Origin of the sequence: Flavobacterium sp. LS1P28, assembly GCF_003970335.1 — a bacterium.
In the GTDB taxonomy this organism is placed as follows: domain Bacteria; phylum Bacteroidota; class Bacteroidia; order Flavobacteriales; family Flavobacteriaceae; genus Flavobacterium.
This window is the reverse complement of sequence record NZ_RYDI01000014.1, coordinates 57,672-101,533: the sequence shown is the minus strand read 5'-3', so window position 1 is coordinate 101,533 and position 43,862 is coordinate 57,672. Positions and strand designations below refer to the sequence as shown.

The following is a 43,862-nucleotide window of genomic DNA, read 5'->3' as shown; positions in this document are numbered from 1 at the left end:
TTTGCGGACTTGTTTCATAGGCTAAAATTAAGATTATTTCTTAACTTAATGTGATGGCTAAGTTAGCATGTCCAGAAGCTAGCTACCGAAGTAGCGCGTATAACCCGACGCTATAAAGAAAAGGGGCTAATAACGATTTTGTTGATAAGCCCCTTTTTTTTATAGGGTCACGCCCAAAGAATGATAATGGAATTAATTGTGTTCTTTTTGAACGAGTTTTTGCAGCCAGATACAACCTACCATTGCTAAAATACCTAAACTTCCCATGACAAACCAGTTAGCTTGGTAGCCAAAAGCGGCTATGATTTCTAGTCCTGTCTTAGAACTCGCAATGTGTGCTAAGCTGAAACTCATAGTAAACAAAGCCATGTAGCGGCCTTCATGCCCTTTTGGAGCTCGGCTTAGCGCAAATGAATTGGAGAAAGGGAAGATGAACATTTCACCAAAAGTGATAAAAAGAATACTAACAATTAGTATTCCAGCCCACATATTGATGAGTAAAACATAAAAACTCAATGACATTAGCAGTGCGCCCCAAAGAATAATTTTGAGTATACTGATGCCTTTTCTTTGAGTGAAACTTACAATTGGCATTTCCAGAAAGAAAATTAACAGTCCGTTTAAAGACAATAAAAGTCCACTTTGAAACTCGGTTAATCCAAATTTTTCATTATGATATAAAGGTAAAGTGGTGAAAAGTTGAAAGAAAAGCATGGCTGTTATGAAACAAACAAAAAGGAAGATCCAGAATATTCTGTCTTTGAAAACAGAGGCTGGTATCTCAGTTTCGATATTGGCGGAGGCTAAATCGATAGGTTTTTTGCGTTCTTTTACCAGTAGGGTGAAAATTAAAATAGATACAATACACGAACTTCCATCCACCCAGAATAATCCGCTGTAACCTAAATTCATAATGATTAAACCACCTAAAGCGGGTCCAGCTGTGAAGCCTAAATTTACCGCTAACCGAACTAAAGTCAGTGCTCTGGTACGATTTTCAGGTTTAGCATAAGTCGCCAAGGAGACAAACATGGCGGGACGAAACATATCAGCAACGGTCATTATGACAAACATTCCAGTGCACAATCCCCAGAAGGTCCGAATGTATTGTACAAAAAACAAAAGGATTCCGCTGGTGAATAAACTGAAAACCATGATTTTATAAAAGCCTATTTTATCGGATAATTTGCCACCAAGCCAAGATCCCAGCATAGAACCAAAACCAAAAGCAACCATAATCCATCCCACTTGTGCGTAGGATAAATTCAAATCTTCTTTTAAATACTTAGATAAAAAAGGCAAAACCATCGTACCGGCGCGATTTATAAAAGTGACGAGCGTTAGAATCCAAATTTCTCTGGTAAAGCCTTTGAAATTATTAATGTAGCGTTGAAAAGCAGTTTGAAACATGTATTTGTTATATTTTGCAAAGGTAGAAAACTTTGTACCGATGCGTCTTTGTGTCCTAGTAACTTTTAAACTATTTTTGCATAAAAATAAGAACATGAGAACGCTATTTACTTTATTTCTTTTGATTCAATTGAATTTAGGCTTTGGCCAATATAAATTTGACGTTTCGGCTGTAGCCAAATTTCAAAAGGAATTAAATTCAGAATATGCCGATGCAAAGACAAGTCCGTTGACTCCGAAAGATTTAGCGGAATTCAAAACACTTGATTTTTATCCTGCAAACGAAACTTTTTATGTGGTCGCTAAGTTAGTAAGAACAAAAAAAGAGAAGCCTTTTGAAATGAAAACGTCAACGGACAGGAAACCATTGTATGTAAAATATGGGGAGCTTTCTTTTACAATTGACGGTCGGGATTTGAAACTGAATGTGTACAAGAATATGGAGCTCTCAAAAAAAGAGGAATATAAAGACTATTTATTTTTACCGTTTTCAGATCTGACTTCAGGAAACGAAAGTTACATTGGCGGGAAATACATTGATTTGAAAATCCCAAAAGGAGATGCTATTGTGATTGACTTTAACACGTCATACAATCCGTATTGCGCGTATAATTTTACATATTCCTGTCCAATAGTACCATTGGAAAATGATTTGAATATCGAGATAAAAGCGGGAGTTAAAAAATTTCACGACTAATGGATTTCTTTAATCTACATACACATAAAGATACGAATCAACCCAATGTGTTGGAATTAGTGAATCAATATCCACAGGAATTTGATGCAACAATTCCGTATTATTCCATCGGGATTCATCCGTGGTTTATCGTTGAAGAACGAATAGAAGCTGACTTGGCAATTATCGAAAGTAAATTACAAGAAGCAAATTGTCTCGCTGTGGGCGAATGTGGGTTGGACAAACGCATCGAAGTTTCAATGGAATTGCAACAGTTGGTTTTCGAAAAGCAATTGCTTTTGGCGCAGCACTATCAAAAACCAGTGGTAATACACTGTGTCGCTGCTTTTCAGGAAGTGATTGCAATTACGAAAAAATTGAATATTTCAGTTCCAATGCTGATTCATGGGTTTTCCAAAAATGCCCAAGTCGCTAAACAATTAGTGAACAATGGATTTTATATTTCGTTTGGGAAATATTTATTGCTAAATCAGGACCTAGAAGCTGTTTTTAAAAGCGTTCCTGATAATCGATTTTTTTTGGAAACAGATACGGTGGATGAAGGGATTGAAGCAGTTTATGAATTGGCAGCAAAATACAGAGGAATTTCGCTGGAAGAAATACAGGAACTTGTGAATAGTAATTATAATGAAGTTTTTGATTTAAGAATTTTTCAAAAACATTAAACTTTAAACAAAAAACAATGGCAGAATGGACAGAGAGAGCCGAACTTTTATTCAAAAAAGAAGGTTTAGATAATTTAAAAAAGGCAAATATATTGGTTGTAGGATTGGGTGGTGTTGGTTCTTTTGCGGCCGAATTTTTGGTAAGAGCAGGAGTGGGAACGATGACTATTGTTGATGGTGACGTAGTTGATATTACCAATATAAACCGACAATTGCCTGCTTTACATTCAACTGTAGGACAACCAAAAATTACTGTTGTTGGGGATCGATTAATGGACATTAATCCAGAATTAAAATTGACGCGTGTACAGGAATTTCTTTCGCCAGAGCGTGCTTTCGAAATTGTATCGGAGGAATTTGATTATGTTTTGGATTGCATTGACAGTGTGACGCCAAAGCTGAATTTGATTATTGGAGCCAAACGAAAAAGAGTAAAAATCATCAGTAGTATGGGCGCAGGTGGGAAAATGGAAGCTTCAAAAGTGAAAGTGACTGATATTACCAATACCGTGAATTGTTATTTTGCCAAAACCATTCGAAGACGATTGAAAGAATTTAAAATTGATAAACTGAAAGTGGTTTTTTCGTCGGAAATTCAAGATGAAACGAGTTTAAAAATGACGGATGGATCCAATTTCAAAAAATCATTTTATGGAACCAATAGTTACATGCCTGGATTATTTGGTTTGTACGCTGCAGAAACCGTGATTCGCTATTTACTTAAGAAATAGTGGTTAGAATTCAGTTTTTTAATGTTCCGTTCTAAAAAATTAAGAAGTCTTAAAATCTATAAAGTCTAATAATTTAACAAAAATGATACAAACCGTAATTTTTGACATGGATGGTGTAATTGTCGATACTGAACCCGTACACCGTTATGCTTATTTCAAACAATTTGAGGAATTGAATATTCCTGTTACGGAGGAAATGTACACCTCATTTACAGGAAATTCTACTCGGAATATTTTTCAAAAATTGAAAAAGGTTTTTGAAATTGAACATGAAGTGGAAGATTTGATTCAAAGAAAACGAACTATTTTTAATGATGCGTTTGATAGTAAAGCAGATTTAGAATTACTGCAAGGTGTGGAACATCTTATTAAAGAATTACACCAAAACGGAATACAATTGATTTTGGCTTCTTCGGCATCCAAAGTGACTATTGAACGCGTGTTTAGCCGGTTTAAGTTACATGATTATTTTACACATGTGGTAAGTGGTGAAGATTTCCCTAAATCAAAACCACATCCGGCTATTTTTGAATATGCGGCAAGTTTATCAGTTGCACCAAAAGCAAATTGTATCGTTATTGAGGACAGTACAAATGGAATAAAAGCGGCCAAAGCTGCTGGGATTTTTTGTGTGGGCTACAACAGTATTCATTCTGAAGCACAAGATTTATCGGAAGCAGATGTAGTGATTAATCATTTTAACGAATTGGATTTTGAGGCAGTTAGGAATATTCAATCTAAATTAAGGAATAATTAACAGTACAAAGCCATTGAATTTGTAAATTTGGAAAACATTTAAAAATTATAATATGAAAAAAATAATCATTGCACTGGCTTTATTCATGGCCGGTTTCAGCGCTGAGGCTCAGTTAAAAACACCTCAATCAAGTCCGAAAATGACGCTTATGCAAACAGTTGGTTTGACTGATGTAGAAGTTAACTATTCAAGACCAAGTGCTAGAGGAAGATCCGTTTTTGGAAATTTAATTCCTTTTGGAAAAGTATGGAGAACTGGAGCTAATGAAAATACAACTGTTTCCTTTAGCGATGATGTGATTATTGATGGTAAAACATTGAAAAAAGGAAAATATTCATTGTATACTATTCCGAAAATAGAAAGCTGGGAGATACTATTTTATAAAACTACTGATAACTGGGGTAATCCAGAAGAGTGGAAAGAAGAAAATGTAGCGCTTAGAGCTACTGTTAAGCCTGAAACAGTGAATAAAAGTGTGGAAACATTTACTATTGGAATTAGTGGTTTAGACAATAATTTTGCTTTTTTAGAAATCTATTGGGAGAACTCCTATGCTGCTTTAAAATTTGAAGTGCCAACACAACAAAAAACAACGGCTAACATCGAGAAAGCATTAGCTGGACCAGCTAGTGCAGATTATTTTTCTGCTGCTCAATTTTTATTCCAATCGAATGGCGACAATGCAAAAGCATTGGTTTATGTAAACAAAGCGTTAGATATGTCTAAAGACAAACCCTTCTGGTACAATAGATTGAAGTCATTAATTCAAGCTAAACTTGAGGACAAAAAAGGAGCAATCGAAACGGCTAAGGCATCACTTGCAGCAGCTGAAATTGCTAAAAACCAAGATTACGTGAAAATGAATAAAGACAGTATTACAGAGTGGAGTAAAAACTAATTACTCTAACGTTTTTATATAAGAAGATCTCGTCTCCATTTAGAGACGGGATTTTTTTTTGAAATTTTGGACTGTGTAATTTATTAGATGTTTGCGTATATAGTATCCATGGGATTATCATTACTCACCAGTTCGCTCTTGCTCGTTTCTGCGGAAGAAGAGATTTTTATATAAGAACTTCTGAAGTAAAAAAAATAACCGCAGATTCACGGATTATCAATATAAAAATCTGTGAATCTGCGGTTATTTTTTTATTTAGGCTGTTATCTCTCTCTGTTTTCTAAAAATGGTCCATTGCAACAATAATGAAATTACAATTGTAAGCATTGCACCAATGAAATTCAGCCACAAATAACCCAGTTTTTCATCTCCGCTCGGGAAAATATAAATGGCGTAATAGTAGATGATAAAAATAGTAATCTGACTTACTACAGCGCTATAAAAAATGGCTTTAGATTGTACTTTATGGATGTAAAAACCAACTAAGAAAATTCCAAGGACTGTTCCATAAAATATGGATCCAATGATGTTTACCAGTTGAATTAAATTTTCAAAAAGCGTTCCAATACAAGCAAATAGTATGGCTATAACCCCCCACAATAAGGTAAAGAATTTTGTCGCATACAGGTAGTGTCGTTCCGATTTTTCTTCTTTTAGATTGCGTTTGTAAATATCAATTGCGGTGGTAGAGGCCAGTGCATTCAATCCCGAAGCGGTAGAGGACATAGCGGCCGAAATAATTACGGCCAGTAACAAACCAATAAGCCCTTTGGGTAAATAGTTGAGAATAAAGTGAAAAAACACATAATCTTTATCATTGGTCTCGCTATTACTATCAGCTTTCAGAATTATTTCTTTGGCACGATCTCTTAAATCTTTTTCTTTATTGGATAAAGTCACTAATTCTTTCCTAAGCGTTGGATTGTCATAATCCTGATTGAGCTGGTCGATGTACAAAAGATTAATTACTTTTTTGTCTTCGGATAAATCGTCTAATTTTTTCTCCAAAGCATTGTATTCGCTTTTGTAAGCTGATTTTTCAATCATGGCTTTATTATTTGGATTAAAATTTAACGGAACAGGATTGAATTGGAAAAAGACAAAAACCATAACTCCGGTCAGTAAAATAAAGAACTGCATAGGTACTTTTAAAAGCCCGTTCATGATTAGTCCCATCTGGCTTTCTCGAACGGATCGTCCGGATAAATAACGTCCTACCTGCGATTGATCGGTACCAAAATAAGCTAATGCCAAGAAAAAACCTCCTGTTATTCCGCTCCAAAAGGTATATTTTTCCTCTGGATCTAAAGAGAAATTAACAATATCCATTTTATCATTTGCCCCAGCAATATGCAACGCACTGGAGAAAGTCATATCATTAGGTAAATAATGCAAAATCAGAAAAAAAGTGATTAGCATTCCGGACATAATCACAAACATTTGCTGTTTTTGAGTTACATTCACTGCTTTGGTTCCACCCGAAAAAGTATAAATGATAACTAATACACCAATAATAATATTCATGTAAGTAAGATTCCAACCCAATAAAGCGGACAAAATAATTGCCGGAGCGTATATGGTCAATCCGGTTCCTAAACCTCTTTGGAACAAGAAAAGGATGGCAGCTAGGGAACGGGTCTTCAAATCAAATCTTTTTTCAAGGTATTCATAAGCTGTATACACTTTGTATTTGTGGTATAAAGGGATAAAGGTGACACAGATTACCACCATAGCAATTGGCAGTCCAAAATAGAATTGCACAAAACCCATACCGTCATGATAGGCTTGCCCCGGAGTAGAAAGAAACGTAATTGCACTGGCTTGTGTGGCCATAACAGAAAGACCTACAACATGCCAAGGTGTTTCATTACTCCCTAAAATAAAGTCTTCTACATTTTTACTGCCCTTGGTTTTCCAAGCCCCATAAATTACAATAAACAATAAAGTTACTATCAGTATAATCCAATCAAATAATTGCATAATTTAAGCGTATAATTTCATGATGAGACAAAAGATCAGGATGTATATTGCATTGGCTACAAGTACCCAAGTATAATTTTTCTTCCAGGTTTTTATTTTTTTTGTTTCCATTTTAAAGTGGGTTAGTTCTTGATTTTTTGAACAGGAATTTTTTCAGATGATTGTAGCGAAATGATATTAGAAATTAATTTATAGGCACCAGTAACGCCTTCAGGTAATTCTCTAAAAAAACTTAAGCCGGTATAAATATAGTGTCCTTTTCCGTAAGGAGCAATAAGTAATGCACCATTTTTAGGGCTTTCCCCTTTGTCATTTGAAGATAGGATAGGAGTAAAGGCTTTGTCGTACTCATTGGGGTAATACAATCCTTGTTCTTGTTTCCAGCCTTCAAAGTCTGTAGCTGTAATTTGGTTTGGAAAATTCAAAACAGGATGGTGTGGCGCTAAGAATCGGACTTCGGCATCTTCTTCGGTCACTCGGTCTCGGGAGAGTTTCAAGGGATAAGGTGCAATAGTATTGGTAACAAGATCTCCTGCAGTATTGTACTGAACGATCATTGTTTTTCCGGATTTTACAAAATCAAAAAGTATATTTTGTTTGTTTGCCAGTGCAGGCAAGATATTATAGGCACGAACACCTGTGATGACTACGTCGTACAATTCTAATTTTTCAGGAGTAATTTCTTCAGGTTTAAGTAGTGTTACGGCATATCCTAATTGCGTCAGGCTACTGGGAACTTCATCTCCGGCACCCATAATATATCCTATTTTTTCACCATTCGTTTTTAAATCTGTTTTGATGCATTTGGCTTCAGCCAATGTTAAAACTTGCTGTTTTGTGATGTGGTCATACTTAATGATAATTTGTTCTTTGTCAAATTGTTTATTGTCAATTATCGCCACGCTTTTGGCTACAGCTTCTTCGGATTTATTTGGTGCAGTTACCTCAAAATAAACAATTTGTTCCGTTCCCTTTTTTTCAATGTTAAAAGGAATCGATTTAGGAAAAACACCCCAGTTTTCAGGTAATTCAAGTTGTAAAATTCCTTTTACGGAGTCTTTTCCAGTTTTGATTTTTACGGCTACAGCTTTCTTTTTTGTGTCTTTAAAAAGCAATACTTTGTCTATAATTGAAGTAGTAACTTCGGGAACAATGTCCAGATAATTATATACTTCCCCTTTTACATCATCGTTGTATTTATACACTACGGTTCGTTCAAATGGAATTTCAATCTCATTGATTTTAATATTAAAAATCACTTTAACTTCCCGAATAATATCTGGAATCCCTATGTTTTGTTGTTGCTTTACTGCGTACATCCCAACTGTTCCTTTTTCTTTTAACCAATATGGTTGTGTGTAGTTAATTGATTCGGGTAATTTTAAATCTAAATTAATGGTGTTTAGTATGTTGTTTTTTAAATCCCGATTTTGAGGTGTAATATTTTGATTAGGTATAGCGGTCACACTCATTAATTGTATGGGTACGGAGCTTCTATTAATGGCTTCGAGTTTCAATTTAATAGTGCTTCCGGGAGTCGCTTCCTGATTTTGGGCAACGGCTTCAAGATACAAACCAGAACAGGCCGATATAATTTCTTTTATGGCTTCTGATTTCAGTGGCGACCACTGATTTTCGTCCAAAGCCTTCATCATAGCATAGGCTTTCGCCAAATCTGGAATGCTTGCCGAAGGATTATTATGGTCGAATTCAGCGGTAATAGTTGTCAATAATTCTCCGATTGATTTTCCCTCTTTTATTCGGTTCCAAGAAGTATCGATTCCTTCAAAAAGTGATTTCTTATCTTTTAAAGCATCTCCATTTATAAACTCTAAATATTCTGTTTCCTCCCCACGGGCTCCAGTGCTACCAAACCCTTGGGATTGATGGCGGCTCCGACTTAATGCGGCTATTTCCTGATTTGATTTTCCTAATCCAGCGTAATAAACTCCTGTTTGCAGCGCAATTAAATTCGTTTTATGGGCAGCATTAAATTTTTCGATACTTCCATAAAACCACCAAGACGTATTAAAAAACTGTCGTTTGGTTTGCCAAGGTGTTACAAATTGCAATTGCTCGGGAAAAATTGATGGGTTATTCGCTAAGTCAAAACTTTCTACGCTTAACATTGCTGATGCCGTGTGGTGTCCGTGAGTGGTTCCGGGCGAACGATGATCAAATCGGTTAATAATCACATCGGGTTGAAATTTCCTGATGGCCCAAATAACGTCAGCTAGTACTTGTTTTTTATCCCAAATTTCTAATGTTTCTGTTGGATTTTTAGAAAAACCAAAATCATTGGCACGGGAAAAAAACTGTTCTCCTCCATCAATTTTTCGGGCTTCAATAAGTTCTTGGGTTCTTATTACTCCTAATAATTCCCGCAATTGCGTGCCGATTAAGTTTTGTCCACCATCCCCGCGTGTCAAAGACAAATAGCCGGTTCTGGCCTTTTGTTCATTGGATAAATAAGAGATCAACTGGGTGTTTTCATCATCAGGATGTGCGGCTATATAAAGTACGGAACCTAGAAAATTAAGCTTTTGAATTTGATTATAAATTTCAACAGAATTTGGTTTTTGAGGTTCTTGTGCAATTGTTATTTGGCAACATAAGAGAAATATTAGAATAGCTGATGCGTGTTTTTTTTGCATTTTTTAAAATTTAATTGCAGTAACTTCAAATGTAGGAATTAAATAATTTCTTCTGAAATATTTTTGGTTTTCTTTAATAATTAAAAAGAGAGAGAACCAATTTTGGTTCTCTCTCTTTTTAAATTAAGGTGTGACTAATCTCGATCATGTCCTTTTCCCTTTCCATGTCCATGACCATTGCCGTTATTTCGGTTGTCATGTTTTTTATATTCTCTTCGGTCATCATTATCATATCTTCTATGATTATCATTCCCCCTTTGGTTTACATAAACGCGACGATTATTGTTGTGCCCAATATTTCTTTGTTCTCTTCCATGATAACCTCTATAATATTTTACTTTGTGATTCTTAAAATTACTATAAGGTCTTGAACCGTGATAATCGTTTAATACTACTTTATATCCATCATATAAATCATAGTTTCTATATTGATTTGGTAAATATCTGGAACGTATCCATCTTCCTCCACCAAAATAAATGAACTGTGTGGCTCTTACATCATAATAAGCTTCAACATCCGGTAAATAATAATATTCAGCTTCTGCGTATCCTATAGGTCCCCATGATGGAGCAGTACCTATGTTTAAATTTACTGAGACTTGTGCATGTATTGTGCTTGATGCAAAGAGTATAATTCCTACGATGATTAATTTTAATGTTCTCATTTTTTCAAATATTTAATTTGTAATAATTTTTTATAATAACTTGTTATTGCTATACTTTTGTGAAATTCCAACAACTGTGCCAAAACAAAAAAATTAACATTTAATTAAGGATTAATGTTCTAAAAAAAGAGCCTCATTGCTGAGACTCTTTTTATAAATTATTATGAAATCAGTATTAATGTTTTCCATTTCCATTATTTCCTTTTCCACCTTTATTGCCATTTCCTTTATTTCCATGTCCGTTATTCCCATTACTTTTGTACACTTTATTGTTATTACTGCGGTTAGAACCTATTGATTTTTGTGGTTTACCTTTGTATCCTTTGTAGTATTTTACTTTGTGTGTTTTAAAGTTACTGTATGGTCTTGAACCATGGTAATCGTTCAAGACTACTTTATAACCATTGTATAGATTATAATTTCTGTATTGATTAGGTAGATTTCTTGAACGAATCCAATTTCCTCCACCAAAATAAATGAATTGTGTGGCTCGTATATCATAATAAGCTTGAACATCCGGTAAATAATAATAATCTACAGCTGAATAACCAACTGGCCCCCATGCTGGTGGACTACCTATATTTACATTTACTGAAACCTGTGCTTGCATCGTATTTGCGGATGCAAATAGTATAATTCCTGCGATGATTAATTTTAATGTTTTCATTTTTCGAAATTTTAATTAGTAATTATTAGATAGTAATTTTAGTTACTATTTTATCTCGTTTTGAAGTAAAACCAACAATTATGCCAATATCAAATAATTAACATTTACTTTGTTATTTTACTTCATAAAAAAAGGAAACGATTATTCGTTTCCTTTTTCTACAGGTATAAATTTATTTACAATAAAAGTATCAATAAAAGGATAACGATTATAATTGCACCTACAGATAAGTATATACCATTTCCTGTAGATTTTAATTCTGCTTTGATAGCACGTACTTCTTTACGTAATTCTTTTTTTTCAACTGAAGTCAAAGACGATTTATCCATCGCTTTTATTTCATCAAGTCTATTAAGCAAAACTTTTACTTCTGCAGGCACTTCTTTAGGAGTATTTAAAATTACAGTTGGATTTTTTTCAGCGGCTAACATTTGTGTTGGAAGAACACTAATTGATAATACCATCATCATCAAATAAAAGGTGAATTTTTTCATTTTGTTTGGTTTTTAGTTAAAATTTTAACACAATAAAAGTAAACAATAAAACATAATTTTTTCTTATAAAATTAAGGTATTAAATTATATAATTCACACCCTTCATTGTGTACTGTATCGTAATTTTCTAAAAAAAGTGTCCTGTAGATAGTGTGTTCAATATAATCCCATACAAATTGAACTGTTTTCGAAGGATATTAGTATTATGCGAATATTTTTTTGGAATAATTTATATTTATAAAGCGTATTATTTGTAAAGCACGGTACGGGGTTTTGTCAGTTCGAAATCTTGAAAACCAAAATCAGTTGTTTCAATTGCATTTGTTTTGAAAATATTTTCGCCATTTCCAGGAATAGACGGATAGTAGGATAGCGAAATTTGAAAAGCACTAAATACCAGAAAATCATTGTTTATAATACATCCAATTCCAATTTTTGAATAGGCTTTACTTTGAGTCAATCCCTTATTAGGATTTCCTAGTACGGCAATGGAATAATTACAATAGGGATTGATTCTAAATCCCCAAAGATCCCATGGCGCATAGGCTTGGGTTTGTATGGTTAAGAGTGCTTTTTGGGTTCCATATTGAGCACTATTAAAGCCCCGAAGTCCATAATTTTCATTGATATTTAGCTGATCGCCAATAATATTGACACGGTTTGTACCAATAATTACCTGGGGCTTGATGAACTGTCTCCATTTCCATTTTCCCAGACTCATCAAGTTTGTGAAATAATTTGCCTGAAAAGAAAAAGCGGTTTGCTGCGTAATTGATTTTTCAAAAAAGGTACCTATCTCTACATTAGCACTTAAAAAGCCCCATTTATAATAATTTCCAAAAGCCGCTCGGGCAGCAAGATACAAACGCCCCAAATTGTTTTTATATTGATAGCCAGAAGTGATGCTGTAAATTTTGCCAATGGGGACATCTTCTATAATTCCATTTTTGAAAATATAGTTGTCTTGCACGAATTTACGTGAACTAATACCAATCCCGAAAAGAGCAAGTTTTTCACTAGAGTAGAAATCAGTGGCATCATAGAGGATAGTTGGGCTTTCCAGATATTTTATATTTAAAAAACGTCCTGCCAGAATCAGATTTGTGGTGCGCTGGTTTTCTGTTCTTCCTTTAAAAATAGAAAAGGCACGTCCAAGCCATAAATCCTGCGAATTGTATTTGAAATTTTGATAGGTAAATACGGAATTGACATCAGCAAGGGTGTCTTTTCTAAATTGCTGGTCTATGTATATTCCCCCTGCCCATTTTGTAAAAGCAGAGTAAAAGGGACGGTCTACATTGAGGCTTTTGCTGTAGTAATTGTCTAAATCTATCCGGTAATTCAGAGTTGTCTGAATGAAGGTATTCTGGACGTTAGGAACGCTATAGGACAATCCATACGCGCTTTTTCCGTCGCTGAATCTGTTTTTGAATTCATTTTTGAATTCATGGCCAGTGCCTAGAAAATTACGATCATTGAGTTCAAAATTAGTTCTTGAACTGGAAATGGATCCCTTGGGAATAATACTCCATGTATCTAAAACCCGAAAGGTGACATCTACTGAATCCGGGCTGTTCTGAATTAATTGTGGGGTTACGTCAACGCGACTGATGTATCTTTGAGCTCTAATCAATCGTTCTGATTCTTTTACTAATAAAGAATCGAAAGGTGTGTTTTTTGTTATTAACAGTACATTCTTAATAGCGAGTTTTTTTGTTTTGATATGAATTCGGTTTCCAGTTCGTTCGGCCCAGTTTTTAGGGGCTCTGGCGGTATCAATATCAGAATACCCAAAAGGGTCTAAAGTGATAATAGTAATATTTCTGATCGTTTTTCCTTCAAAAGTTTCGTATTTTTTGGGAATTACTTTTTTCTTTGTTTTTTTTATAGTTACGGGCCTGAAAACTAATTTATGAACAAGTGTTGTAAACTTATTTTTTTTAGAATAGGATTGAATTTTTTTGTAAACGCCAGCGGAATCTTTTTCTTTCTGGTTTACTTGTGAAAAAGAAATCTGGTGGCAACAGACGATCAAAAAGAATAAAATCAGCTTTTGCTTTTTAGTCATTATACAAAATTAATTTAAAAATTGAGAAAGAAAAAACCAGCAAAACATTGATAAACAATTGGTTTAAATAGACTCACTTGTTTTATTAAGGTCAGTTTCTGCTTTATTCTCTGTATTGTTTTCCGTTGTTGTCTCAGTAAAAACAGGAACTATAAGATCCGTTTTAATTATGGTTTTTTTAGAGGATGCATCTGAATCGAATAGCGGTAATTTGATACTATGCCAAGTATAGGTTTTGGGCAAATGATCTCCCATTAAATACCCCCAAGGTTCTAATGACTCAATTCGGTCAAAAATTACCTTAAGAACCGCAATTATGGGTAATGCTAAAAACATTCCGGCGATTCCTGCAATGGCTCCTCCAATAATGATTCCTATAATGGATATAAAAGCATTTATTTCTACTTTTGAACTTACTATTATTGGGACAAGGATATTATTATCTATTAATTGAACAAAGATGGTAACCACAATTATACCAATAATTATGGATAAATCCGGAGTACCAGTCAATGAGGCAATAATGCTTAAAATTCCGGCAAAAAGGATTCCTATATAAGGAATTAGATTTAGAATTCCAGTTACAACACCCAGCAAAACAGCATATTTCACGCCAATAATAATAAATCCTACAGTAGTCATTACCGATACTAAAATGGTCTCGATAATTAAACCTACAATATAACTGTTTATAGCAACTCTAATATTTGTTAAAATATTTTTTAATTGTTCATGATTCTCTTTTTTGAATAGTTTAGACAAAAACAATAAAAAATGAGTCCTGTATAAAAGAATCAAAAAAGTATAAATAGGGATTAAGGTCAAATTTAGTAGCGTATCCGTAAATGACAATAGCGTGGTACCAATGATTTCTTTCCCTTTTTCCATAGAATCTTCAGTAGCTGTATCCAGATATTGTTTTTGTTCCCAAGAACTTAAATTGAAATGTTCACTGAGAAACTGTTGAATGTTACTAATATGAATAGTTATGTTTCTTTCAATTTTATCAAAATCATCTGCAAAATCACTGATTTGAAAGGATAGAAATACAAAAAGGCCTAAAAAAAGCAATACAAAAAGCAGTACCGCCAGCATAACGGCTAACACATGGGGAAAGTAGAGTTTAGATTTTAAAAACTGAACGATGGGATATAACAATATCGCAAATAAAAAGGACATCATTATGGGAACTAATATATCCTGACCAATATAAAATATAAAAATAATAGCAATTAAGCTCAATAAAACGAGCGTAAGTTTTGCGTAAAATGGAAATTTTAAAAGGTCATTCATATCTTTTTATTTTTTTTTAAAGACAAAAACAATTCAATAGTAAATTATTTATTTCTAATTGACAAATATCCAGCATTTAAAAAAGTAAAACATTATATATTTTTCAGCAATAGTTATATAATTTCCACTTCAATAGGATCTTTTGCAAGATGATGATTTACCATTCGTTCAGCAGAAGTAAACTAATCCGTAAATTCTTTTTGATCGGCATAATTGTTTAGTATCGAAATTCCTTTTTGCAAAAGCAAGCTGTTCGGATAGATGATTTTTTCTCCATCTATAGTTTTCAAATACACATGAAAAGCCCCTATATCTTCAATTTGAGCTTCAATAGGAAAATCTTTGTCATGAATTTTTATTGTATCTCCAATTTTAAACGGAAAAGAAAAAAACAAAATAACTCCAGAGGTGATGTTGCTCAAAATAGACCATTGAGCAAACATAGCGACACCTACAACGGTGGTAATAGAGGAAAGTGCAATAATAATATCCTTTGTCTGAACGCCCCAAATTAGTATGACAGCTATAATTGCAAGAATATTTATAAATAAATGAATGTATTTGATGACTAAATTAGTTCGATGCTCCAGTTTTTGGTTTGATTTAGCATAGCTGCGTACTAATTTTGCAGCAATAATTCTCAAAAAAATCAACAGCAATCCCAGGATTCCTGTGGCCACCAGTTCTCTGGAATACTCGTGAAATATAAATGTATCCATAATGCAATCAGTCTAATTTAGTTAAGTAGTCATATACTTTATCCGTAGGCATTCCCATCACATTAGCATAGGAACCTTCAATTTTTGAAACGCCAATAAAACCGATCCATTCCTGAATACCATAAGCACCCGCTTTGTCATAGGGCTTGTAATTTTCTATATAGTAGCGAATGGATTCCTCACTCAACGTGTTAAAAGTGACTTTTGTTATTTCATGAAGCAGGACTACTTTTTCATTTGTCTTAAAGCAAACAGAAGTAATTACTTGGTGAGTAGCATTCGATAATGATTTCAAGATTTCAAAAGCATCCTGTTCGTCTTTTGGTTTGCCTAGCGCTTTGTTGTTGTACCAAACAATGGTGTCACTGGTGATTAGGATTTCATTGGACTGTAATTCACCGTCAAAAGCACTGGCTTTTAATTCAGCCAAATAGTTCGTGATTTCGTACGCTTTTAACTCAGGAGGATAAATTTCTTCGATTTCTTTCAATCGAATTTCAAAATCTAAGTCCAAATCTTTGAAAAATTGCTGCCGTCTTGGCGATCCTGAAGCCAGAATAAGGGTGTATTTTTTTAATTTATTTTTAAGCATTATATTTTATATTTAAACGAATAACAATAACGGATAAAATTCCTAAAAGAAGGATGCATTTTAACAATACACTCAAGATGTGGCACTCTCTTTTTGATTTTGCAGACCAAATTTTTAAAGTGAAATAAAACAACGGACCTACAACAAAAAACAACATATATAATGTTGCAAACAATAATTCTAACAGGTACCGATGGATATAATATACGATAAAAAATAGCGGAATCAAACTTAAGCCGGAAACTATTTTTGCCGTTCTGGATTTTCCAATTACAATAGGTAAGGTACTCATTCCTTGATTATAATCGCCATCTGTATCTTCTATATCTTTGACAATTTCCCGAAGCAGATTAATAACAAAAGCAAAAATAGCATAATCTATCAAGATAGAAAAAAACAAGCCCATTTGTTGCTGATTATTTATTGTTGTTGCAGGAAATAAATCGAAAACTCCAATGATAATCACACTAAAAGAAAGTAGTAAAGCCACAATGATATTACCAATAAGCATCATTTGTTTCAGACTGGTTGCATACAAATAAAGTGTTGCGGCAACCAAAATAAAAATAGAGGCAAAACCTGGTTTTCGTATGACATTCGACAAATAAAAACCAATCATTACCCCACTTGACGTAAGCCAAATATACAGATTATAGGCTTGAATTTCTGAAATGGTTTTGCCCACAATCACAGCATTTGGTTTATTGACGGTATCTGTTTTTTGGTCAAAGATATCATTGATCACATAGCCGCCTGCAGCGATCAAAGCAGTTGATAAAATTAATAATCCATACTGCCAATCCGATAACGCCAAAGAAATATTCTGAACGTGTAAAAAACCATACCTAAAAACAAATTGCATAAAAGCAAGCATTAGCAAGTTCTGGTATCGAATTAGTTTTAAAAAAGGAACCACAGATATTATTTTAAATTTATAATTTAACATTTAAAATAGTACTAATCATGCTTCCCGTCAAAATGTGCCATCCATTTCCCTTGTGCTTTCATGACTTGCTCGATGACATCTCTGGCCGCTCCTTTTCCTCCGTTTTTATGCGAAATATAACGGGAAATAGCTTTGATTTCCGGGCTAGCATCTTGGGGACAAGTGGGTAATGTGACTAACTGCATCACATGATAATCAGGAATATCATCGCCCATGTATAACACGTTTTCAGGTTTAATGTTGTAAAGTTCCACATATTCTTTAAAAGTTTCTACTTTGTCCGGCGTACCTAAATAGATGTCTGTAACCCCCAGATTTCGTAGCCTGACTCGAACCCCTTCATTGCTTCCGCCGGAAATAACACATACATTAAACCCGCTTTCTATAGCTGCTTTCATAGCATATCCATCTCTAATATTCATGGTGCGCAATATTTCTCCTTCATTAGTTACAAAAACAGAGCTGTCAGTTAGTACCCCATCGACATCAAAAATAAAAGTAGTGATCTCGTTCATTATTTCTTTATAACTTTTTGCCATTCTCTTGTATTGATTGTGTTAGTATTTTATAAATAGTCAGATGATTTTCATTTGATAAAAAAGCTTCGTGGGCTTCAATCGTTGAAGTGTCATTGCGTTTTGCAGGACCCGTTTGTGCCTCTTGCGGCGAAAGTACCATTATTTTTCGAACTGTTTCTGCAATTAAAGGTCTTAAGATTTCAAATGGAACCTGATGTTCCTGGCAGATTTCCTGACCTATTTGGTACAAATGATTGGTAAAATTGTTCACAAATACGGCCACCACATGCAAGGCTTTTCGTTGCTCAGAGTTGATTGCATAAACGGTTCCTGAAATTGATTTGGCCACTTTATCCAATAATTCATAATCAATCCCATTTTCGCTTTCTAAACAAATAGGAATGATATTGAAATCGACCACTTTGTTTTTGGTAAACGTTTGCAAAGGATAAAAAACGCCTCTTCGATTATTTTCGTCTAATGCATGCAAAGAAACACTCCCGGAAGTATGCACCACTAAGCGATTCTTGAAAGCTAGATTAGAGGAAACTTCAGCAATAGCATCATCAGAAACTGAAATGATATAGATGTCGGCTTCAACTAAAGTATTGAAATTATTAGTGACTTTTTCCAAGTCTATTAGGTGGGAAACACTTTTTATTTGTCTCGAATATACCTGAACCAATTCTATTTCTGTCCCTGGTCTATGAGGATTTTGAAATGCCGCAATTAAATGCTGTGCCACATTTCCGGAGCCAATAATAACTACTTTGATCATGGGGTAAAATTAGCAAAAAAAATATGAAGTGTATTATTCAATTTTCAGGAAGGTTACAAATAAAAACCAGCCTAAAAAAAAGTTTTTTAGCCTTCTTGAAAAAGACTTAATTTTAGTTTAAATTAACAAATGTAGGAATATAGAAGTCAACATTTTTAAGTACTTTTGTACCACTTTTATAAAACATAATCCCATAAAAATGGATAAAAAAATATTTTCTTTTTTGTTTTCTACACGATTAATGGCCTTTCTGTTTATTTCATATGCCGTTGCCATGGCCACAGGAACTTTTATCGAAAGTAAGTACAATACGGATACGGCAAAAATTTTAATTTATAATGCGTGGTGGTTTGAGGCTATTCACGTATTTTTTGTGATTAATTTCATCGGGAATATTAAGCGGTATCAACTCTTGAAGAAAGAAAAATGGGCTACTTTATTGTTGCATTTGTCTTTTATTCTTATCATTCTTGGTGCTTTTGTAACGCGATACATCAGTTATGAAGGAATGATGCCAATTCGTGAAGGGGCTGCTGAAAATCAGATATTTTCTGATAAAACCTACCTGACACTTTTTGTGGATGGCGAATTTAAAGGAGAAATGAAACGCCGGGTTTTTGAAAAACAGGTACTGCTTTCTCCTGCCACTAGTAATAATTTTAGCATTTCCGGTACTTTTGCTGATACCCCATTTGAAGTGGAATATGAAAATTTTATAATGGGAGCTAAAGAATATGTCAAACCTGATCCAAAAGGAATTTTGTATTTGAAATTAGTCGAAGCAGGAGATGGTAGTCGTCATGAACATTTCTTGAAAGAGGGCGAAGTACAAAATATTCATAATGTTTTATTTTCGCTAAATAAATTTACGGATGGTGCCATAAATATCAATACTACAGGAAACGCGTATACAATTCAAACACCTTTTGAAGGAGATTTTATGCGAATGGCAGATAAACTAAAAGGAAAAGTGACTAAGGATAGCGCGCAACCATTGATGATGCGTTCGTTATACACAATAGGTGAAATGCGATTTGTGCTTCCGGATCCTGCTGTAAAAGGGGTTATCGATTATGAATCTAATAATGATTTTAAAGCTAAAAATCATGAAGATGCACTAACAGTAAAAATAACGGCTGAGGGACAAGAAAAAACAGTAACCGTTTTAGGCTCCAAAGGTAAATTAGGAGATGTAAATTCAGTGAAAATTGGGAATATAGAGTACTCGGTTTTTTATGGAAGTAAGGCGTATGTTTTGCCTTTTAAAATTAAATTGAATGACTTTATTGCACAAAAATATCCAGGAACAGAGAAAAGTTATTCTTCATTTGAAAGTCAGGTTACTGTTGAGGATAAAGAACCTTTTGATGCCAGAATATATATGAACAATGTTTTGGATTATAAAGGATATCGCTTTTTTCAATCCGGTTTTGATCCTGATGAAAAAGGAACCATATTGTCTGTAAATCACGATTTTTGGGGAACAGCAATCACTTATGGTGGTTATTTCATGCTATATTTTGCCATGATGTCCATTATGTTTACTAAGTATTCTCGTTTTGCAGATATTAAGAGAAAATTAGAAGTGGTAAAAATTAAGAAAGCCAAATTGCTGACTATTTTAATCCTGCTATTTAGTTTCAACAGTTTTGCACAAGAACACGACCATGCGGATCACGAGGGACATGACCATGAACAAACCCAAACCGCACCAGAGACCCATTCCAATCATACTAAAAAGGTGTTCAGTCAGAATGAATTACAGGCGCTAATTACAAAATTTAAAGTTCCTGCTGAACATGCCTCAAAATTTGGACGATTGGTCATTCAGGATGCTGGTGGACGAATGAAACCTATCAATACTTTTTCTTCAGAATTGTTGCGAAAAGTAAGTCATGATGATACTTATAAAGGAATGAATTCAGATCAGGTATTTTTGTCTATGACACAATATGCGAGTTACTGGATTGAAATTCCTATTATTTATATCAAAAGTGGGAATGATAGTATTCGTAAAATTATAGGAATTGATAAGGAAGCTAAATTTGCTCCTTTCGTATCTTTCTTTGATGCAAAAGGAAATTACAAGCTTTCAAAATATTTAGAAGAAGCTTTTAAAGTTGCAAATCCTAACCAGTTCGAAAAAGATTTTATCGAAACGGATAAGAAAGTAAATCTGATGGAATCAGCTTTGAGCGGACGAATTTTAAAAATTTTCCCAATACCGGAGGATAAAAACAACAAATGGGTTTCTTATTTAGAGCTCAATGAAGCCGGTTTCAAAGGAATGGAAGCCACGTACACTAAAAATGTATTGCCTTTATATTTTGGATCTTTGGCAAGCGCTGCAGCATCCAATAATTATGCAGCATCCGATGAATTACTGGGGAGTATCAATGGTTTCCAAAAACGTTTTGGCAGCAAAGTGATGCCAAGCGAAGAAAAAATAACTTCGGAAGTATTGTATAACAAATATGATGTATTCAAAAAACTGCCGTATTTGTATATTTTCTCCTCTGTTTTGATGTTGTTCTTCACGATTTTACAAATCTTCAAAGAAAGAAAAGCATTAAATTATTTAGTCAATTTCATGCACATTGTCGTGATTGGATTATTTGCATTACACACCTTTGGTTTAATCGCCAGATGGTATATTTCTGGTCATGCACCATGGAGTAATGCGTATGAATCTATTATTTATGTAGCCTGGGCAACTATGTTTTTTGGTTTGGCTTTCGATAGAAAATCAAAGCTTACTGTGGCATCATCTGCCTTTGTAACCGCTATGATTTTAGCGGCAGCTTACATGAACTGGATTGACCCGGAAATTGCAAATTTACAACCGGTGCTGAACTCCTATTGGTTAATGATTCATGTGGCGGTAATTGTGGCCAGTTATGGACCGTTTGCGTTAGGAATGATTTTGGGGACGGTTTCATTATTGCTGATTTTGTTTACCAATGAAAAAAACAAAGCCAAAATGGATTTGAATATTCAAGAGATCACTTACATTAATGAATTAGCCTTAACGATAGGTTTGATAATGTTGACTATTGGAAACTTCCTTGGAGGACAATGGGCCAATGAAAGCTGGGGACGATACTGGGGCTGGGATCCAAAAGAAACTTGGGCATTAATCAGTATTATGGTCTATGCTTTTGTAATTCATGCCCGATTTGTTCCATCACTACGCGGGAAATGGGTATTCAATTTAATGAGTATGTTTGCTTTTATATCTATATTATTCACCTATTACGGTGTGAATTTTCATCTGGTAGGATTGCATTCCTATGCGAGTGGAGAAGCCCATTCCTTAAACTGGATTTGGTATTCACTGGCAGTAATAACATTATTTGGTGCTGTTTCCTATCCAAAATACAAGAAATATTATAAGAAATAAGTTGGATTATTTTCCAATAACAAATAGACTGTCTCAATATAAAAATGAGCCAGTCTCTTTTGATTGTATTTCTAAAAGAGAAAACCTACTAGTTCCTAAAATCGATTTCACTCTCGAGAAGATGAAGTTGTAAAAAAAGTAAAAAGCAGCTCATGGAGTTGCTTTTTTGCATAAACAACCAAAACGGCTTGCATACAGGACAAAATGTATGGATATAATGGTTGTGTCTGTCGTGTTGGAAGGGGATGGTGTCGTGAATAAAGTATTTGATTGGAAATAAGAAAAGCATGCATTATAAGTCGCTTTGAGTTGGTCATTTAGCATGTGATTTTCCTTCTTATGCATAAAATCAGCATAGGTAGTTGGGTATGGAATAGGAGTTTATTTCTCCCGGAATAAATTTTGTTCTTCGTATTCTATGGTTTGATAGTAGTTTGATGAGATGCCTTAAAAGTGGTTTTTTTGAACCGCCATGCAATTATATTAATACAACCTAAAAATAGGTAAATCAATTAAATAAAAAAAGTCCATTTGTCATTTTTTTATATAAAAAAGAGGCTGTCTTTTTGAGACAGCCTCTATAATTTCAATTTAAATATGTAATTACGGTCTTTGTTTTTTCATTTCTTTTTCAATCATTTCGTAGAATTGATCAATTTTTGGTAAAACAACAATACGAGTTCTTCTGTTACGAGATCTGTTTTCAGCCGAATCATTTGCAACTAAAGGAATATATGAACTTCTTCCTGCCGCTATTAATTGCTCTGGTTTAACACCCAATTGATTCGTTAAAACACGAATAATAGAAGTAGAACGTTTCACACTTAAATCCCAGTTGTCAAGTATCACACCGGAACCATTGTAAGGAACATTATCAGTATGTCCTTCAACCATACATTCAAAATCGGGTTTATCATTGACCACTTTGGCAACTTTAGCCAAAACCATTTTGGCTCTATCAGTCACTTCATAACTTCCGCTTTTAAACAATAGTTTGTCAGCTATAGAGATAAATACAACTCCTTTTTCTACATTTATTTCGATATCCGGATCAGAGATTCCTACTGAACTTTTTAAACTAGTAACTAACGCAAGTGTTACACTGTCTTTTTTAGTTAAAGCATCTTGCATTCTACTAATTTTCAAATCTTTCTCTTTGATAGATTCTAACGCTTTTTCAATATTTTCAGCTCCTTTAGTAGACAGAATAGTCATGTCTCTAGAAGTACTGATTAAACCTTGATTTTGGTCTTTTAAACCACTCACGGTAGCAATAAGACCCGCTTTTTCTTCTAAGCAAGAATTTAATTTCACAGTTGCTGTATTTAATAAATCCTGAGTTTCTTTGTTTCTAGCTTCTAAATCAGTGTATTTCTTTTTTGATACACATGAGGATAGTACAGCTAAAACAGATAAGGCAATTACTATTTTTTTCATAAATTGTTTAGTTTTAGTTTTAATGTTAATTACAAATTTAACTTTTTTATATTTATTTTATTCCAAATAAATCGTTAAAAACAACGATATTCCTGATAAAATAAATGTAAACGATACTTTTTGTAGTATAGTATTTTTGTTTTTGAAATTTTGCTCTTTTTTTGCATTGTGATGAAAATAGGCTGTAAAAGGACCCGTGGGCTTTTAGTATTGCGAAAAAATGTTTGAACTTTCCTTTGAAAATAAATTGTAAACCTGCAATTCCGTCTAACACCATTCGGATTAAAAGTATCCAAAATAATTGATTTTTTGGGATATTTTTGGTTAGCATTAACAATGAATTTCTAAAGTTCAAAAAAGTTTTTTTGGAATTCCCTTGTTGCAAAGTAGCCCCGCCAACATGGTAAACAACGGACTCATAATTGTATTTTATTTTATACCCTTTGTTGAAAGCACGCCAACATAAATCAATCTCTTCTTGATGTGCAAAAAAATCGCCGTCAAAGCCATTTAATTCCTTATAAACAGAACTTCGGATAAAAAAACAAGCTCCGGAAGCCCAAAATATTTCTCGGTTGTCATCATACTGACCACAGTCTTTTTCTACGGTGTCAAAAATTCGTCCTCGACAATACGGATATCCAAATTTATCAATGAATCCACCGGCAGCACCAGCGTATTCAAAATATTCTTTGCGTTTGAAATCTAATATTTTAGGCTGAATAATGGCAGTTTCAGGTTCTTTTCTAAAAGTTTTAAGTATCGGTTGCAACCAATTTTCAGTCACTTCAATGTCAGAATTCACCAAGGCAAATAGTGTAGCATCTATGTGTTTTAAGGCTTCATTGTAGCCACTGGCAAAACCCAGATTGCTTTCGTTTTTAACAATTTTAACCAAAGGAAAAAAAGCTTTTATATAAGAAATCGAATCATCTGTAGAGGCATTGTCAGCCACATAAATGGTAGCTTCCGGTGAATATTTAACCACAGACGGCAAAAATTTTTCTAATAATAAAATTCCATTCCAATTCAGGATGACAACAGCTACTTTCATTCAGATTTTTAGATTTTCAGATTTTTCGACATTTTAGACCATTACAATCTAAGAAGTTTAATATTCTAACTATTATAATTTGGTAGATTCTCTAGAAAAGCATATCTCTCGTTTTCAAAATCCATTTGGCAAAAGTAATGATTCAATCCATTAGTCACCATTAAAAATTCAGACTTTAGTGTCATATTATATCTTGCAATTTGGTCGAAAGTCGCTTGGGTAATTTTTACTTCAGGCGCTTTGCATTCGATTAAAATAAAAATAGAACCATCCGGATTAAAAACCACAACATCGTATCTTTTGCGCAAGCCATTGACTTTAAGTACTTTTTCAACATTAATCAATGATTTTGGGTATTTTTTTTCTTCCAATAAAAATTGAACTACATGCTGGCGAACCCATTCTTCGGGAGTAAGAATGATGAATTTTTTCCTGATTGCATCAAAAATAGAAACTTTATTTTCGCTATTTTTGAACCGAAAAGTATAGGAAGAAAAATTTAATTGCTGCATGAAGCAAAAATAGTTATTTTGTTTAAAATTTAAGGTGTAAAGTTTCATACGATTCAACAAACTTTAAACTTTAAACTTCAAACAAAAAAGAAAATGGATGAAGTATTAAAAATTGTAAATGATATAAAAAACGGAACCATCAGGCCCCTCTATTTTTTGATGGGAGAAGAGCCATATTATATTGATAAATTAGCGACTTATATTGAGGATAAAATATTAACAGAAGAAGAAAAAGGATTCAATCAGACCGTTTTATACGGAAGGGATGTTACGATAGAAGATATTATCTCGACCGCAAAACGCTATCCAATGATGGCGGAACGACAGGTGGTAATTGTCAAAGAAGCACAGGATTTGATTCGCACGATAGACAAACTGGAGAGCTACGCTGAGAATCCAATGGCAACAACCGTTTTAGTTTTTTGTTACAAATACAAAACGCTAGACAAACGTAAAAAACTAACCAAGTTATTGACTAAAAATGGAGTGGTTTATGAAAGTAAAAAACTGTATGAAAACCAAGTTGGGGACTGGATTAAACGTGTTTTAGCAGGTAAAAAGTATGCTATAGAGCCTAAAGCCAGTGCCATGCTAGTGGAATTTCTAGGAACGGATCTAAGTAAAATAAACAATGAACTCGAAAAATTACAAATTATTTTACCAGCGGGAAGTACCATAACTCCTAAACATATTGAGGAAAATATAGGGTTTAGCAAAGATTTTAATGTATTTGAATTGCGAAAAGCAATTGGCGAACGCAACCAATTAAAGGCGTATACGATTGCTGAAAACTTTGCCCAGAATCCAAAAGATAATCCAATGGTGGTGACTACCAGTTTGGTTTTTGGATTTTTTATCCAATTACTAAAATACCATGGTTTGAAAGACAGAAATCCTAAAAATGTAGCTGCCGTATTAAGCGTGAATCCGTTTTTTTTGAAAGAATATGATGTGGCTTTGAAAAACTATCCCATGAAAAAAGTGAGTCAGATTGTTGGTGCTTTAAGAGATATTGATGTCAAAAGCAAGGGTGTTGGCGCCAATGCAATGTCGCATTCTGATTTGTTACGAGAAATGCTTTATAAAATATTTAATTAAAGGACAAAAATTTCCGATATTTGCACTCCCGAAACTTCGGGTTATTAAAAATAAATACCACAATTATGGGAATGAATAAAAATACTATTTTAGGTTGGGCTACTTTGATAATGATTGTAATGGGTTTATTGCTTATCGCATTAGGCGCTTTTAAATATGATGACGTAGCAGGCTGGGGATTTGCAGCTGTAGGTGTTGGCTTTTTGGCTAATGCTTGGGTGTTTAGTTCACTTAAAGGCAGACTTTAGTAGTTATTCTTAATGTAGATATGAGACTTAAGAGCAAATAGATAATATAATTTTAAATTAAAAAAATAGAGATGGCAGACGATAAAAAAGTGATATTCTCAATGTCAAAATTGAGTAAAACCTATCAAGGAGCAGATAAACCAGTACTTAAAAACATCTATTTGAGTTTCTTTTATGGAGCTAAGATTGGTATTTTGGGTTTAAATGGTTCCGGAAAATCTTCTTTATTAAAAATTATTGCCGGTGTTGATAAAAACTACCAAGGAGATGTAGTGTTTGCACCGGGTTATACGGTAGGGTATTTAGAACAAGAACCTATTTTAGATGATACTAAAACGGTTATTGAAATTGTAAGAGAAGGAGTTGCTGAAACAATGGCAGTTTTAGAAGAATTCAATAAAATCAATGATAGTTTTGGTTTGCCGGAAGTCTATGAAAATGCCGATAAAATGGAGCAATTGATGGATCGTCAAGCACTTTTACAAGACAAAATTGATGCATTGGGAGCGTGGGAAATCGATACTAAACTGGAAATTGCCATGGATGCTTTGCGTACTCCGGAAGGCGATACGCCAATTAAGAATTTATCTGGTGGTGAGCGTCGTCGTGTCGCTTTATGTCGCTTGTTGTTGCAACAACCTGATGTATTGCTTTTGGATGAGCCTACGAATCACTTGGATGCCGAAAGTGTACTTTGGTTAGAACAACATTTAGCACAATATGCCGGAACTGTAATTGCAGTAACGCACGATAGATACTTCTTGGATAATGTGGCCGGTTGGATTCTGGAATTGGACAGAGGGGAAGGAATTCCTTGGAAAGGGAACTATTCTTCTTGGTTAGACCAAAAATCAAGCCGTATGGCATTAGAAGAAAAAGTAGCTTCAAAACGCAGAAAAAACTTAGAACGTGAGTTGGATTGGGTTCGTCAAGGTGCCAAAGGGCGTCAAACAAAACAAAAAGCGCGTTTGCAGAACTACGATAAATTACTGAATGAAGACCAAAAACAATTAGATGAAAATCTGGAAATTTATATTCCAAATGGACCACGTTTAGGGACGAATGTAATTGAAGCCAAAAATGTTGCTAAAGCTTATGGAGATAAATTATTGTATGATAATTTAAATTTTACGTTGCCACAAGCAGGAATTGTTGGGATTATCGGACCCAATGGGGCTGGTAAATCAACTATCTTCAAAATGATAATGGGCGAAGAGAAGCCAGATGCAGGGGAATTTTTAATTGGGGATACCGTAAAAATTGCTTACGTAGATCAAGCGCACTCCAATATAGATCCTAATAAATCGATTTGGGAAAACTTTGCTGACGGTCAGGAATTGATAATGATGGGCGGAAAACAAGTAAATTCAAGAGCATATTTGTCACGATTTAATTTTGGTGGTGGAGAACAAAATAAGAAAGTTTCTATGCTTTCCGGTGGAGAACGTAACCGTTTGCATCTAGCAATGACTTTGAAAGAAGAAGGAAACGTACTTTTGCTGGATGAGCCTACGAATGATTTGGACATCAATACACTTCGTGCATTAGAAGAAGGTTTGGAGAGTTTTGCCGGTTGTGCGGTTGTTATTTCTCACGACAGATGGTTCTTAGATAGGATTTGTACACACATTCTAGCTTTTGAAGGAAACTCTGAAGTATATTGTTTTGAAGGTGGCTTCTCTGAATATGAAGAAAATAAAAAGAAACGTTTGGGTGGTGATTTAACACCAAAACGATTGAAATACAGAAAGTTAATTAGAAGTTAGTCTTTCTGAAATTTGTTAATAACAGCAAGAGGATGACTAATAGACATCCTCTTTTTTTATTCTGTAATTTTTGTTCTGTCGGAACTCATCATAATGAAAACTGCTAAAAAATTTCTACGTTGACTAAACCAAATTTGACAACCATTATAAAAGTTCCGTTATCCCAAGAAAAAAGTGTAGTGTCTTTCTTGATCCATTTATTTTAAGTTGGTTCAAATTCAGGCTTCTCATAAAATAAAAGGCATGATAATTATTATAATTGGTCTTTTAGTCTAAAAACTTAGCCTCTAACTCTTTTGTGGGAATCATACAACTTTCCTTTTTTCCAAACCATTTGTATCGATTTACAGCGATATAATCATAAATGTAATTATTGAACGATGTGGGGAATATCGAAAATATAGTGACGAAATAAAATAGTCCGCCTAGGTTTTTAGCTATTGCTAAAGCAGCTTCTGATTTATAATAATAAGCAAAACCAGGCTGATACAGAATAATACTATCTGTTTTTTGTGTATTAACTCCCAAATGTTTGATGATTTTTTGACCCAAATCAGATTGTAAGGCGACAAATCGGAAAATATCTTTAGTATCATGCTTAATAATCACTTGCACCGCCGAATCACACAGATTACAAACGCCGTCAAAGAGAATTATTTTTTTGTCTTTAGGAATATTGAGCATAATTTAAATTTTATAATTCAACTAGATTGAAATTTCTGCTTCATCAAAATGATGAAATACGTGATGAGACTGCAAACTGAATACTGGTTACTTCTTCCCCGCTTCAACAAACTCCAGCGCTTCCAAACTGACTTTTGAAGTAAATACGCCGTAGTTCACTGTTACTTTGTTTTTTTCAATAGAATCGATGGTTCCTACTGCTTTTCCATCAAGCATTCGCACTCGATCGCCTACTTTTAAGGTTGGTTTTGGTTTTTCAACCACGATTTTTAATTTCTTTTCTTTCTTTTCTTTTCTTATTTCCTCCACTTGAACCGTAACTTCTTGAATGACTTCTTTTTTCTTTTCTATCAGTGCTTTAGTTTCTTTAACAGTTACTTTTTTGCGTTTTGAATTTTCTATTTCAATAATTTTAAGAAATTCACCAAGCAATTCTTTCTTATTTTTATTATTGAAATATTTCTCTGAAATGTCTTCAATTTTTTGTCCAATGTAAATCGTTTTCTGATTGCTGTCGTATAATTCCTGATAGCTTTCTAGTTTTTGTTTGATTTTTACATTGATAGTCTCCATTTTCTTGCCTTCTTCACGCGCTTTTGTTTCTTCTTCTTTGAGGGTTTGCGATGTTTTTTCCATCTTTGAACGCTCTTTTTGAAGTGTGGCAATCGTTTTATCAAAGCGTACTTTTCCAACTTCAATTTTCTTTTTGGCCCGATTGATTAAGCTGAAAGGAATTCCGTTTTTCAGAGCGACTTCAAAGGTAAATGAACTTCCGGCTTGACCTAATGCCAATTTATACATAGGCTCTAATGATTTTTCATCAAAAAGCATGTTGGCATTGGTAGCAAAAGGCAATTCGTTAGCCAGAATTTTTAGATTTGAATAATGAGTGGTAATAATCCCAAAAGCTTCCCGATGGTAGAACTCTTCTAAGAAAATTTCGGCTAAAGCACCTCCCAATTCAGGATCTGAACCCGTACCAAATTCATCAATAAGAAACATAGTTTTTCTATTACACTTCTTCAGGAAATAGTTCATGTTCTTTAATCGGTAACTGTATGTACTTAAGTGATTTTCAATAGATTGATTGTCTCCGATATCTGTTAAAATTCTATCAAATAAAAATGTTTCACTGCGTTCATGAACGGGAATTAACATACCGGATTGTAGCATCAGTTGCAATAATCCAACGGTTTTCAAGGAGATAGTTTTTCCTCCTGCGTTGGGTCCGGAAATTACAATAATTCTACTTTCCTGACTGAGTTCAATAGTTTGCGGGTGTGTAATTTCGTTTTTCTGTTTATTATTCAAATATAAAATAGGATGGTACGCATCTCTAAAATAAACACGACGTTCCTCAGTAATTGTTGGCAAAATTCCGTTGATTTTATTAGCATATTTTGCCTTTGCGGCAATTACATCAATATCACTCAAGAAATCCTGATATTCAATCAATAACTGTAAAAAAGGACGAATATAATTAGATAACTGTTTTAAAATTCGGGTGATTTCTTCTTTTTCTTCATATTCTAAATTACTCAATTCACGAGAATATTGTAAGGTAGCTTCCGGTTCAATATAAGCAATACTTCCAGTCTTGGAACTGCCCAGAATGGATCCTTTTACTTTGCGACGGTACATGGCTAAAACGGCCAAAACACGTCTGTTTTGTACAAAACTTTCTTTTATATCGTCTAAATATCCTAATGAGTTATATTGTGTCAGTGCTGTGCCAAAACTTTGATTCACTTTCCCGCGAACCGCATTCATGTTCCTACGGATATTCAATAAATCCGGGGATGCATTGTCTTTTATTTCACCATATTTGTCAACTACTTCATCGACCATCGTGATAATTTCTTTAGTCAGTTCAACTTGGTTTGCTCTTGCGTTTAAATTTGGATAATAATCTTCGAATTTTCTCAAAAAACTCAATAGGAAATTTACCGTTGATGAAATGGTAGCGATTTTTCTAAAACTGCCCACTTCCAAGAAACTGTCTTCAATGGCCAGAAATTTTATCTCATACGTGATGGCATCAAAACCATGATTTGGAATGGCATTGTTATTTTGGAAAGACGAAACATATTCCGATGTTTGCATTAATGCCTGTACCAACGTTTCCTTGTCTTTAAATGGAGTGATTTCTAATGCTTTTTGTTTTCCAATGTCAGTATTACAAATGGTCGAAATGGTTTCGAGAACAGTTGGAAATTGTAAATCTTGTAATGTTTTTTCGGTGATGGATATCATTTTATAATCTAAGTTGTAAAGGTTCAAAGTTACAAAGATTCAAAGTGAAATGCATTAATTTTTTTAGCGTACTTTGCGAAAAACTTTGCGAACTTTACGGCAAAATAAATTACATGCAAATTAACCTCAATCCCTCTTGGAAAACCATTTTATCAGACGAAATCAAGAAACCCTATTTTCAGGAATTAATGGGAACTGTTGATGAGGAATATAAAAATCATACTTGTTATCCTCCCAAAGAATTGATTTTTGCAGCGTTTAATTATTGCAGTTTCAAAGATGTAAAGATTGTTATCATTGGTCAAGATCCGTATCATGGTAAAGGCGAAGCGAATGGTTTGTGTTTCTCTGTGAATGACGGCATCCGAATTCCGCCGTCGTTACGCAATATTTTTCGCGAAATGAGTGATGATTTAGGGACTGTTTTTATGCCTGCTGCCGGTAATTTAGAAGCTTGGGCAAAGCAAGGTGTTTTATTGTTGAATGCCTCGCTGACCGTGAGAGAAGACAGCCCAAATAGCCATAAACACTTGAAATGGAATGTTTTTACGGATGCAGTTATCCAAAAAATTTCGGAAGAAAAAGAGCATGTTGTTTTCTTACTTTGGGGAAATTTCGCCCATAAAAAAGGACTTAAAATCGACCGAAATAAACATTTGGTTTTTGAATCCGGACATCCTTCGCCTATGAGTGCAAATCAGGGAAAATGGTTCGGGAATAAACATTTTAGTAAAACAAATTCTTATTTGAAAAGAAATGGTTTAGAGCCAATAGAATGGTAGTAGTCTTTTAAACTATTCTTAAATTATATTTTTCTGAACCATTAAGAAATTAAGGATTTAAAACTTAATTTTCTAAATTTTTTAATGGTTTAAAAGATTTTAATGGTACTGGTTTTAGAATTTGTTTTTGTTTGTATAAAAGAGTAATTATTTTTTTATTATATCTTCCAGAACGGCTCTGTCAGCATAATTAATTACTTTCAAAGTAACTTCTTGGTTTTTGATTGTTTTACCTTCTATAAAGTAGAGTTTTCCTTTCTTAAGATCAATATTACTTTGGTCAAAATCAACATCTCCAAATTGCAATGTATTTTTTATATCGGCAGTATCAATCCATTTTTCAGCTAAAATAAGAGAAGCTTTATCGGAATAATAAAAGGGTTTGTTTCTTAAATCATTTAGTACTCTTGCGTTTGGAAAATAATTGCAGCGGGTGTCTTTGCCGCTGAAAACTAACGCTACAAAAAACAGTCCTATAACTAAACCTACAAGATAATAGGCAAAACGATGTATAAACTTCATGAATTATATTTTTGGCAAAGGTAGCAGAAAGTTTTCTTAAAAAACAATTAAATTAATGTCGTTATTGGGTAAGTCAAACCAGTCACTAATAGCATTGTTTGTGAGGATTCCGTGGTACATATAGACGCCATTTTTTAACCCTTTATCACAACGTATAGCACTCTCAATACCACCATCCTCAGCAATTTTCATTAGGTAAGGCGATATTATATTACTTATGGAAAGCGAAGCGGTTTTAGAATAGCGGGACGGAATATTGGGTACGCAATAATGCAATACATTGTTTTTGATAAACGTTGGTTTTTCATGGGATGTCACTTCTGAAGTTTCAAAACATCCTCCGGTATCAATGCTTACATCTACGATTACGGCGCCAATTTTCATGTGTTCTACCATGGTTTCTGTCACTATCACGGGACAACGATCTTTCCCTCGCATGGCACCAATGGCTACATCACACCTTCTCAATGCTTTTAGCAAAGCTTTTGGTTGTATGGTAGAAGTAAAGATTCGTTGGTTCAGATTATTCTGCAAACGACGTAGTTTGGTGATAGAATTATCAAAAACTTTGACATTGGCTCCTAATCCTATAGCGGTTTTGGCAGCAAATTCCCCCACCGTTCCTGCACCTAGAATGACCACATCAGTAGGAGGGACTCCGGTAATGTTACCGAATAATAGTCCTTTTCCAAATTCATTAGTAATCATCAATTCGGCAGCAATTAGGATAGAAGCAGTTCCTGCTATCTCGCTCAGGGATTTTACTGCAGGATAGGTTCCGTCTTCGTCTTTGATGTATTCAAAAGCCAATGCGGTAATTTTCTTTTTGGTTAAAGCCTCAAAATAGTTTTTTTTACGCGTTTTTAATTGGATGGCTGACAACAGAATGGTTTGCGGATTCATCATTTCAATTTCGGTAAGTGTGGCAGGTTCCACCTTCAAAATCATAGGACAACTGAATACTTTTTTGGTGTCATTTGTGATTTCGGCACCTGCATCACTATATTCTTTGTCGGTATAACTCGAACTCAATCCCGCACCCGCTTCAATCATTACGCGATGTCCGTGATACGTAATTGAAGTAACAGCATCTGGTGTAAGACAAATCCGGCGTTCCTGATAACTCGTTTCCTTGGGAATACCAATAAAAAGTTCACTTTTTTGTCTTGCAATTTCCAGTTTTTCCTCCTGAGGTAAAAGCTGTTGTTTTGTGAATGGTGTTATAGTTATTGACATTGATGTTGTTAAATTAAGGGTACAATTTACGTAAAAAGTTTTATAAACGATACGAATTCAATCTTGATAAATTCGTTTATAAGACAACTAAATCTCAGTGAATGATTCTTTCCATTTTTATATCGGCTCGCTCATAAACGCCATCTTCTAACAGTACTTCTACGAAATCAAATTTTTTATACAAATGAATAGCCGATAGTAATTTCCGGTTCGAATATAAAATCAGTTTCTCCATTCCTTTTGTTTCGGCAACAGCAAGGCAATGCAGCATTAATTTTTTGCCAACTCCCAGTCCTTGTGCGCTAACAGTAACAGCCATTTTACTTAGTTCAAAAGTGGCATTATCAATTTTCATTAAGGAAACTGTTCCTACTATGGTATTCTTGTATTTTGCATAAAAAATCATTCCGCCTTTGTCAATTATCTGACCTTGCGGATCCGAAAGTATTTTTTCATCTTTGGGTTCAACCCAAAAATGTTTTTGTAACCATTCCAGATTTAATGTTTTTATCGCTTCTTTGAAAGCAGGGGCAAATGGTATTATTTCAACGGTATTATCTACACTCATATTTACTTTTAACTTAAGGTTAAAGAACGTTTTCCGTCAGGAAGCAGTGAAATAGTTATAACGGAATGTGTTTCCGGAATCAAATTTGGGATCTTCTCAGCCCATTCTATAAAGCACCAATTACCAGAATACAAATAATCATCAATCCCCATATCCAGCGCTTCGACTTCAGTATTTAATCTGTAAAAATCAAAATGATAAACTAACTGATTGTCAAATGATTCGTATTCATTAACTAAAGAAAAAGTTGGGCTACTCGTTGCTCCGGTTACGCCAAGCGTTTTACACAATTGCTTGATCAAAGTTGTTTTACCAACACCCATTTCCCCATGAAAAAGAATCACTTTTTTAGGATTCTTTGTAATGATTTTTTGCGCCACTTCCTCGAGTTCGTCAATAGAAAAAATGATATTCATTCTTGTGAAGTTGTTTAAAGTTTAAGGTTCATGCTATACGTTAAAAACGGATACTGACTACTTATTTTGGGTTAAAAACCAAAAATGGAATAATCATTTCTTCTAATGAAATACCCCCGTGCTGATACGTATTTTTGTAATAACTCACATAATGATTGTAGTTGTTGACATAGGCCAAAAATAAATCATTTTTTGCAAAAATATACGAACTGCTCATATTTATGGTAGGCAAACCAATATTTTTTGGTTCTTTCACAGCATAAACATCTTTGTGTTCGTATGTCAAACTGCGTCCGGTTTTATACCGCAAGTTCAAACTAGTGTTTTTGTCACCTACCACTTTCGATGGGTTTTTTACGTTTATCGTTCCGTGATCCGTGGTCAAAATCAATTTGAAACCCATTTTTTGAGCTTGTTGAATGATTTCTAAAAGTGGAGAATTCTTAAACCAGCTCAAGGTCAGCGAACGATACGCTTTATCATCAGAGGCCAGTTCTTTTACGACATCCATCTCTGTTTTGGCATGGGAAAGCATGTCTACAAAGTTATATACAACAGTTACTAAATCATTATCTTTTAGTGCTTTAAATCCCTCTGATAATTTTTTTCCGCTGGCAAGACTTGTTATTTTAAAATAATCTTCCTTGATATTCAAACCCAATCTTTTTAGTTGCGCCGTCAAAAATTCGGCTTCAAAAAGGTTCTTTCCGCCTTCTTCCGGGTCGTTTTTCCAGTATTTCGGAAACTGTTTTTCCATTTCCAGCGGGGTTAAACCGGAGAAAATAGCGTTTCGCGCATATTGTGTCGCCGTAGGAAGAATAGAATAGTAAGGCACTTCTTTTTCTAGTTTATAGTAATTTCCTACTACACTTTCAAAGGTTTTCCACTGGTCATAGCGCAGGTTATCAATTACGACAAACAAAATAGGCTTGTCTTTTTTCTGGAGTTCAGGAAGCACTAATTCTTTGAATAAGGTGTGCGATTGAACCGGTTTATCGGCCTTTGGAGCAAACCAATCCTCATAATTGCGCTCTATGAATTTTCCAAACTGGGAATTGGCTTCTGTTTTCTGGGATTCCAAAATTTCAATCATACTCTGATCATCGATATTTTCCAATTCCAGTTCCCAAAAAATTAATTTTTTGTATAACTCAACCCAGTCTTCATAGGAATTCACCATCGCCATTTCCATGGTGATTTTTCTAAATTCTTTCTGATAATCCAGCGTTGTTTTTTGAGAAATCAATCGGGAATGATCCAGATTTTTCTTCAAACTCAACAAAATCTGATTTGGATTCACGGGTTTGATCAAATAATCGGCAATTTTTGACCCTATGGCTTCCTCCATAATGTATTCTTCCTCGCTTTTCGTAATCATAATCATGGGAACCGAAGATTTTTTCTCCTTCATTTCTGACAGCGTTTCCAAACCACTCATTCCAGGCATATTTTCATCCAGAAAAATAATATCAAAATTGTTTTCTTCAAAAATTCCAATGGCGTCAAGTCCGTTGTTACAGGTCGTAACCTCGTAATTTTTCTTTTCCAGAAATAATATATGTGGTTTCAAAAGGTCGATTTCATCATCTACCCAAAGTATTTTTATTTTATCCATAAGTTGTAGTAACAGGTGTTCGAAAGAACTAAATTAAAGTGGCAAATTACATTTTTTTGGAATTGCTATCTGCTAATGTTATTATAATTTTTTAACATATTTACGTTATAATTTTTAAAATTACAATTCACTTTAATTCTGTTTTAAGTTAATTTTTTGGTGTACCCAATCGTTCGTAAACTCCGTCCGGGTCTGACTGTACGCTATATTTTAGATGAAATTTGAGCTATATAATACATGTGTTTGGTATTGTTTTCGCCTAATCTAATGGCAAATTTATCATTTAAAACCAGCACACCACTTACCGTGTTATCTAAAAACTCCTTCGTGACAGGCTTTTTTAACCTAGATTCGTTGTGAATAGGTTTGATATCCATAATAAATTGATTAAATTTCGGAATTGATTAGTCAATCGGAGCGGTACATTCGGCTCGTATTGCTAAAAAATTGAAACTGATGGTTATACAATTGAATGTGATATTCTGTTGTACGATACTCCATTCATGTTGTGTATCGCTTACTCTGTTTTTAAGAGAAAATATTTTAAAAACAGAATCTAAGCCGTTAAAAAAAAGACTAATGAAAGAAGTTACAGATATTTTAAAAGCCTATTCAGCAGCCAAAGCGAGTGGAAAAAAAACAGCATTGGCAACAGTGGTCAAAGTAGAAGGCTCTTCTTACCGTCAGCCGGGCGCACGCATGCTTGTAACAGAAGACGGTATTTTGACCGGTGCTATTAGCGGCGGATGCCTTGAAGGCGATGCCTTGCGAAAAGCACTGCTGGCCATACACCAAAAACAAAATAAGCTAATTACCTACGATACCAGTGATGAAAGCGATTCTGATTTTGGAGTGCAATTAGGATGCAACGGAATTGTCCATATTCTTTTTGAATACATCGATGAATGTGCAGTATGTAATCCGATTTACTTGTTGGAACAATCGGTAGCAGAACGCAAAGAAGCCGTGGTTTTGACCTTGTTTTCCTTGGAGCGGAATACTGTACAAATAGGGACTGTATTAGTGTACCGAGAAGATCTGGTGATTAGTCAAAGAACTGATTTAAAGGCATTGCATGTAGCTTTCAAGGAAGTACTTTATAGCAAATCATCGATTATAAAAAAAATACAGCTAGAAGATCATGAACATGAAGCTTTAATCGAATACATCCCACTCCCAGTTTCGCTAGTACTTGCCGGTGCAGGAAATGATGCGCAACCATTAGTAAAAATGGCTAATTTATTAGGTTGGGAAGTACTTGTAGGTGACGGAAGAGCAACACATTCAACCGCAAAACGTTTTCCAGAAGCCAAGCAAATACTTGTAACCAAGCCACTGCAATTAGTAGAAAACAGCAGCATTGACTCCCGGACTTTCTTTGTCCTGATGACGCATAACTACAAATATGATCTGGAAGTTTTAAAATTGCTTTTGGAAACTGATTGTATGTACATCGGAATATTAGGTCCAAAGACAAAACTGAACCGCATGTTTGATGATTTGAGCGCCGAAGGAATTGTGGTAACTAAAGCACAGCTGGATCGAATCTATGGTCCGATAGGCCTTGATATTGGTGCGGAAACATCAGAAGAAATAGCGCTTTCTGTTGTAGCAGAAATAAAAGCAGTGATGGAAGGAAAAACGGCGAACTCGCTCAAACACAAAAAAAATAAAATACACCCTGCTACGAATGGGATTAAAAATACTTGATTATGATAAAAGACACATTCGGACGCGTTCACGACTATCTCAGGATTTCACTGACTGATAATTGCAATCTACGCTGTTTTTATTGCATGCCAGAAGAAAATTATGCCTTTGCACCAGCCTCTAAATTAATGCAGGTTGAAGAGATCGAAACCATCGCCAAATTATTCGTGGCCAATGGCGTAAAAAAAATTCGCCTGACCGGAGGCGAACCTTTGGTACGAAAAGACGCTCCACGGATTATAGAATCTTTGGGAAAATTAGGGGTTGAACTCGCTATTACTACCAATGGCGTGCGGATAAATGAAATGCTAGACGAGCTTTTAGCGGCAAATATTAAGGCGATAAATATCAGCTTAGATACTTTGCAAGCCGATAAATTTTTGAAAATTACCCGAAGAGATTTGTATCATCGTGTCAGAAGTAATATCGAATTGCTGTTGCAGCACGGGATTCGTGTGAAAATAAATGTGGTTGTGATGAAAGGCCTCAACGAGAACGAAATTCTGGATTTTATAGCACTGACCCAACACAATACAATCGAAGTACGGTTTATCGAATTCATGCCTTTCAGTGGTAATAACTGGACGAGTAACCAAGTTTTTACCCTGCAAGAGATTTTGTTGAAAGTCGCTTCAAAATATGATGTCCTTCCGGTGCAGCCTGAACCCAACGATACCTCAAAAAAATATATGATTCCGGGTCATGTGGGTTCCTTTGCTGTAATTAGTACAATGAGTTCTCCTTTTTGTGAAACTTGCAACCGCATGCGACTGACGGCTGATGGAAAATTAAAAAATTGCTTATTCTCTAAAGAGGAAACCGATTTGCTTGGCGCTTTACGTGCCGGTCAAGAAATTTTGCCTTTGATAGAAGACACTATTATGGCTAAGGCCAAAGCTTTAGGAGGTCAATTTAGTGGCGTTTTTGAAGATATAGATGCCAGTAAACTTAAAAATAGAAGTATGATTACAATAGGCGGCTGATGGAAAATAAAACAGGAATAGTACTATTGGCAGCGGGGAGTTCCTCGCGCTTGGGTCGGCCCAAACAGTTACTTGAATTTAATGGTAAAACCTTACTTTTTCATACTGTAGAACAAATACTCGAAGTAAGCACTAAAGCGATTGTTGTAATGGGTTCAAAGAACACCGCTATTGAAAAAGAAGTTAATTCGGTTTTAATTTGCCGAAATCCTGATTGGCAAAAAGGCATGGGGTCTTCGATAAGCAAAGGCTTGGAGGAGTTGCTGCTTGTTAATTTAGACATTGAGCACTGCATTTTGGCCGTTTGTGACCAGCCTCATATTGATGCTGCTGTTTTCCGCAGCTTAATTGAAAAGCATAAAAAAACCGGAAAAGGTATTATCGCCTCTAGCTATGCCAATACGATGGGAACTCCCGTTTTGTTCAGCAGAAAATACTTTACTGAGCTAATGCAGCTTTCTGGTAATGCCGGAGCCCGAAAAATGATTGAAAAACACAAAAAAGATGTGGCCAGCATTCCCTTTGAAAAAGGGGCTGTTGATATCGACACTATAGAAGATTACGAACAACTGATCCATCCCAAATGATTTCTGTAAAAGAAGCAAAACAACTAATTATGGGCGCAGCTTTGACAAAAAAAAGTGAGCTCGTCGCACTCCTATATGCTCATGGACAAGTGACCGCAAGAGACATTCGAGCCATGATAGACATTCCAAATTTTCATCAATCTTCCATGGATGGTTATGCTATGAAATATGAAGATAAGGACAGTCTTCTTACCATTATAGGAGAAATGGCGGCTGGTACGAGTAGACAACTGGTACTTAATAAAGGTGAGGCTACGAGAATATTTACCGGCGCTCCTTTGCCGGAGGGAGCTGATACCGTAGTAATGCAAGAACGGATATGCCTTGAAAACGGAAAACTACTAGTTGAAGACCAGACACTTTTCAAAGGAGCAAATGTAAGACTAAAAGGAGCAGAGGTTGAAAGCGGAGTCATTGCCATGGCGGCTGAAACTTATCTTTCCCCGGCAGCAGTAGGCTTTCTAGCCGGAATAGGCTGTGCGGAAGTTTGGGTATATTCACCTCCAAAAGTGGCTATTATCCTTACCGGAAATGAATTGCAAGAACCAGGTAGGCCTTTAGATTTTGGTCAGGTTTATGAAGCCAATTCCGTTCAGTTAAAAGCAGTTTTAAATAAAATTGGCGTCAGAGATATTACAGTACAAACTGCTGAAGATCAGATTGAAGTATTACAGGACGTTTTGCAAAAAGCGCTTGACACTCATGATATTGTTCTTTTGAACGGTGGCGTTAGTGTGGGCGATTATGATTTTGTGCCTCTTGTGGCACAGCGGTGTGGTGTCGAGCAACAATTTCACAAAATCAAGCAGAAGCCCGGGAAGCCTTTGTTTTTTGGAACAAAAAAAGACAAATTGATTTTTGGACTTCCTGGAAATCCTTCGTCTTCGCTGACTTGTTTTTACGAGTATGTGTTACCAGTACTTGAAAATCGTATGGGCTTGACTAATAGCTTGACGGAAATTACCGCTAGGGTTACACATGATTATCCTAAAGCTTCGGGATTAACACATTTTTTAAAGGCCTCGTATAGCAATGGAACAGTAACTCCCTTGCATGCACAAGAATCTTTCCGTTTGCACTCTTTTGCTCAGGCGAATTGCTTTATTGTTTTGCCGGAAGAATCAAAAGGTTGCCTAGCCGGAGAAGAAGTTACCGTTCATCTCCTGCCCAGATAGTACTTGCTTTTATAAAAACAGTACTTTTACTATTTATCCCTAATTCATTAAATAGAATGTCTATAGAAGTATTTTACGTAATTCTTTTTTTTGTTGCTTTCTTATATGCTTCGGTTGGCCATGGTGGTGCCAGTGGTTATCTAGCGCTAATGGCACTTTATGGTATTGCTCCTGAAGAAATGAAACCGACTGCTTTAGTGCTCAATCTTTTCGTTTCCATAACTTCTTTTTCACACTATTATCGCGGTGGGTTTTTCTCAAAAAAAATATTTATTCCAATTGCAGCAATGTCGATTCCCATGGCCTTTATTGGCGGAATGATTACCGTTGAAGAAACGGTTTACAAGCGAATTTTGGGAGTGTTATTGCTTTTTCCTATTCTTCGTTTTTTCTTTTTCAAAAATGTAGAAGATTGTCAATTGAGGCCCCATACTGTTTCCGTAGCAATTATTAGTGGAGGAATCGTGGGCTTGCTGTCGGGAATGATTGGTATTGGAGGAGGTATTTTGCTTTCACCCCTTTTATTACTGTTGCAATGGACCAATCAAAAACAGACTGCGGCCATAAGTGCGGCATTCATATTTGTGAATTCTCTAGCGGGGCTAGGTGGTATGCTCACACGAGGTATTACATTCACGGGAGATATGGCTCTGTTTGTTGGTGTAGCTTTGGTCGGAGGATTTTTGGGTGCTTATTTAGGTTCTAAGAAATTTAATGCTACTATTCTGAAATATGTACTGGCTGTAGTTTTACTGTTGGCTTCCTATAAATTAGTGTTTTCAAAAGCTTAGTTATATGTAAATTAGGAGTAATTATATTCTTAATAGGTTTAAGTATAGATATAGGATTTTTAAAATTAATTTTGCTTAAATTTAGACACTAGTATTAATGATGATTTATGGCTCATAAATGTTTGATAATTCAGAATCACAACGCGTAATTAAAAAAATATTCAGAACGTTTAGCGGAATTTTGCATTAAGATGTTTTGGATAAAGATAGATTTATTGTAATTTCCCCAAACGCCCGTATTTGAAAAAATCATAAAAAATCAGGCTTTGCAAATATTATCTACATATGAAAATTAAAATTATAGCATTTGGTTCGATTACAGCGATTATGGGAAAAGAAATTTGCCTGCACGCTACTGACATCGTGTCTATGAAAGAAGCTTTAGAGCAACTTTTTCCAGAATTGTCGGATCGTAAATATGCGGTAGCAGTCAACATGAAATTAGTAGGAACAAATGTTTTATTTGGTCAAAATGATACGGTAGCACTTATGCCACCTTATTCAGGAGGATAATATGGAAAATTATAACGCCCGATATTCCCGCCATTATTCACTTCAAGATTTTGGAACTAAAGGACAGCAAAAACTGGAGAAAGCCAAGGTGCTTGTGATAGGAGCGGGTGGTTTGGGATGTCCAGTCTTGCAGTATCTTGTTGCCTCTGGGATTGGTACCATTGGCATTGTAGATCATGATATCATATCCTTAAGCAACCTGCAACGACAAGTTTTATACACGACGGATGACATTGGTAAAGACAAAGCCACAGTTGCATGCAAAAGACTACTAAGTCTCAATCCTGAAATTAGTATTACGGGCTATGCTATTGCACTTAGTTCTAAAAATGCAATAAAACTCATCCGTGCCTATGATATTATAGTGGATTGCACTGATAATTTTGCATCCCGGTATTTGATAAATGATGCTTGTGTCTTGTTAGAGAAGCCTTTGGTTTTTGGTGCTATTTATCAATATGAAGGGCAAGTGGCTGTTTTTAATGTTGAAGATGAAAATAAGAATAAGACGAACTACCGCCATTTGTTTCCTAAACCTCCAAAACCGGATGAAGTTCAAAATTGTAATGAAGCGGGTGTTTTAGGCGTTTTACCCGGGATCATCGGGTTGATGCAGGCTGGGGAAGTGATTAAATTACTTACAGGAATAGGGGAGGTATTGGTTAATAGACTCCTTACATTCAGTTTGCTTAATTATGAACTGTATGTCATTGAAATTAATATGGAAGTTTCCGTTTCTGATTTGATACCAAAAGATGAAATAACATTCGAAGCCACAGAGTATAACTTGCTCTGCGGACTCGCAAGTACCAAAATTGAAACCCTTTCTGTTATTGATTTTTTAGACCAAGTTTCCAATAACGATACTATTGTAATTGATGTCCGGGAAAAGGACGAGCTTCCAAAAGCTGATTTCAAATATTGTGCTCTTCCCTTATCCGGGCTGAGTGAAAAAATTCCAGAAATTAGTGAACGTACGATTCTATTATTCTGCCAAAGTGGAAAACGAAGCTTGATAGCAGGGGCACTTTTATTAGAAAAATTTGGAACGACCAAAAAAATAAGCCACTTAAAAGACGGCATCAATGCATTAAAAGAACTTAAATAATGATCAAAAAAATCAAAAATATTTTCATTGAAGGAGCTATTCCTCCTTTATTTATAGCAGATAGCATTGCAAAACATGCGACTAAAAAAGATATTGGAGCGCACAGTATTTTCCTGGGTCAGATTCGGGAAGATGTTGTTGATGGCAAAACAGTGAAAGCTATTGAATATAGTGCTTATGAAGCGATGGCGTTAGAAAAAATGCAGGAAATCAGGGAAGAGCTATTTTCTAAATATGAGTTGAGCTGTATGCATGTGCATCACAGTCTTGGGGTGGTCAATGCGGGTGAAATATGCCTGTTTGTTTTCACTTCTTCTAAGCACAGAAACATTGCCATGGAAGCCTGTAATGAAATTGTAGAACGCGTGAAAGCAGAACTTCAGATTTGGGGAAAAGAAATTTTTAATGACCAATCCCATCAGTGGAAAATAAATAGCTGAATTTAATTTTCGTACTTGGATTAAATCCGATTTAGAACATACTATTTTATGACTTTAATAGCCGTGTTAATTCGGAAACGGTAGCAATTGTCAATTCAATTTCTGCTAAAGTGGTGAATTTTCCTAAGCTAAATCGGATCGAAGATAAGGCATTTTCATTTGTAAGACCCAATGCTTTCAAGACATGTGAAGGTTCTGATGTAACAGCCGAACAGGCCGAACCATTAGAAACGGAAATATTTTGCAAAGCAAGAATAAGATTTTCAGAATTCACGCCTCGAAAGCAAATATTGGTCGTATTGTAAAGACGATTTGTTTGCGAACCATTGACAAAAGATGCGGGTATTTTCAATAGTTCCCTTTCAAGTAAGTCTCGCATTATTGTTATCCTATCTCTGTCCTTTTCCATTTCTAAGCTTGCAATTTCGCAGG

43 protein-coding genes (1 of these 43 only partly in view) are annotated in these 43,862 nt (G+C 34.9%); 18 read left to right on the top strand and 25 right to left on the bottom strand.

What is annotated here, in order from left to right:
* Nucleotides 1-192: 192 nt before the first annotated feature.
* A complete protein-coding gene (locus EKL97_RS11550; RefSeq protein WP_126568922.1) occupies nucleotides 193-1,410 on the bottom strand; it encodes an MDR family MFS transporter in 1,218 nt (405 codons plus the stop codon).
* Nucleotides 1,411-1,504: 94 nt separating this feature from the next.
* On the opposite strand from EKL97_RS11550, the gene EKL97_RS11545 reads away from it, so the two are divergent.
* From EKL97_RS11545 to EKL97_RS11525, 5 genes are all read left to right on the top strand, one after another.
* A complete protein-coding gene (locus tag EKL97_RS11545) occupies nucleotides 1,505-2,107 on the top strand; it encodes a DUF1684 domain-containing protein (RefSeq protein ID WP_126553387.1) in 603 nt (200 codons plus the stop codon).
* The gene (locus EKL97_RS11540; RefSeq protein WP_126568921.1) at nucleotides 2,107-2,772 is read left to right on the top strand and encodes a TatD family hydrolase; all 666 of its coding nucleotides are present in this window, start codon (nucleotides 2,107-2,109) and stop codon (nucleotides 2,770-2,772) included. Before EKL97_RS11545 ends, EKL97_RS11540 begins: the two co-directional genes overlap by 1 nt.
* Before the next feature lie 17 nt (nucleotides 2,773-2,789).
* Nucleotides 2,790-3,503, top strand: a complete 714-nt coding sequence (locus EKL97_RS11535; protein ID WP_126451503.1) for a ThiF family adenylyltransferase — start codon at nucleotides 2,790-2,792, stop codon at nucleotides 3,501-3,503.
* An 82-nt stretch (nucleotides 3,504-3,585) separates the two neighbouring features.
* On the top strand, nucleotides 3,586-4,260 hold the full coding sequence (locus tag EKL97_RS11530; RefSeq protein ID WP_126568920.1) for an HAD family hydrolase: 675 nt from the start codon (nucleotides 3,586-3,588) through the stop codon (nucleotides 4,258-4,260).
* A 52-nt stretch (nucleotides 4,261-4,312) separates the two neighbouring features.
* Nucleotides 4,313-5,158 carry a DUF2911 domain-containing protein gene (locus EKL97_RS11525; RefSeq protein WP_126561532.1) on the top strand — a complete coding sequence of 282 codons (846 nt, stop codon included), beginning with the start codon at nucleotides 4,313-4,315 and terminating at the stop codon, nucleotides 5,156-5,158.
* Between the two features lie 255 nt (nucleotides 5,159-5,413).
* Here the strand turns inward: EKL97_RS11525 and EKL97_RS11520 are convergent, their stop codons facing one another.
* The 12 genes from EKL97_RS11520 to EKL97_RS11465 form a co-directional block, all read right to left on the bottom strand.
* Nucleotides 5,414-7,138 (bottom strand): sodium:solute symporter, encoded by a 1,725-nt coding sequence (locus EKL97_RS11520; protein WP_126568919.1) that lies wholly within the window; start codon nucleotides 7,136-7,138, stop codon nucleotides 5,414-5,416.
* Between the two features lie 122 nt (nucleotides 7,139-7,260).
* Entirely contained in the window at nucleotides 7,261-9,792 is a 2,532-nt protein-coding gene (locus EKL97_RS11515; protein WP_126568918.1) for a PIG-L family deacetylase, read from the bottom strand.
* A 134-nt stretch (nucleotides 9,793-9,926) separates the two neighbouring features.
* Nucleotides 9,927-10,457 carry a hypothetical protein gene (locus EKL97_RS11510; RefSeq protein ID WP_126563708.1) on the bottom strand — a complete coding sequence of 177 codons (531 nt, stop codon included), beginning with the start codon at nucleotides 10,455-10,457 and terminating at the stop codon, nucleotides 9,927-9,929.
* Between the two features lie 175 nt (nucleotides 10,458-10,632).
* The gene (locus EKL97_RS11505) at nucleotides 10,633-11,124 is read right to left on the bottom strand and encodes a hypothetical protein (protein WP_126568917.1); all 492 of its coding nucleotides are present in this window, start codon (nucleotides 11,122-11,124) and stop codon (nucleotides 10,633-10,635) included.
* 176 nt (nucleotides 11,125-11,300) lie between these two features.
* Nucleotides 11,301-11,618: a hypothetical protein gene (locus EKL97_RS11500; protein ID WP_126459372.1), complete on the bottom strand. Its 318-nt coding sequence runs from the start codon at nucleotides 11,616-11,618 to the stop codon at nucleotides 11,301-11,303.
* Nucleotides 11,619-11,865: 247 nt separating this feature from the next.
* Complete coding sequence (locus EKL97_RS11495) at nucleotides 11,866-13,686, bottom strand: hypothetical protein (protein ID WP_126568916.1); 1,821 nt, start codon at nucleotides 13,684-13,686, stop codon at nucleotides 11,866-11,868.
* A 63-nt stretch (nucleotides 13,687-13,749) separates the two neighbouring features.
* On the bottom strand, nucleotides 13,750-14,979 hold the full coding sequence (locus EKL97_RS11490) for an AI-2E family transporter (RefSeq protein ID WP_126553378.1): 1,230 nt from the start codon (nucleotides 14,977-14,979) through the stop codon (nucleotides 13,750-13,752).
* A gap of 182 nt (nucleotides 14,980-15,161) precedes the next feature.
* The gene (locus tag EKL97_RS11485) at nucleotides 15,162-15,698 is read right to left on the bottom strand and encodes a mechanosensitive ion channel domain-containing protein (protein WP_126459381.1); all 537 of its coding nucleotides are present in this window, start codon (nucleotides 15,696-15,698) and stop codon (nucleotides 15,162-15,164) included.
* Nucleotides 15,699-15,705: 7 nt separating this feature from the next.
* Nucleotides 15,706-16,290 (bottom strand): Maf-like protein, encoded by a 585-nt coding sequence (locus EKL97_RS11480; protein ID WP_126553376.1) that lies wholly within the window; start codon nucleotides 16,288-16,290, stop codon nucleotides 15,706-15,708.
* Nucleotides 16,283-17,152: a geranylgeranylglycerol-phosphate geranylgeranyltransferase gene (locus EKL97_RS11475; RefSeq protein WP_233588580.1), complete on the bottom strand. Its 870-nt coding sequence runs from the start codon at nucleotides 17,150-17,152 to the stop codon at nucleotides 16,283-16,285. The genes EKL97_RS11480 and EKL97_RS11475 overlap by 8 nt, the downstream gene beginning before the upstream one ends.
* 95 nt (nucleotides 17,153-17,247) lie before the next feature.
* Nucleotides 17,248-17,775, bottom strand: coding sequence for a KdsC family phosphatase (locus tag EKL97_RS11470; RefSeq protein ID WP_126459389.1), 528 nt, complete (start codon nucleotides 17,773-17,775; stop codon nucleotides 17,248-17,250).
* The gene (locus EKL97_RS11465) at nucleotides 17,759-18,532 is read right to left on the bottom strand and encodes a Rossmann-like and DUF2520 domain-containing protein (RefSeq protein ID WP_126561537.1); all 774 of its coding nucleotides are present in this window, start codon (nucleotides 18,530-18,532) and stop codon (nucleotides 17,759-17,761) included. The genes EKL97_RS11470 and EKL97_RS11465 overlap by 17 nt, the downstream gene beginning before the upstream one ends.
* Nucleotides 18,533-18,731: 199 nt before the next feature.
* On the opposite strand from EKL97_RS11465, the gene ccsA reads away from it, so the two are divergent.
* Nucleotides 18,732-21,932 (top strand): cytochrome c biogenesis protein CcsA, encoded by a 3,201-nt coding sequence (gene ccsA, locus EKL97_RS11460; RefSeq protein ID WP_126561538.1) that lies wholly within the window; start codon nucleotides 18,732-18,734, stop codon nucleotides 21,930-21,932.
* Between the two features lie 603 nt (nucleotides 21,933-22,535).
* Here the strand turns inward: ccsA and EKL97_RS11455 are convergent.
* The 3 genes from EKL97_RS11455 to EKL97_RS11445 all read right to left on the bottom strand — a co-directional run bounded on the left by EKL97_RS11455 (nucleotide 22,536) and on the right by EKL97_RS11445 (nucleotide 24,935).
* A complete protein-coding gene (locus tag EKL97_RS11455) occupies nucleotides 22,536-23,369 on the bottom strand; it encodes a flagellar motor protein MotB (protein ID WP_126459398.1) in 834 nt (277 codons plus the stop codon).
* Nucleotides 23,370-23,421: 52 nt separating this feature from the next.
* Nucleotides 23,422-24,423: a glycosyltransferase family 2 protein gene (locus EKL97_RS11450; protein ID WP_126451519.1), complete on the bottom strand. Its 1,002-nt coding sequence runs from the start codon at nucleotides 24,421-24,423 to the stop codon at nucleotides 23,422-23,424.
* Nucleotides 24,424-24,488: 65 nt separating this feature from the next.
* On the bottom strand, nucleotides 24,489-24,935 hold the full coding sequence (locus EKL97_RS11445; protein ID WP_126459401.1) for a type I restriction enzyme HsdR N-terminal domain-containing protein: 447 nt from the start codon (nucleotides 24,933-24,935) through the stop codon (nucleotides 24,489-24,491).
* Between the two features lie 93 nt (nucleotides 24,936-25,028).
* Here EKL97_RS11445 and holA point away from each other — a divergent pair, with 93 nt between their 5' ends.
* From holA to ettA, 3 genes are all read left to right on the top strand, one after another.
* Nucleotides 25,029-26,033: a DNA polymerase III subunit delta gene (gene holA / locus EKL97_RS11440; protein ID WP_126459404.1), complete on the top strand. Its 1,005-nt coding sequence runs from the start codon at nucleotides 25,029-25,031 to the stop codon at nucleotides 26,031-26,033.
* Between the two features lie 65 nt (nucleotides 26,034-26,098).
* Nucleotides 26,099-26,281, top strand: a complete 183-nt coding sequence (locus EKL97_RS11435; protein ID WP_126459407.1) for a CAL67264 family membrane protein — start codon at nucleotides 26,099-26,101, stop codon at nucleotides 26,279-26,281.
* Between the two features lie 71 nt (nucleotides 26,282-26,352).
* Nucleotides 26,353-28,047, top strand: coding sequence for an energy-dependent translational throttle protein EttA (gene ettA, locus EKL97_RS11430; protein ID WP_126459410.1), 1,695 nt, complete (start codon nucleotides 26,353-26,355; stop codon nucleotides 28,045-28,047).
* Between the two features lie 267 nt (nucleotides 28,048-28,314).
* On the opposite strand, the gene EKL97_RS11425 is transcribed toward ettA, so the two are convergent.
* Nucleotides 28,315-28,731: a thiol-disulfide oxidoreductase DCC family protein gene (locus EKL97_RS11425; RefSeq protein ID WP_126568914.1), complete on the bottom strand. Its 417-nt coding sequence runs from the start codon at nucleotides 28,729-28,731 to the stop codon at nucleotides 28,315-28,317.
* An 87-nt stretch (nucleotides 28,732-28,818) separates the two neighbouring features.
* The gene (locus EKL97_RS11420; RefSeq protein WP_126563714.1) at nucleotides 28,819-30,984 is read right to left on the bottom strand and encodes an endonuclease MutS2; all 2,166 of its coding nucleotides are present in this window, start codon (nucleotides 30,982-30,984) and stop codon (nucleotides 28,819-28,821) included.
* 113 nt (nucleotides 30,985-31,097) lie between these two features.
* On the opposite strand from EKL97_RS11420, the gene ung reads away from it, so the two are divergent.
* Entirely contained in the window at nucleotides 31,098-31,766 is a 669-nt protein-coding gene (gene ung, locus EKL97_RS11415) for a uracil-DNA glycosylase (RefSeq protein WP_126568913.1), read from the top strand.
* A gap of 147 nt (nucleotides 31,767-31,913) precedes the next feature.
* Here the strand turns inward: ung and EKL97_RS11410 are convergent, their stop codons facing one another.
* From EKL97_RS11410 to EKL97_RS15590, 6 genes are all read right to left on the bottom strand, one after another.
* The gene (locus EKL97_RS11410; RefSeq protein ID WP_126568912.1) at nucleotides 31,914-32,288 is read right to left on the bottom strand and encodes a DUF4258 domain-containing protein; all 375 of its coding nucleotides are present in this window, start codon (nucleotides 32,286-32,288) and stop codon (nucleotides 31,914-31,916) included.
* Nucleotides 32,289-32,324: 36 nt separating this feature from the next.
* Nucleotides 32,325-33,524, bottom strand: a complete 1,200-nt coding sequence (locus tag EKL97_RS11405) for an alanine dehydrogenase (protein WP_197037185.1) — start codon at nucleotides 33,522-33,524, stop codon at nucleotides 32,325-32,327.
* A 94-nt stretch (nucleotides 33,525-33,618) separates the two neighbouring features.
* Nucleotides 33,619-34,092, bottom strand: a complete 474-nt coding sequence (locus tag EKL97_RS11400) for a GNAT family N-acetyltransferase (RefSeq protein ID WP_126568911.1) — start codon at nucleotides 34,090-34,092, stop codon at nucleotides 33,619-33,621.
* A gap of 8 nt (nucleotides 34,093-34,100) precedes the next feature.
* Nucleotides 34,101-34,508 carry a tRNA (adenosine(37)-N6)-threonylcarbamoyltransferase complex ATPase subunit type 1 TsaE gene (tsaE, locus tag EKL97_RS11395; protein ID WP_126568910.1) on the bottom strand — a complete coding sequence of 136 codons (408 nt, stop codon included), beginning with the start codon at nucleotides 34,506-34,508 and terminating at the stop codon, nucleotides 34,101-34,103.
* 61 nt (nucleotides 34,509-34,569) lie between these two features.
* Complete coding sequence (locus EKL97_RS11390) at nucleotides 34,570-36,123, bottom strand: PglZ domain-containing protein (RefSeq protein WP_126553364.1); 1,554 nt, start codon at nucleotides 36,121-36,123, stop codon at nucleotides 34,570-34,572.
* A 203-nt stretch (nucleotides 36,124-36,326) separates the two neighbouring features.
* Nucleotides 36,327-36,500: a hypothetical protein gene (locus EKL97_RS15590; protein ID WP_156063247.1), complete on the bottom strand. Its 174-nt coding sequence runs from the start codon at nucleotides 36,498-36,500 to the stop codon at nucleotides 36,327-36,329.
* 202 nt (nucleotides 36,501-36,702) lie between these two features.
* Here EKL97_RS15590 and EKL97_RS11385 point away from each other — a divergent pair, with 202 nt between their 5' ends.
* The 8 genes from EKL97_RS11385 to EKL97_RS11350 all read left to right on the top strand — a co-directional run bounded on the left by EKL97_RS11385 (nucleotide 36,703) and on the right by EKL97_RS11350 (nucleotide 43,430).
* Nucleotides 36,703-37,833, top strand: coding sequence for an XdhC family protein (locus tag EKL97_RS11385; protein WP_126451531.1), 1,131 nt, complete (start codon nucleotides 36,703-36,705; stop codon nucleotides 37,831-37,833).
* Nucleotides 37,834-37,835: 2 nt separating this feature from the next.
* Nucleotides 37,836-38,816, top strand: a complete 981-nt coding sequence (moaA, locus tag EKL97_RS11380; RefSeq protein ID WP_126459434.1) for a GTP 3',8-cyclase MoaA — start codon at nucleotides 37,836-37,838, stop codon at nucleotides 38,814-38,816.
* Nucleotides 38,816-39,403, top strand: a complete 588-nt coding sequence (locus EKL97_RS11375) for an NTP transferase domain-containing protein (RefSeq protein WP_126568909.1) — start codon at nucleotides 38,816-38,818, stop codon at nucleotides 39,401-39,403. The genes moaA and EKL97_RS11375 overlap by 1 nt, the downstream gene beginning before the upstream one ends.
* A complete protein-coding gene (gene glp, locus EKL97_RS11370) occupies nucleotides 39,400-40,578 on the top strand; it encodes a gephyrin-like molybdotransferase Glp (protein WP_126568908.1) in 1,179 nt (392 codons plus the stop codon). The genes EKL97_RS11375 and glp overlap by 4 nt, the downstream gene beginning before the upstream one ends.
* Nucleotides 40,579-40,634: 56 nt before the next feature.
* Entirely contained in the window at nucleotides 40,635-41,369 is a 735-nt protein-coding gene (locus EKL97_RS11365; RefSeq protein ID WP_126568907.1) for a sulfite exporter TauE/SafE family protein, read from the top strand.
* Between the two features lie 285 nt (nucleotides 41,370-41,654).
* Entirely contained in the window at nucleotides 41,655-41,882 is a 228-nt protein-coding gene (locus EKL97_RS11360; protein WP_126514875.1) for a MoaD/ThiS family protein, read from the top strand.
* A 1-nt stretch (nucleotide 41,883) separates the two neighbouring features.
* Complete coding sequence (locus EKL97_RS11355; RefSeq protein WP_126568906.1) at nucleotides 41,884-42,990, top strand: HesA/MoeB/ThiF family protein; 1,107 nt, start codon at nucleotides 41,884-41,886, stop codon at nucleotides 42,988-42,990.
* On the top strand, nucleotides 42,990-43,430 hold the full coding sequence (locus EKL97_RS11350; protein ID WP_126451538.1) for a molybdenum cofactor biosynthesis protein MoaE: 441 nt from the start codon (nucleotides 42,990-42,992) through the stop codon (nucleotides 43,428-43,430). The genes EKL97_RS11355 and EKL97_RS11350 overlap by 1 nt, the downstream gene beginning before the upstream one ends.
* A 46-nt stretch (nucleotides 43,431-43,476) precedes the next feature.
* On the opposite strand, the gene EKL97_RS11345 is transcribed toward EKL97_RS11350, so the two are convergent.
* A protein-coding gene (locus EKL97_RS11345; protein WP_126568905.1) for a cysteine desulfurase family protein crosses the window boundary here: on the bottom strand, nucleotides 43,477-43,862 show its 3' end. The gene runs 754 nt beyond the window's last position; the window shows 386 of its 1,140 coding nt (coding positions 755-1,140); its start codon lies off the right edge, out of view — the gene reads right to left on this strand; its stop codon occupies nucleotides 43,477-43,479.

Coding starts and splice junctions, on each gene's coding strand:
- EKL97_RS11550 (WP_126568922.1), bottom strand. CDS start 1,410: ATGTTTCAAACTGCTTTTCAACGCTACATTAATAATTTCAAAGGCTTT.
- EKL97_RS11545 (WP_126553387.1), top strand. CDS start 1,505: ATGAGAACGCTATTTACTTTATTTCTTTTGATTCAATTGAATTTAGGC.
- EKL97_RS11540 (WP_126568921.1), top strand. CDS start 2,107: ATGGATTTCTTTAATCTACATACACATAAAGATACGAATCAACCCAAT.
- EKL97_RS11535 (WP_126451503.1), top strand. CDS start 2,790: ATGGCAGAATGGACAGAGAGAGCCGAACTTTTATTCAAAAAAGAAGGT.
- EKL97_RS11530 (WP_126568920.1), top strand. CDS start 3,586: ATGATACAAACCGTAATTTTTGACATGGATGGTGTAATTGTCGATACT.
- EKL97_RS11525 (WP_126561532.1), top strand. CDS start 4,313: ATGAAAAAAATAATCATTGCACTGGCTTTATTCATGGCCGGTTTCAGC.
- EKL97_RS11520 (WP_126568919.1), bottom strand. CDS start 7,138: ATGCAATTATTTGATTGGATTATACTGATAGTAACTTTATTGTTTATT.
- EKL97_RS11515 (WP_126568918.1), bottom strand. CDS start 9,792: ATGCAAAAAAAACACGCATCAGCTATTCTAATATTTCTCTTATGTTGC.
- EKL97_RS11510 (WP_126563708.1), bottom strand. CDS start 10,457: ATGAGAACATTAAAATTAATCATCGTAGGAATTATACTCTTTGCATCA.
- EKL97_RS11505 (WP_126568917.1), bottom strand. CDS start 11,124: ATGAAAACATTAAAATTAATCATCGCAGGAATTATACTATTTGCATCC.
- EKL97_RS11500 (WP_126459372.1), bottom strand. CDS start 11,618: ATGAAAAAATTCACCTTTTATTTGATGATGATGGTATTATCAATTAGT.
- EKL97_RS11495 (WP_126568916.1), bottom strand. CDS start 13,686: ATGACTAAAAAGCAAAAGCTGATTTTATTCTTTTTGATCGTCTGTTGC.
- EKL97_RS11490 (WP_126553378.1), bottom strand. CDS start 14,979: ATGAATGACCTTTTAAAATTTCCATTTTACGCAAAACTTACGCTCGTT.
- EKL97_RS11485 (WP_126459381.1), bottom strand. CDS start 15,698: ATGGATACATTTATATTTCACGAGTATTCCAGAGAACTGGTGGCCACA.
- EKL97_RS11480 (WP_126553376.1), bottom strand. CDS start 16,290: ATGCTTAAAAATAAATTAAAAAAATACACCCTTATTCTGGCTTCAGGA.
- EKL97_RS11475 (WP_233588580.1), bottom strand. CDS start 17,152: ATGCAATTTGTTTTTAGGTATGGTTTTTTACACGTTCAGAATATTTCT.
- EKL97_RS11470 (WP_126459389.1), bottom strand. CDS start 17,775: ATGGCAAAAAGTTATAAAGAAATAATGAACGAGATCACTACTTTTATT.
- EKL97_RS11465 (WP_126561537.1), bottom strand. CDS start 18,532: ATGATCAAAGTAGTTATTATTGGCTCCGGAAATGTGGCACAGCATTTA.
- ccsA (WP_126561538.1), top strand. CDS start 18,732: ATGGATAAAAAAATATTTTCTTTTTTGTTTTCTACACGATTAATGGCC.
- EKL97_RS11455 (WP_126459398.1), bottom strand. CDS start 23,369: ATGAAAAAAATAGTAATTGCCTTATCTGTTTTAGCTGTACTATCCTCA.
- EKL97_RS11450 (WP_126451519.1), bottom strand. CDS start 24,423: ATGAAAGTAGCTGTTGTCATCCTGAATTGGAATGGAATTTTATTATTA.
- EKL97_RS11445 (WP_126459401.1), bottom strand. CDS start 24,935: ATGCAGCAATTAAATTTTTCTTCCTATACTTTTCGGTTCAAAAATAGC.
- holA (WP_126459404.1), top strand. CDS start 25,029: ATGGATGAAGTATTAAAAATTGTAAATGATATAAAAAACGGAACCATC.
- EKL97_RS11435 (WP_126459407.1), top strand. CDS start 26,099: ATGGGAATGAATAAAAATACTATTTTAGGTTGGGCTACTTTGATAATG.
- ettA (WP_126459410.1), top strand. CDS start 26,353: ATGGCAGACGATAAAAAAGTGATATTCTCAATGTCAAAATTGAGTAAA.
- EKL97_RS11425 (WP_126568914.1), bottom strand. CDS start 28,731: ATGCTCAATATTCCTAAAGACAAAAAAATAATTCTCTTTGACGGCGTT.
- EKL97_RS11420 (WP_126563714.1), bottom strand. CDS start 30,984: ATGATATCCATCACCGAAAAAACATTACAAGATTTACAATTTCCAACT.
- ung (WP_126568913.1), top strand. CDS start 31,098: ATGCAAATTAACCTCAATCCCTCTTGGAAAACCATTTTATCAGACGAA.
- EKL97_RS11410 (WP_126568912.1), bottom strand. CDS start 32,288: ATGAAGTTTATACATCGTTTTGCCTATTATCTTGTAGGTTTAGTTATA.
- EKL97_RS11405 (WP_197037185.1), bottom strand. CDS start 33,524: ATGTCAATAACTATAACACCATTCACAAAACAACAGCTTTTACCTCAG.
- EKL97_RS11400 (WP_126568911.1), bottom strand. CDS start 34,092: ATGAGTGTAGATAATACCGTTGAAATAATACCATTTGCCCCTGCTTTC.
- tsaE (WP_126568910.1), bottom strand. CDS start 34,508: ATGAATATCATTTTTTCTATTGACGAACTCGAGGAAGTGGCGCAAAAA.
- EKL97_RS11390 (WP_126553364.1), bottom strand. CDS start 36,123: ATGGATAAAATAAAAATACTTTGGGTAGATGATGAAATCGACCTTTTG.
- EKL97_RS15590 (WP_156063247.1), bottom strand. CDS start 36,500: ATGGATATCAAACCTATTCACAACGAATCTAGGTTAAAAAAGCCTGTC.
- EKL97_RS11385 (WP_126451531.1), top strand. CDS start 36,703: ATGAAAGAAGTTACAGATATTTTAAAAGCCTATTCAGCAGCCAAAGCG.
- moaA (WP_126459434.1), top strand. CDS start 37,836: ATGATAAAAGACACATTCGGACGCGTTCACGACTATCTCAGGATTTCA.
- EKL97_RS11375 (WP_126568909.1), top strand. CDS start 38,816: ATGGAAAATAAAACAGGAATAGTACTATTGGCAGCGGGGAGTTCCTCG.
- glp (WP_126568908.1), top strand. CDS start 39,400: ATGATTTCTGTAAAAGAAGCAAAACAACTAATTATGGGCGCAGCTTTG.
- EKL97_RS11365 (WP_126568907.1), top strand. CDS start 40,635: ATGTCTATAGAAGTATTTTACGTAATTCTTTTTTTTGTTGCTTTCTTA.
- EKL97_RS11360 (WP_126514875.1), top strand. CDS start 41,655: ATGAAAATTAAAATTATAGCATTTGGTTCGATTACAGCGATTATGGGA.
- EKL97_RS11355 (WP_126568906.1), top strand. CDS start 41,884: ATGGAAAATTATAACGCCCGATATTCCCGCCATTATTCACTTCAAGAT.
- EKL97_RS11350 (WP_126451538.1), top strand. CDS start 42,990: ATGATCAAAAAAATCAAAAATATTTTCATTGAAGGAGCTATTCCTCCT.